40 protein-coding genes, 1 pseudogene and 1 riboswitch are annotated in these 46,991 nt (G+C 36.9%); of the genes and pseudogenes, 10 read left to right on the forward strand and 31 right to left on the reverse strand.

All coding sequences use genetic code 11. From position 1 onward, the window contains the following. Positions 1 to 346 precede the first annotated feature (346 nt). A complete protein-coding gene (locus tag DLJ74_RS17575; protein WP_054861247.1) occupies positions 347 to 715 on the reverse strand; it encodes a DUF423 domain-containing protein in 369 nt (122 codons plus the stop codon). Positions 716 to 735: 20 nt separating this feature from the next. Continuing rightward, entirely contained in the window at positions 736 to 990 is a 255-nt protein-coding gene (locus DLJ74_RS17580) for a DUF5327 family protein (protein WP_109985444.1), read from the reverse strand. An 89-nt stretch (positions 991 to 1,079) separates the two neighbouring features. On the opposite strand from DLJ74_RS17580, the gene DLJ74_RS17585 reads away from it, so the two are divergent. Further along, entirely contained in the window at positions 1,080 to 1,937 is an 858-nt protein-coding gene (locus DLJ74_RS17585) for a fructosamine kinase family protein (protein WP_109985445.1), read from the forward strand. Between the two features lie 11 nt (positions 1,938 to 1,948). Here the strand turns inward: DLJ74_RS17585 and DLJ74_RS17590 are convergent, their stop codons facing one another. The 5 genes from DLJ74_RS17590 to DLJ74_RS17610 form a co-directional block, all read right to left on the reverse strand. Beyond that, the gene (locus tag DLJ74_RS17590) at positions 1,949 to 3,001 is read right to left on the reverse strand and encodes an acyltransferase family protein (protein WP_109985446.1); all 1,053 of its coding nucleotides are present in this window, start codon (positions 2,999 to 3,001) and stop codon (positions 1,949 to 1,951) included. A 145-nt stretch (positions 3,002 to 3,146) separates the two neighbouring features. Continuing rightward, positions 3,147 to 4,379 carry an aminopeptidase gene (locus tag DLJ74_RS17595; RefSeq protein ID WP_109985447.1) on the reverse strand — a complete coding sequence of 411 codons (1,233 nt, stop codon included), beginning with the start codon at positions 4,377 to 4,379 and terminating at the stop codon, positions 3,147 to 3,149. Positions 4,380 to 4,596: 217 nt separating this feature from the next. Then, positions 4,597 to 5,991, reverse strand: coding sequence for an L-cystine transporter (locus DLJ74_RS17600; protein ID WP_109985448.1), 1,395 nt, complete (start codon positions 5,989 to 5,991; stop codon positions 4,597 to 4,599). Positions 5,992 to 6,102: 111 nt separating this feature from the next. Continuing rightward, the gene (locus DLJ74_RS17605) at positions 6,103 to 6,549 is read right to left on the reverse strand and encodes an OsmC family protein (protein WP_054861251.1); all 447 of its coding nucleotides are present in this window, start codon (positions 6,547 to 6,549) and stop codon (positions 6,103 to 6,105) included. A 149-nt stretch (positions 6,550 to 6,698) separates the two neighbouring features. After that, positions 6,699 to 8,423 carry a phospho-sugar mutase gene (locus DLJ74_RS17610; RefSeq protein WP_109985449.1) on the reverse strand — a complete coding sequence of 575 codons (1,725 nt, stop codon included), beginning with the start codon at positions 8,421 to 8,423 and terminating at the stop codon, positions 6,699 to 6,701. Between the two features lie 134 nt (positions 8,424 to 8,557). Here DLJ74_RS17610 and DLJ74_RS17615 point away from each other — a divergent pair, with 134 nt between their 5' ends. Continuing rightward, on the forward strand, positions 8,558 to 9,640 hold the full coding sequence (locus DLJ74_RS17615) for an AI-2E family transporter (RefSeq protein WP_054861252.1): 1,083 nt from the start codon (positions 8,558 to 8,560) through the stop codon (positions 9,638 to 9,640). Between the two features lie 54 nt (positions 9,641 to 9,694). Here the strand turns inward: DLJ74_RS17615 and dctP are convergent, their stop codons facing one another. The 3 genes from dctP to DLJ74_RS17630 all read right to left on the reverse strand — a co-directional run bounded on the left by dctP (position 9,695) and on the right by DLJ74_RS17630 (position 12,665). Continuing rightward, positions 9,695 to 10,726 carry a TRAP transporter substrate-binding protein DctP gene (gene dctP / locus DLJ74_RS17620; protein ID WP_109985505.1) on the reverse strand — a complete coding sequence of 344 codons (1,032 nt, stop codon included), beginning with the start codon at positions 10,724 to 10,726 and terminating at the stop codon, positions 9,695 to 9,697. 79 nt (positions 10,727 to 10,805) lie between these two features. Continuing rightward, positions 10,806 to 12,077 carry a TRAP transporter large permease gene (locus DLJ74_RS17625; RefSeq protein WP_109985450.1) on the reverse strand — a complete coding sequence of 424 codons (1,272 nt, stop codon included), beginning with the start codon at positions 12,075 to 12,077 and terminating at the stop codon, positions 10,806 to 10,808. A 27-nt stretch (positions 12,078 to 12,104) separates the two neighbouring features. After that, on the reverse strand, positions 12,105 to 12,665 hold the full coding sequence (locus DLJ74_RS17630) for a TRAP transporter small permease (RefSeq protein ID WP_245902380.1): 561 nt from the start codon (positions 12,663 to 12,665) through the stop codon (positions 12,105 to 12,107). Positions 12,666 to 13,109: 444 nt separating this feature from the next. On the opposite strand from DLJ74_RS17630, the gene DLJ74_RS20530 reads away from it, so the two are divergent. Further along, a complete protein-coding gene (locus DLJ74_RS20530) occupies positions 13,110 to 13,280 on the forward strand; it encodes an SE1832 family protein (RefSeq protein WP_181397654.1) in 171 nt (56 codons plus the stop codon). Positions 13,281 to 13,364: 84 nt separating this feature from the next. On the opposite strand, the gene DLJ74_RS17635 is transcribed toward DLJ74_RS20530, so the two are convergent. Next, complete coding sequence (locus DLJ74_RS17635; protein WP_109985451.1) at positions 13,365 to 15,236, reverse strand: cation:proton antiporter; 1,872 nt, start codon at positions 15,234 to 15,236, stop codon at positions 13,365 to 13,367. Positions 15,237 to 15,422: 186 nt separating this feature from the next. Between DLJ74_RS17635 and recQ the strand changes: the two genes are divergently transcribed. Beyond that, on the forward strand, positions 15,423 to 17,519 hold the full coding sequence (gene recQ / locus DLJ74_RS17640) for a DNA helicase RecQ (RefSeq protein ID WP_109985452.1): 2,097 nt from the start codon (positions 15,423 to 15,425) through the stop codon (positions 17,517 to 17,519). Positions 17,520 to 17,745: 226 nt separating this feature from the next. Here the strand turns inward: recQ and DLJ74_RS17645 are convergent, their stop codons facing one another. The 4 genes from DLJ74_RS17645 to DLJ74_RS17660 all read right to left on the reverse strand — a co-directional run bounded on the left by DLJ74_RS17645 (position 17,746) and on the right by DLJ74_RS17660 (position 22,959). Continuing rightward, a complete protein-coding gene (locus tag DLJ74_RS17645; protein WP_109985453.1) occupies positions 17,746 to 18,987 on the reverse strand; it encodes an aminopeptidase in 1,242 nt (413 codons plus the stop codon). Between the two features lie 2 nt (positions 18,988 to 18,989). After that, positions 18,990 to 20,873, reverse strand: coding sequence for an ABC-F family ATP-binding cassette domain-containing protein (locus DLJ74_RS17650; protein ID WP_109985454.1), 1,884 nt, complete (start codon positions 20,871 to 20,873; stop codon positions 18,990 to 18,992). 94 nt (positions 20,874 to 20,967) lie between these two features. After that, the gene (gene cls / locus DLJ74_RS17655; RefSeq protein ID WP_109985455.1) at positions 20,968 to 22,410 is read right to left on the reverse strand and encodes a cardiolipin synthase; all 1,443 of its coding nucleotides are present in this window, start codon (positions 22,408 to 22,410) and stop codon (positions 20,968 to 20,970) included. A gap of 81 nt (positions 22,411 to 22,491) precedes the next feature. After that, on the reverse strand, positions 22,492 to 22,959 hold the full coding sequence (locus DLJ74_RS17660) for an Hsp20/alpha crystallin family protein (RefSeq protein WP_109985456.1): 468 nt from the start codon (positions 22,957 to 22,959) through the stop codon (positions 22,492 to 22,494). A gap of 177 nt (positions 22,960 to 23,136) precedes the next feature. After that, positions 23,137 to 23,248: riboswitch (SAM riboswitch) on the forward strand. An 84-nt stretch (positions 23,249 to 23,332) separates the two neighbouring features. Between DLJ74_RS17660 and DLJ74_RS17665 the strand changes: the two genes are divergently transcribed. From DLJ74_RS17665 to DLJ74_RS17675, 3 genes are all read left to right on the forward strand, one after another. Then, positions 23,333 to 25,048, forward strand: a complete 1,716-nt coding sequence (locus tag DLJ74_RS17665) for a PLP-dependent aspartate aminotransferase family protein (RefSeq protein WP_109985457.1) — start codon at positions 23,333 to 23,335, stop codon at positions 25,046 to 25,048. Between the two features lie 302 nt (positions 25,049 to 25,350). Next, positions 25,351 to 26,247: an SGNH/GDSL hydrolase family protein gene (locus DLJ74_RS17670; protein ID WP_109985458.1), complete on the forward strand. Its 897-nt coding sequence runs from the start codon at positions 25,351 to 25,353 to the stop codon at positions 26,245 to 26,247. A gap of 11 nt (positions 26,248 to 26,258) precedes the next feature. After that, complete coding sequence (locus tag DLJ74_RS17675; RefSeq protein ID WP_109985459.1) at positions 26,259 to 26,864, forward strand: YpmS family protein; 606 nt, start codon at positions 26,259 to 26,261, stop codon at positions 26,862 to 26,864. Positions 26,865 to 26,940: 76 nt separating this feature from the next. Here the strand turns inward: DLJ74_RS17675 and DLJ74_RS17680 are convergent, their stop codons facing one another. The 9 genes and pseudogenes from DLJ74_RS17680 to DLJ74_RS17720 form a co-directional block, all read right to left on the reverse strand. After that, positions 26,941 to 27,573, reverse strand: a complete 633-nt coding sequence (locus DLJ74_RS17680; RefSeq protein WP_054788599.1) for a response regulator — start codon at positions 27,571 to 27,573, stop codon at positions 26,941 to 26,943. 1 nt (position 27,574) lies between these two features. After that, positions 27,575 to 28,600 carry a sensor histidine kinase gene (locus DLJ74_RS17685; protein ID WP_109985460.1) on the reverse strand — a complete coding sequence of 342 codons (1,026 nt, stop codon included), beginning with the start codon at positions 28,598 to 28,600 and terminating at the stop codon, positions 27,575 to 27,577. Continuing rightward, on the reverse strand, positions 28,597 to 29,313 hold the full coding sequence (gene liaF, locus DLJ74_RS17690; protein WP_109985461.1) for a cell wall-active antibiotics response protein LiaF: 717 nt from the start codon (positions 29,311 to 29,313) through the stop codon (positions 28,597 to 28,599). Before liaF ends, DLJ74_RS17685 begins: the two co-directional genes overlap by 4 nt. A gap of 88 nt (positions 29,314 to 29,401) precedes the next feature. Further along, positions 29,402 to 30,031, reverse strand: a complete 630-nt coding sequence (locus tag DLJ74_RS17695; protein WP_054861260.1) for a PspA/IM30 family protein — start codon at positions 30,029 to 30,031, stop codon at positions 29,402 to 29,404. 21 nt (positions 30,032 to 30,052) lie between these two features. Continuing rightward, entirely contained in the window at positions 30,053 to 30,373 is a 321-nt protein-coding gene (locus DLJ74_RS17700; protein WP_054861261.1) for a lmo0954 family membrane protein, read from the reverse strand. 348 nt (positions 30,374 to 30,721) lie between these two features. Then, positions 30,722 to 31,282 (reverse strand): hypothetical protein, encoded by a 561-nt coding sequence (locus tag DLJ74_RS17705; protein ID WP_054861661.1) that lies wholly within the window; start codon positions 31,280 to 31,282, stop codon positions 30,722 to 30,724. Positions 31,283 to 31,463: 181 nt separating this feature from the next. Then, positions 31,464 to 31,784 (reverse strand): annotated as a pseudogene (locus DLJ74_RS17710) (transposase); the annotation flags it as partial. Positions 31,785 to 31,953: 169 nt separating this feature from the next. Then, the gene (locus DLJ74_RS17715) at positions 31,954 to 33,258 is read right to left on the reverse strand and encodes a hemolysin family protein (RefSeq protein ID WP_109985462.1); all 1,305 of its coding nucleotides are present in this window, start codon (positions 33,256 to 33,258) and stop codon (positions 31,954 to 31,956) included. Positions 33,259 to 33,315: 57 nt separating this feature from the next. Continuing rightward, positions 33,316 to 33,732 (reverse strand): MerR family transcriptional regulator, encoded by a 417-nt coding sequence (locus DLJ74_RS17720; RefSeq protein ID WP_109985463.1) that lies wholly within the window; start codon positions 33,730 to 33,732, stop codon positions 33,316 to 33,318. A 150-nt stretch (positions 33,733 to 33,882) separates the two neighbouring features. On the opposite strand from DLJ74_RS17720, the gene DLJ74_RS17725 reads away from it, so the two are divergent. Further along, positions 33,883 to 34,815 (forward strand): aldo/keto reductase, encoded by a 933-nt coding sequence (locus DLJ74_RS17725; RefSeq protein WP_054861659.1) that lies wholly within the window; start codon positions 33,883 to 33,885, stop codon positions 34,813 to 34,815. Positions 34,816 to 35,089: 274 nt separating this feature from the next. Here DLJ74_RS17725 and DLJ74_RS17730 read toward each other — a convergent pair whose 3' ends face one another. From DLJ74_RS17730 to DLJ74_RS17755, 6 genes are all read right to left on the reverse strand, one after another. Next, on the reverse strand, positions 35,090 to 37,258 hold the full coding sequence (locus tag DLJ74_RS17730) for a DNA topoisomerase III (RefSeq protein ID WP_109985464.1): 2,169 nt from the start codon (positions 37,256 to 37,258) through the stop codon (positions 35,090 to 35,092). Between the two features lie 41 nt (positions 37,259 to 37,299). Further along, complete coding sequence (locus tag DLJ74_RS17735) at positions 37,300 to 38,697, reverse strand: DUF1565 domain-containing protein (protein WP_109985465.1); 1,398 nt, start codon at positions 38,695 to 38,697, stop codon at positions 37,300 to 37,302. 82 nt (positions 38,698 to 38,779) lie between these two features. After that, positions 38,780 to 39,325, reverse strand: a complete 546-nt coding sequence (locus DLJ74_RS17740) for a TlpA family protein disulfide reductase (RefSeq protein ID WP_245902381.1) — start codon at positions 39,323 to 39,325, stop codon at positions 38,780 to 38,782. A gap of 269 nt (positions 39,326 to 39,594) precedes the next feature. Then, positions 39,595 to 41,823, reverse strand: coding sequence for an alpha-galactosidase (locus DLJ74_RS17745; protein ID WP_109985466.1), 2,229 nt, complete (start codon positions 41,821 to 41,823; stop codon positions 39,595 to 39,597). Between the two features lie 18 nt (positions 41,824 to 41,841). Further along, positions 41,842 to 43,140, reverse strand: coding sequence for an alpha-glucosidase/alpha-galactosidase (gene melA / locus DLJ74_RS17750; RefSeq protein WP_109985467.1), 1,299 nt, complete (start codon positions 43,138 to 43,140; stop codon positions 41,842 to 41,844). A 122-nt stretch (positions 43,141 to 43,262) separates the two neighbouring features. Next, complete coding sequence (locus DLJ74_RS17755; RefSeq protein WP_109985468.1) at positions 43,263 to 44,150, reverse strand: AraC family transcriptional regulator; 888 nt, start codon at positions 44,148 to 44,150, stop codon at positions 43,263 to 43,265. A gap of 132 nt (positions 44,151 to 44,282) precedes the next feature. On the opposite strand from DLJ74_RS17755, the gene DLJ74_RS17760 reads away from it, so the two are divergent. After that, positions 44,283 to 44,585, forward strand: coding sequence for a hypothetical protein (locus tag DLJ74_RS17760; protein WP_054788593.1), 303 nt, complete (start codon positions 44,283 to 44,285; stop codon positions 44,583 to 44,585). A 408-nt stretch (positions 44,586 to 44,993) separates the two neighbouring features. Beyond that, positions 44,994 to 46,613 (forward strand): ABC-F family ATP-binding cassette domain-containing protein, encoded by a 1,620-nt coding sequence (locus DLJ74_RS17765; RefSeq protein WP_109985469.1) that lies wholly within the window; start codon positions 44,994 to 44,996, stop codon positions 46,611 to 46,613. 154 nt (positions 46,614 to 46,767) lie between these two features. On the opposite strand, the gene DLJ74_RS20665 is transcribed toward DLJ74_RS17765, so the two are convergent. Beyond that, positions 46,768 to 46,991 (reverse strand): hypothetical protein (locus DLJ74_RS20665; protein WP_219987239.1); only part of this gene is annotated, 224 nt, incomplete at its 5' end.

The following is a 46,991-nucleotide window of genomic DNA, read 5'->3' on the forward strand; positions in this document are numbered from 1 at the left end:
GTGACCACATTATATTGAAAATAAATTCTACTACCGACGTACTTATACCCATATTATTTTTTGCTATTGTTATAGCAGTCTTTGCATGGAAAACTCAATCAATCACGTTATTCGCAATAGCCATTGTTAGTATTGCTATTGTATTATTTGGTGAGGCCTTACAAGCTTACCAATCCAAGAATATGCTGTTGTTTTCCCAACAGCTCTTGCGTGGTCTTGGTTTAATTACTTTATTAGTAATATTTCTATAATATTCTCCTATCACAGCTGTCTTCCGCTGTGGTAGTTTTTTTATTCAGAGCTAGCCATCAGCTAAAGGGAAATCCCCCTCTACTGATGGAAGTCTTTATATAAATTTGACAATTGCGTAGCCTAATAAAACCCATCCAATTAAAAAAGCGACTCCTCCAAGTGGTGTAATCATTGCAAAAGCTTTGATGGCAGTTGTTGAATAGATGTATAAGCTTCCTGAAAACAAGAGGATTCCAACAAAAAAGAACCAACCTGCTGAGACAATACTACCTGCAGTTATTTTTGGCATTAACAGTCCTGTAGCCAATAAAGCAACTGTATGGAACATCTGATATTGTACTGCCTTTTCCCAGGTTTGGAGCATTTTCTCCGAAAGCTTTCCTTCCAATCCATGAGCACCAAAGGCCCCAAGCGCTACTGCTACAAATCCGTTTATTATCCCAAGTAATAAAAATATTTTCATTCTCACACACTCCTCTTATGTTAAAAATCAAGCAAGGAATCACTATTTTCCTTTGCTACATCTACCTTTTCATTTGTTTTCTTAGGGGTTTCTCCAACTATCTTACGCCATTCCACCTCATCGATAGAAGTACTTAAGGAAGGAGCTTCTTTTTCTAATAGCAATTCTGTTAATGCATGAATTGCCTTGGCATGCTCTCTGATTCGACCATTTTCAAGAGCTTGCTCACTTTCCAGGATGATTTTTTTCAAGATTTGTTGATCAGTAATTGCCATACCTATTCTCCTTTTGCGTCCGTTTACTATCTATTATACAATCTTCGTAGAACAGAAGAAAAGTAATCCAATATTAAAGGGGTATTTTCATGCAAGAAAAATTACGGCAAATTGGTGATAAATCAGAGGTGAAGGAATTTCGTTCTGTTGCAGGTGGGGATATTAATAATGCCTACTATGTTAAAACAGAGAAAAATAAATATTTCATCAAAACAAACGAGAAGGTTCCGAGTGATTTTTTTCAATTAGAAGCAAAAGGGTTAGAGGCAATTCGCCAGACAAACACGATCAACGTACCAAAGGTATACCATTATGATATCGCTACAAATAATGAAGAAATTATGCTTATTATGGAATGGATAGCAGGAGATAAAAGACAGGCTAATGGAAACCTTCTAGGTGAAAACCTTGCTTCTATGCATCTAGCAGAAGCTGGACCACAATATGGACTGGACATACCTACCTTTGTCGGTGATCTAGTCCAAGAAAATAGCTGGTATGATAGCTGGGTGGAATATTATCAAAAGCAGCGATTACAAACACAATTAGAGCTTGGAATTCAAAGGGATAGCATGCCACAAATGAGGAGAAGTCGCTTGGAAACCTTAATTGATAAGCTCGACAACTATATTCCTAAAAGGCCAAAGGTTTCGTTACTTCATGGTGATCTCTGGGGTGGAAATTGGTTAGCTGGACCAAGAGGAATTCCTTATCTGATCGATCCCTCCATATTGTATGGGGATCACGCCTTTGAGATAGCTTTTACCGAATTATTCGGCGGATTTCCTACAAGTTTTTATCAAAGCTATCAGGCTATCTTTCCTCTTCCAGATTATTATGAGGATATAAAACCGATCTATCAGCTCTTCTATTTACTAGTTCATTTAAATATATTTGGTGAAGGCTATGGCGGAGCGGTTGATCGGATTTTAAACCAATATACTTAAGGAAAAGTCGCTTATGACGACTTTTCCTTATAAGTAGGATAAGCATCTCTCTGTTCCCTTTTTTTCCATTTGTTTTCTCGATTTTCAAACCATTTTGCTAAAAGGGTGGTCTTTCCTTCTACAATTGGCTGAGTAAAGGTTGCCACCGATTTGGATGATAGGAACCATACAATCGCTGCAGCTATTACTGCTAAACCAATCGTATCTAGGTTATGATCTAGCTGTAGTAAACCAGCTTCACGTCCGTATTGAATAATGATGCCATGTAATAGATAGACATACATCGTATTTTGCCCTAGATTAGTAAAAGAATAGCGTTGTTTTGGCACTAGTAATAATACGGAAAATACCATGAAAATGGCTAAAAGATAGAGTCCAAATCGTGCAGCACCACCGTAAAATGGTAGTTCAAGATCTAGATAAGAATGGGAACCAAATAACCAGCCAGTCGGAATCTTAGGTTGTAAATAGCTTACTAGAAAGACAACGAATAAGATGGCGACAGATACTATTTGATTCTTTCGGTTTTTCCAAGCAAATAGTCTTTCCTTTGTTAGCCAATATCCGATAAGGAAAAACGGAAAGAAAACAAACGTACGAGATAAACTAAATGCTTCCCCTATTACTGGTAAATACCCAATCATGATTCCAATAAGAAAGGCAAGAGGAATACCTATCATAGGAGGTATTTTTTTGAATACAATCAACAACAGGTGCCAGCTAAATAAGCTTAGCAAGAACCATAATCCCCACTGTGGATCATAAAGACTTGTATCCCAATCGTTTTTACCGATTCCTAAGAAATAGATCGTATACAGAATTTGAAAAATAAAATATGGAACTAAAATTCGCTTAAATAATTTTATTAAATAACCTTTGTTACTAGCTCCCTTTGCAAAGAAACCACTAATAAGGATAAATACAGGCATATGGAATATATAAATCCATTGATATAAAACATTAACTAACTCTATGTTTTCTTTTAATGGTTGGATTAAGTGTCCAAACACGACAAGAAATATGAAAAGGAGCTTTGCATTATCAAAATAAGCTTCACGTTGCATATTCTTCTTCTCCCTCAATAAAACAGTTTACTCTATTCTACCCGCTAAAAAGGAAGTTAAAAAGAAAATAAGTATATTGTTATGATAATGTAAATCCTAAGTAAAAGGAATGAAACATAACTTTATTTAATTTTAATATTGCTATTTAGAAGCTAATCGCCCATGTACCATTGCGGAATATTGCTTCTGCCGTTCCATCCTCTGTTATCCCATCGATATTCATGTCCGCAGATCCAATCATAAAATCTTCATGAACAATACTATCGTTCACTCCATGCTGGTCCATTTGTTGCTCATTCATTTCTGAACCACCTTTTATATTGGTCGGATAAGCCTTTCCAAGGGCAATATGACAGGATGCATTTTCATCAAATAATGTGTTGAAGAAGATAATTCCTGCTTGAGATACAGGTGATTCATGCGGGACTAATGCCACTTCTCCCAGTCGTGAGGCACCATCATCGTCTGCCTCCAATAAATGCTTCAATGCCTCTTTCCCTTTTTCACACTGATAATCGACTACTTTTCCATCTTTAAATGTTAGACTGAAATCTTCAATCAATTGTCCTTGGAAGCTTAGCGGTTTTGTGCTTGTTACGGTTCCGTTCACACCATATTTATGTGGCATTGTAAAAACTTCCTCTGTCGGAATATTAGGATTAAACACTACTCTATCAGTAGCCGTTGCAGCACCACCATGCCATATATGGCCTTTTGGTAATTCAATGGTTAGATCTGTTCCTTTTGCCGTAAAGTGTAGCTTTGAATAATTTTTTTCATTTAGATATTCTCGAGCTTTTTTAAGAATTGCATTATGCTGCTCCCACGCCTTGATTGGATCATTCTTATCCACTCGAGCAATGCGAAAGATTTCATTCCAAAGCTTTTCCTTTGCTGCTTCTGCTGTATCGTCTGGGAAAATTTTTTGCGCCCACTCTAATGTTGGGTAACCGACAATAGACCAACGAGCTCTGTCATTCATCATATACTCGCGATATTCCTTCAGTGCGTTGGATCTAGCTTTAGTAACGGCAGCCATTCGTTTACCATCAATATCTTGTAATAAATCGGGATTCTCCCCATAGATGTTCAACACAGCATAGCCGTCCTTCACCATACTGATCATTGCTTCTTTGCGCCATTCGGGAAATGTTTCTAAAACTTCCATCGGGGCATGTGTCATTTTAAGTAATGTAAGCTGGTCATCACTCCATTCAGTATGGACATTTTTTGCGCCCATTTCATAGGCTTGTTTAACGACGATCCGCACGAATTCAACAGCTTCGATTGGTGCTTGGATTAGCAGGCCTTGTCCTTTTTGAAGGTTGACTCCGGTTTGTAATGCTAATTCTGCATATTTTTTCAAAGATTCTTTCATCGATCATTCCTCCTTCATTTAACTATATTATGGCAAAGAACAGGCAATTCTGCCAACATCATGCATATTCACGTTAGGAAAGTTCGCATTCGCTCGTCTTTTAGCGGATGTGTTAGCTTTTCTTATAGCTTGGACTTAAAAATCTCTGCTTCGTCGCTTTACTTCCTTTCCTAACGTACAAAAAAACAAGTGGAGAGTTATCTCCACTTGTTTTTTTTTAGATAGCTATATCTTTATTAACCGAATCTTTATCATTGTAATTTTTAATATTTAATTTTTTCATAATACGGGAAGTAAGTGTCCCTGATAGAATGGAATCATTAACATTCAGTGCAGTTCGACCCATATCAATAAGTGGCTCCACTGTAATTAATAAACCAGCTAAGGCAACGGGTAAATTCATGGATGATAGCACAATTAATGCTGCAAAGGTTGCTCCACCACCGACTCCAGCAACACCAAAGGAACTAATTCCAATGATTAGAACAAGCTGCAAGAGGAAGGATGGTGACAATGGATCAATACCTTGCGTTGGAGCAATCATAACAGCTAACATTGCTGGATAGATTCCTGCACATCCATTTTGACCAATTGTCGCACCGAATGATGCCGACATATTGGCAATACCGCTGTGTACACCTAAGTTTTCCTTTTGGACTTGAATCGTTAAAGGAATAGTACCAGCACTTGATCTTGATGTAAAGGCAAAGCTTAATACTGGTAATACCTTGCGTGTATAAGTCAACGGGTTTAATCCAAAAATGGCGAGAAGTATGAGATGTATAATAAACATGCTAATTAACGCCACATAGGAAGCTGCAACAAATTTTCCTAATTCAATAATTCCGGCTATATCTGTTTGTGCTACTGTATTTGCCATTAATCCTAAAATACCATATGGAGTCAAACGTAGGATAATCTTCACAATTCGCATGACGACCGCATAAAGGGCATTGATTATCTCCACAAATTTTTCAGCTTGTTCAGGTTGTTTTCTACGAACCCCGAGTACAGCAATCCCTACTATAATGGAAAAGATGACAACAGCAATCGTAGAGGTTGCACGTTGACCAGTCATATCCAAAAATGGATTGGATGGAATAAATTCAAGGATTTTCTGTGGTGTAGACATTCCCTCTATTGATCCTAATCGTTCCTCTAAATCTAAACCTCGCTGTTCTTCGGCTTGCCCCATATCAATTTGGTCTGCACTCAAGTCAAAAATGGTTGCACTTGTTACACCAACAGTTGCGGCAATCATAGCCGTTGTGACAAGAATACCAATAATCCATGCTGACATCTTACCTAGATCTTTTGATTTTTCTAAATTAATGATGGATTGAATAATTGAAACTAATATTAATGGAATAACAATCATCATTAATAATCTTACATATCCTCTACCTAATATATTGTACCAATCTGTTGTTACACTCACTATATTCGAATCTGTTGAATATACAATTTGTAATAATGCACCTAGTAAAATACCTAATCCTAAACCTGCAAACACACGCTTACTAAATGATAGATGTTTTTTTTGCATAAAGAAAAGAATTCCTATAAATAAAAACATAATAGCGATATTCACTAGTATCCAAATCGTCTCCATTTTACCCCTCCTTAATATTATAAATCCGATAAAAATACTTTGATTATATTACTCTGCTTTGACTCATTTGTCAATGGTTCTGCTTCTTTAAAATAATTCTTCGCTGAAAAGCTATCCTATTGATAGCTTTTCTTCTAATGCTATTTCTACATTTCCCTTTATTGCTCGTGATATCATACAAGATGATTCAGCCTGATAAATTATTTTTTCCAATTGATTGAATTGCTTTTCTGTGGCATTCTCTTGTAGTTTTACGACAGGCTTATGTGTTATTTTAATATATGTAAAAACACCATTTGTGACATCTACTTCTCCGACTGAACTAAGAGAAATATGCTTTAATGGTAATTGTGCCCGTTCAATCATTGCTGCAACTGTAATTAAATAACAAGTCGCGGCAGCTCCTAACAGCATTTCGTCTGGGTTTGTTCCTATTCCAGGGCCATCCATTTCAGGTGGAATTGAAATTTCTGTTTTTAGATTACCTGCCTTAATTTCTCCAACTTCATTCCTTCCACCTGGCCATGTTGCTTCTAATGTAAATTCATGAATTGCCACTTTTCTCATCCTTTCTTACCTATATCTTTTTTTCTTTCTACGTGTTCCATGTTTATAGTGTAGAAAAAATGAATCACTTTGAAAAACTATTTGTTTGAATGGAACGGAAAGAAACCCCTTATCACTGTGATAAAGGGTTCTTCTAGCATTTATTTATCCTTCAATATTTGATCCATTCTTTGTTCGACCTCTGCTTGGATATGGTCTAGCAATGTTTGACTACTTTCTTTACTTGTTGTTTTTACACCAAAATAGCTTTTTATTTTTGGTTCTGTTCCCGAGGGTCTGAAGCAAACCCAAACATCATTTTCTAAGATGAATTTCATGACATTTTCTTTCGGAAGTGCGATTTCCTCTGAAGAGTTATCTGCAGGAACAGTACGCAGACTAGTTTCATAGTCTTCAATGGCGACAACGCGTAATCCTCCTAATGTTTCAAATGGATGGTTACGAATGTCCTGCATGATTTTCGCAATTTGCTCTGCTCCATCTTTTCCTTTTAGCGTAAGAGATTTCATGCCTTCTAAATAAAAACCGTGTTCTTTATATAATATATCTAAAGCTTCTAACAAAGTCTTATCCTGTTTCTTCCAATAGTTTGCTAATTTACTAGCTGCTACTGCTGCCTGGACTGCATCTTTATCTCGTACAAAGTCTCCAATTAGATAGCCGTAGCTTTCCTCGTAACCGAACAAAAATTTATCATTCGTAGATTCGAATTGTTTTATTTTTTCCCCAATAAATTTAAATCCTGTTAGGGTATCTATAGTATCAACACCATAATGTGTAGCAACAGCTTTCCCCATTTCTGTTGTGACAATGGTTTTCACTAGTTTTCCATTTTCTCGTTCTATTTCATCTGTATGGGAAAGAGTGTAATCTAATAATAATGTTCCAAGCTGGTTGCCTGATAATACTTGATACGAACCATTTCCATCCTTCACTGCAATTCCTAGCCTATCTGCATCAGGATCTGTACCAATTAAAATATCGGCATTAACCTTTTTACCAAGGTCTATCGCCATTTCAAATGCTTGATGTTCTTCTGGGTTCGGTGAGGAGACAGTGGAAAACTCTGGGTCAGGCTTTGCTTGCTCTTCTACAACATGGACATTCGTAAAACCGATCTGATCTAACCCTTTCATCACAAGATTATAAGCAGTTCCATGAAGTGGTGTAAAGACGATCGTCAGATTATTTTCACTATTTTCCTGTTTTTGAATAGTTTTTAATTGGGCAAGATAAGCAGTATCCACTTCCTCGCCTACCCATTGAAGTAGTCCATTTTCTTCTAATTTCTTCTGGTCCTCTGCATTTACTTTTAATTCGTCTTGGACTTGATTTACTTTCTCAATAATTGCTGCTGCTTCTTTAAGCGGGACTTGGCCACCATCCTCATTGTAAACTTTAAAACCATTATACTCAGGTGGGTTGTGACTCGCCGTTATCATGATCCCAGCAGCTGCTTTTAAATGACGGACAGCAAAGGAAAGGAGTGGGGTCGGTCTTAATGATTCAAACACATAGGCGCGAATACCATGTGCACCTAAAACACGTGCCGCTTCGATTGCAAATGCTTGTGACATATAACGAGAATCATAAGCAATAGCTACGCCCTTGCCTTTGGCATCTACTACATTTTCCTCTAAATAAAGGGATAAGCCTTCCACTGCTTTACGTACTGTATATACATTCATTCGATTTGTTCCAGGACCTAGAATTCCTCGCATTCCACCAGTCCCAAAGGTTAAGTCTTTATAAAAAGAGTCTTCAAGCTCTCGTTCATCCTCTGCGATATTAATTAACCTCTCCAGTAAATGCTTATCTAATGTTGCATATGATTTCCACTTTTGCCATTTTTCCTTCCAAGACATTAGAAATCCCCCTTATTATGTAAATGTTTTATCTCACTTAATATATTAGCATAATCATACTTTTCCACCTACTAAAATCCAATGAATATGGTAGAATGTAAATATCTATGAAATGGAAAAGGTTGTGAACATTGTTGTTTGAAAAAAAGAGTATACGAATGCTTATTACGACCATTTTAATTTTTACGTTAATTTATTTAGTTTATTTAACAAGGTTTATTTTTCAGCCTGTTGGCGCTTATTTTACTGCTATAGCTGTTCCAATTATCGGCGCTGGAATGATCTTTTATATTACGAATCCTATCGTTAATTGGCTAGAAAAAAAGAAGATACCTAGAGTTATTGGCACATTTATTGTATTTCTGCTTATTGTCCTATTCATTACGGTCGTCATTCAATTTATTGCACCTGTTGTACAGAAGCAATTTACTAATTTTGTTGACGGTATACCTAAGATGGTAGATAGTGCACAAGATTTAATCGATATGTGGCAAAACAATCAAAATATTATTCCACCACAGTTTGAAAATGCGATTCAAAATATTACGGATAATTTGGGTACCTATGCAGAAAAAATTACGGCAGGTCTGTTCAGTGTGATTGGCCAAGTATTTAACTTTGTTTTTTCCTTTTTCTTAATTCCATTCTTCCTATTCTTTATGCTGAAGGATGGTCATCGCTTTGTACCATTTGTAAAACAATTTTTAAGTCCAAAAAAGGCGAAAAGCTTTCAACAGTTAGCAAATAATATTAACCATACACTCGCATCCTTTATTCAAGGTCAATTTATTGTAAGTGTATGTGTCGGATTCATGCTTTACATTGGTTATATCATTATTGATTTAGACTACTCCTTGTCTTTAGCATTATTTGGTTTAGTAATGAACTTCATTCCATTTTTAGGCCCCTTTCTGTCCGCAATACCTGCAATTATCGTTGGTTTCTTTCAGGAGCCTATGCTAGCCGTTTGGGCAACAGTAGTGATGGTGGTGGCTCAGCAAATAGAAAGTAATTTTATTTCACCAAATGTGATGGGACGAGCATTATCCCTCCACCCACTCACTGTCATTACCTTAATCCTAGCAGCAGGCGGAATTGGTGGTTTTCTAGGATTACTATTCATTATTCCCGCTTATGCAGTGGTGAAAACTATTATTTCTCATTTTTATTTGGAATGGAAAAAAAAACAATCAGAGACAGATCCCAATTTACTTTAACTTACGTACAAAAAAAGAGTCCTGGACTATGCCAAGACTCTTTTTTGTATAGGCTTATTCCACAGGCTCTCCTGTAATTTCAGCAATTTCTTTTTCAAGCTTGTCAAGGATAGCTCCATCAACGGTAGAAACATTTTCACGATAGAAATCACGAACTGGCTTAGCTAATTCTCTAAACTCTGCACGTTGTTCATCCGTCAATTCAACTACTTCCGCTTCCTCCTTGATTTCTTCTAGAAACTCTTCATTTTGACGCTTTTGTTCTTCGAAAATCCAATCCTGTAATTCTTCTACTGTTTCATCTACCCATGTTTTGTGTTGATCACTTAATCCATCATACCATTCTTGATTAACTGTCGTTGTAGCAACATAGTTATTATGATTAGAAAGTGTCATATAGTCTTGCACTTCATGGAAGGATGCATCTGCAATAAAGAAGATTGGGTTATCCTGACCATCTACTGTACCATTTTCAAGTCCTGTATAAAGGTCACCCCAGCTCATCGTTTGTGGAGTTGCACCATATGCTTCCCAAGACTCTGATTGTAGCTCTGTTCCTTGAATTCTCATTTTGAAATTTTCAAAATCATCTGGTGAATCAACCGGCTTGTTACTTGTCCATTGCATACCACCTTCAGTCCAGAAGGCTAACGGCTCTAAGCCAATTGCTTCATATTGTTTAACAAGGTCGGTATTGATTGCTTCACTTTCTTCTAGGATTTGTTGTGTTTTTGCTACATCATCAGGGAACAAGAAATGTAATCCGAAGATTTGACTTTCTTTCACCGTATTTCCGATGAAACCTGGAGATGTTACAGCAAGCTGGACTGCTCCATTTTGTAATTGTTCTACTTGGTCTGTTTCACTTCCTAGGCCACCAAATTCATATGTGGTAACTGTGATTTCGCCACCTGACTTCTCTTCAATACGTTTCTTAAATTCGTTTGCATATTGCATTTGAACCTGTTCTCCAGTTTCTTCTGTGATAAATAACCATTCATCACTGCTTCCTCCAGCAGAATCGCCTTCCCCTTCAGAACCTGAATCACCACCACACGCTGCTAATAACAATACTAATGCTGACATGACAACAGCCAAAAACGAAAATTTCTTCTTGTTAATAATGGTAAAAACCCCCTATAGTTTTTTTATATTGCAGCTACTCCTACAGCATGGCAAGAGATAGCTGTGGAAAAAATATTAGTAGAATGGCAATAAGCACCATGATAATGATATATGGAGGTGTTCCTTTTATTACTTCCATATATGGTTTATTAAACACCGCACTCGCTGTGAAAATATCAACACCAAATGGTGGCGTTGCTGAACCTAATGCTGCTTGGAATGTAATAATGATTCCCAAATGTATCGGATCTATTCCTACTTGCTCAGCAATAGGTAGAAAAATAGGTGTTAAAACTAGAATGACCACAATCGGATCCACAAACATACAACCGATAAAAAAGAATAATGTAACAATTAACAATACATAAGTGGAACTTGGATCTGTACCTAAAACAGCCTCTGACAATAGCTGTGGAATTCGTTCTAAGTTCACTAGATATGTAAATACTTGACCACCAGCAACTAAGACGAATACAGCTGAAGTAACGAGACCTGTTGATAAAGCGATTTTGGGTATTTGTTTAATATGAACAGAACGAAAGATGACTACTTCTAAAATCAAAGCATACAATACAGAAATCCCTGCCGCCTCTGTTGCGGAAAACCATCCTACATAAATACCACCAATAACTAAGATAGGAAAACCAAGAGGTAGAAGTGCTTTTCTAAAAGCAAACCATCTCTGTTTCCATGTCGCTTTATCTGTAAGTGGGATATTTTTTACCCTTGCATAAATTACACTATAAATAGTAAAGGCTAAAAAGACGATAAGTCCTGGGATAATACCAGCAATAAATAATTCTCCAATGGATACACCTGCAACTAGTCCATACATAATTAATCCAATGCTTGGTGGAATCAATAAAGCCACATCACTTGCATTAATAATTAATGCAATCGCACTGGAATCCTTGTAGCCAACTTTTAATAACCTTTCACGCATTGGCTTCCCAATGGCAACAACAGTAGCTTGTGTAGAGCCTGAAATAGCACCAAATAAGGAACAAGCTGCAGCTGTCGTAACAGCATATCCTCCTCTTATATGCCCAATAAAAGCACCGATAAAATCTAACAATCGTTTGGATGTTTTACCTGCCGTCATAATATCTGCGGCAAATATGAATAATGGCACACATAAAAGCTGATAGGATTCAATCCCAGTCACTAGTTGACCTACCATTATTGAAGGATCGATATCAAACTTTGTATAGCCTAGTAAAACAATAACAAACGGTGCTACAATTAATGGGATCATCATTGGAAAATTGAGCAATAAAAGGATGATCATAATTGATAATAAAATTGTTAGCATAACCGTTTCCTCTCTTCGCTATTATCTTTAAACATGGATTTCGTCTTCCATATCACGATCCTCTGGCTTTACATCATTATAATCCAAAGCATCTGTCCCAATGTAAACTTCTTTTTTCACAATATTCATAATGAGATTTCGCAAATACTGAATGCCTCCCATAATAAATCCTAAAGGAATAAACAAGTACATGATATAGAGTGGAATTCCGAGGTTTGTAGTAGTTGTACCTCTTTCATATACTCCCGTTACGTAATCAATTGAAATATAAGCAAGTGCGAATAAAATAATGGAAGTGAATAAAGGAATGATGATAGACATTGCTTTGCGTAAACGCCAAGGTACTACATCATAGATTGCTGACATGCTGATATGTCTACCTTTTCGTGCAGCATAGCTAATCCCCATAAACGTGGACACTACAACAGCAAATTTTGCTACTTCTGCATGAAATAAAATACTTGGTCCAAAAAACTGGCGACTAATAACATTTGCACAAACCATTAATGCTATGACAATAATGGAAGCACTTAAAATAAATTCCTCTATCTTTAAAATGGATTTATCCAGCTTGTCAAGAAACTTCAAACTCTTCTCTCCTCCTTAAAAACAATCCAATATCCATACAGACTCAGACAGTTTCTAATAATGTTACAGAATTGTTTCAGCAATCACAAATTTACTATACCCCCATTATGAAGAATTAAACGACGAATTTACTTGTGATAAAAATTTGTACGGAAATCATGTATTTATAATGGCAGATACTCCAAAATAATCTTAAATACTCTAAAAAAGGTTGTAGTTTAATAAATTTGTATTATATGTAAATATTAGGCTGATTATATAAAAGAAAAATAACCCTATTTAATTATATCCCGCAGATAGCTTACTCATAAAAGTCTTAATTACTAAAGATAAACGTGTTTTATTTCATCTACATAAAAATATTTACAGATAATCGAGATTTGCAGATACTTAGGTGTTGCTATAAACTGTTGGTAAAGGAAAATGATAATTGAGGTGTTAAAGATGAATCGCCAAGAGATAGAAGATAAAATTACCGAATTAAAATCAGACTATGTTAGACTTTCAGCAGATTTAGAAAAGCTAGTCTATGTAAAAGGAAAGACAGAATTCAACGAAAAAGAATTAGCTAGGCTAGAAAATGAAATAGCAGAGTTAAGAAAACAACTAAAATAAGGACTCTGCAGTCGCGTGTGCAGATGGATCAATAAAACAACCCAGACCTTCTCTCCATTTTATCGATAAGGTCTGGGTTTTATCTCAATTATTATCCTTTGGTTTTTCTCCTGTTTGTTCTTCTCGTTTCTCCACTAATTTCTCTTTGATTTTAAAGAATTCTTTGCTTGGAGGTGTTAAGCTCACAACGGTATCACCAGGTGAGACATTAATTTCTGCATCCTCTCTGAAGAAAGCAATTTGTTTCGATTGTTTTAACACGAAGAGTAATACTGTTTCCCTGTCACGATCAACCAAATAATCATCAAAATTGTATTGATCAGTGATCGTAGTTTTTCGTAAAACATAACCACTTTCTAATTTGAATTTTAATGTTTCGACACCTTCCGCTGGTCTAAATAATTCTGCCCCACCAATGGTATGATCAAGATCATCCAACTGATCCCCACTATGGTTTTGTCTTGGTAATCGATAAACATTTTTTCGTCCAAATTCCGGAATAAAAGTAGAACAAACCAATGCATTGTAAGAATCATATTCTGTTGCACTAATCAAATAATCATATGGAGTGAAATCAATCATATACTCCGTTTGTTCGGATAAGATTTCTTCATGAGTGTGATTAACTCCCGCCCTTCTTGCTGTATACAAACGATCCCATGATGAATCGACTACTAAGACAGGGATCTTTAACTCCTCCATGACTTTTGCTATTGCGACAGATAGACGATTCGACCCAACGATTATTGCACCAGGGTTGCCTTTAGAAGAAAGGTCTAGCTTCTCCGCAAGCCAACCTATCGAAAACCCATGAACACAAACCGTTGAAAAAACTAATGCAAAGGTTAATGGTAATACAACAGAAGCGCCAGGAAATCCTTCATCCTCCAACACGGATGCGAAATAACTTGCAACGGTTAAAGCCACAATTCCTCTTGGAGCTATCCAACCAACTAATGTTTTTTCCTGAATAGAGAGTCCGGATCCAATAGTAGACAAAAAGATGGATAATGGCCTTACAACGAAAAGCATCAATAGAACATACCCTATAATTTCTAAACGAAAGACATCCTTTAAAGTATCCATCGTTAAAGAAGATGTTAATAAAATAAATACAGTAGATACTAATAATATAGAGATATTTTCTTTAAAATGCCTCATATCTCTAATAGAGGAAATACCAATATTGGCAAGGGTAATACCCATTGCTGTTACAGCAAGTAACCCCGTCTCGTGCTTTACTTCATCAGCAATCGTAAAACAGGCGATCACTGCTCCGAATACTGCAGGCGATTTAAGAAATTCTGGAATATACCCAGACTCAAACATCCAACCAACCGTTTTCCCAAACAAATATCCTAGAACTACCGCAAATAAAGAGGCTAAAAGGAACATTAACAAGGAGGTGATGTCTCGGCCATCAGACATTAAAAATAGGATAAATTCAAATGCGAAGACAGCGAGTAATGCACCAAATGGATCTACTACAATTCCTTCCCATTTTAGTATCCTTGCAGGTGTTGGCTTTAATTTCGATTGCCTTAAAAGAGGTAAGATAACTGTTGGTCCAGTAACAATAAAGATCCCACCTATTACTAACGACACTGGCCAAGACAGGCCTGCAACAAAATGCGCTGTAGATGACCCAAGAATCCATGCAATAAAGGCGCCCCATGTTACTATTCGAAAAACTGGTTTACCTAATCCACGCAATTCCTTAAAATTCAAATTAAGACTACCTTCGAACAAAATAATGGCAACTGCTATAGAAATTAACGGACGATACAAATCTCCAAATTGTTGCTCTGGATTAATTAAACCTAAAAAAGGGCCTGCTAATAGTCCAGCAATAGACATAACTACAATAGCTGGAAGCTGGAATTTCCAAGCTATCCACTGAGAGCCCACCCCTAAGATGGCGATAATCATAAATACTAATAATAAAGAATCTATCATAATTAATTCCTCTTTTCATAAATGCGATTGATGAGGTACTTCCTTATCTTCATTTTCTCCACTCAAGGAGACAAAATAGTTTAACATTTTATTTCGTTTATATAGATTATCTGTTTTTTTCTTTAGATGCAATAATAATGTTATGATAGAAAGAAAAATATTTTTCAATAAGGGAAGTTGTATTTTATGCTAGAGAACGCAACAAAATTATTAAAATCTTATTTTGGCTATGAATCCTTCCGAACAGGCCAAGCTACAATTATTAAGCAAGTAATCGAAGGGAAAAATTCCATTGCAATTATGCCAACTGGTGGCGGAAAGTCGATTTGCTATCAAATACCAGGACTTTTATTTGACGGTACTGCTTTAGTTATCTCCCCACTTATTTCACTTATGAAGGATCAAGTGGACGCATTATCTGCACTAGGTATACAAGCAACCTATATCAATAGTTCATTAAATCAAGAGGAATACCAAGACAGAATGGAAGCATTACGACAAGGTAAGTATAAATTCGTATACGTAGCACCTGAAAGATTTGATTCTGATGCATTTATCCATTCTTTGAATCAAATCTCTCTTTCATTAATTGCCTTTGATGAAGCTCATTGTATCTCCCAATGGGGGCATGATTTTAGACCAAGCTATCGTACAGTAGTCGATCAAGTCAAGCAGTTAAAGGATCTTCCGCTTTTAGTCGGATTGACGGCTACCGCTACCAAAGAAGTAATTCACGATTTAGAGCAGCTGTTAAATGTTCCCAACCAGCATGTTGTGAACACAGGATTTGGTCGTAATAATTTGACGTTTCAAATTGTAAAGGGGCAGGCTCGTTCCACTTATATAGAAGATTTTGCAAAACTACATAAGGATGAATCTGGTATTATCTATGCAATCACAAGAAAACAGGTAGACCAGCTTTATTTGTTCTTAAAGGAAAAAGGCTTCCAAGTTAGTAAGTATCATGCTGGAATGAGTGAAATTGCCAGAAAACAAGCACAAAATGCTTTTATTCAAGATGATTCAACGATAATGGTGGCAACCAATGCATTCGGAATGGGGATTGATAAATCTAATGTACGTTATGTCATTCATTACGCCTTACCGAAAAATTTGGAGAGCTATTATCAGGAGGCTGGGCGTGCAGGACGAGATGGCGCTCCAAGTGATTGTATTTTACTCTTTTCTGGTCAAGACATCCAAACACAGAAATATTTGATAGAGCAATCTGATATGGTAGAGGATAAAAAGAAAAAGGAATATGGAAAGCTTCAAGCAATGATCAATTATTGCCATACTGATCAATGTTTACAGCGTTTTGTGTTAGATTATTTTAAGGATCCCAACCAAATCGAGGACTGTGGGAAATGTACAAATTGTTTAGATGATAGAGAAAAGGTAGATCGCACGAAGGAGGCACAAATGGTTCTTTCCTGCGTAAAACGAATGGGAGAACGTTTCGGTGCTAGTATGACTGCCAAAGTATTAAAAGGCTCGAATGACAAGAAGGTAAAACAATTCGGTTTTGACCATCTGTCTACTTATGGCTTGCTAAGCAAGGATAAGGAAAGAGATTTAATAGAGTTCATTCATTTTTTAGTCGCGGAAAATTATCTTATAGCAGAAGAGGGGCGCTATCCTCTATTAAAATTAGGAAAACGTGCTTTAAAGGTACTTAAAGGAGAAGAATCTGTATTTATTCAAGTAACAAAGGTAGAAAAGCGTGAGACTCGATTCTATGATGAACAATTATTTAATGAGCTGCGCAAGCTTCGGAAACAATTGGCAGATGACTTAGGAGTGCCACCATATGTCGTGTTTAGTGATAAATCGTTAACCGAAATGAGTGAAAAAATCCCTCAATCAAAACAGGCATTACTTGCGATCCATGGAGTAGGGGAGAAAAAATATGACCAATTTGGAGAAATGTTTTTACAAGTAATCACCGACTATTCTTCAAAAAATAGAGGCAATCCTTTAGAAAAAACTCCTAGCTTCTTCATAAGCTATCAGCTGTTCACTGAAAAGAAGATGAAGATTGAGGAAATTGCTAATGAAAGAGAGATTGCGAAGGAAACAGTTGTCAAGCATTTAATGGAAGCAGGTAAAAAAGGGAAGGAATTGGATTGGTCCATCTTTGTCTCTCCTGATAATGAACAAAAAATATTGGCTATATACAAAAAAAGAGAGGAGCCACGCTTGTCGGAATTAAAGGAGGCATTACCTGAAGAATATACTTATGAGGAGATTCGTGCCGCACTTATTAAAAATGGTAAGCTGTAAGACTGGGATATAATGAAATAGCGGGAATAAGGATCCGAACAATCATCTTGACTGAGTATAGTTCAAATAAACAGTCTTCCGTGGAAAAAGCTTGCCTTGCATAGTATTCCCTATGTAAAGTTAGCAGACCGCGGCTCATTGTATAGGAAACAATAACAAAGCGGTCACAATACACAAATTTGAATGTTCGGATTTCTCCTTATTTACTACTCTTTCCCATTCCTAATTATTCATTAAAATCGAGCGCCCATGCGCCTTGACGGAATACTGGTTCTAGTTTCCCTTCGTACGTTTCCCCATCAATATCTAAATCCGCAGATCCTATCATAAAGTCAACATGTGTTAGACTGTCATTCACACCATGTTCATCTAATTCCTGATCGCTCATTTTTGAACCACCCTTTAGATTCGTCGGATAGGCTTTACCTAGTGCAATATGGCAAGATGCATTTTCGTCAAACAATGTGTTATAGAAAATTAAGCCAGATTGTGAGATTGGCGAAGCATGAGGGACAAGTGCTAACTCCCCTAAACGAGATGCCCCTTCATCCGTTTCAAGTAGATGCTTTAACGTATCATAGCCTTGCTCTGCCTCAAAACCAACTACTTTTCCTTTTTCAAAGGTTAGACTAAATCCCTCAATCCTGTTTCCACCATACACCAGCGGTTTCGTCGCCGTTACTTTACCATTTACTCCATACTTATGAGGAACTGTAAATACCTCCTCCGTTGGCATGTTTGGATTAAAGGCAATACCTTCCGTTGTTTCAGCTGCTCCACCTTTCCAAATATGACCTTGAGGTAGCTCAAATCGAATATCTGTACCTTCTGATTTAAATACTAATGCACGATAATTTTTTTTGTTTAAGTAGGCCCTCGCTTCGTGTAATAATTGATTATGTTTTTCCCATGCTGCTACTGGATCGTCTTGATCTACACGGACAATTTTAAAAATCTCTTCCCATAAGCTTTCTATTGCTTCCTCTTTTGACTTGTCTGGGTAAATCTTTTGCGCCCAGTCCCCTGTTGGAATGGAAATGATAGACCATGGAATCCGATCATTCATCGTATAACCACGAAATTCCTTCATTGCTTCTGCACTTGCTTTATTCGCTTTGGCAACTTTCGCTGGGTCAATATCCTTTAATAAATCAGGATTGGTAGAACGTATGGCGAGAAGTGCAGCACCATCCTTAGCAAAGGTTAAATGCTTTTCTACCTGCCACCTAGGAATATCGGTTAATACTTCTTCTGAAGCATGCTTAAATTTCAATAATGTTAACTCATCGTCCGTCCAATTAATGTGCACATTTTTTGCTCCATGCTCATAAGCTTTTCTTGCCACTATTCTAGTAAAATCTGCCCCTTCAATAGATGAATTAATAACAAGTGCCTGATTTCTCTGCAAATTAACTCCTGTCTTTAATGCAAGCTCTGCGTACTTTTCTAACATGTTTTTGTCTGCCATTTTTATTCCTCCTCTAATTGTTCTACTAATATGGAAAGCTCTTCCCAACGCTCCATTTTTTGCTCAAGCAGAACTTCTAGCTCTTTCTGCTTATCAAATAATGGTTGGATCTTTTCAATATCACTACCAGCTTCGGCAATTTCTAGTTCCATTGCATTCAACTCTTCCTCTAGCTTAGTTATATCCTCTTCAATCGTATCCCATTCCTTTTGATCGTGGTAGGATAATTTTTTTCTTCTTCGCCTAGTTGGTTTTTTATCTACTTTTTCCTTTTTTACCTCTTGTTTCTCTGAATCAAACCTTTCGCGAAATTCGGAATAATTCCCATAAAAATGAGTTAATTCTTTATCTCCTGTGAAGGCAATGACTTGATCTATCGTTTTGTCCAGGAAATAGCGATCATGCGACACCGTTAGCATAACACCAGGGAATAGCTCTAAGTAGTCCTCCAATACAGCAAGAGTTTCTGTGTCTAAGTCATTAGTAGGCTCATCTAAGAAAAGAACATTCGGTTCTTGCATTAAAATCGTTAATAAATAAAGTCTTCTCCTCTCTCCACCTGAAAGCTTCTGGACCAATGTCCATTGCTGTGATCGAGGAAACAAAAATCGCTCTAACATTTGTTCTGCTGTTATGACATCCCCACTAATGGTATGTACGACCGCTGCCACCTTTCGAACTAAATCAATGACCTTCGTATTCTCATCCAATGGAGGGTGATCCTGAGTATAGTATCCGACCTTCACTGTTTCACCTAATTCTATACTGCCGTAATCTGGTTCTGTTTTTCCTGCCAATATATTTAATAAGGTTGTTTTACCACTTCCATTTGGGCCGACAATACCAATCCGATCTCCCTGCTTCAATAATAGGTTGAAGTGATGAAATAAAAGCTTATCTCCATAGCTTTTGGCTAAATCTTTTGCTTCGATTACCTTTTTTCCTAATCTTTTGGAACCTATTTGGAATTGAAGCTCCGATTTATCGGTCTCGAAGGTTCTTTCTTTCATCTTTTCCACACGATCGATTCTTGCCTTTTGCTTCGTTGTTCGTGCTTTTACTCCACTTCTTAGCCATGCAATTTCCTTTTTTAAGTGATTTTGATGCTTTTGTTCAGCTTGATGCTCCTCTTCTTCTCTTCGTGCCTTTTGCTCTAGAAAAAGCTCATAATTACCTTGATAAACATATAACTTACCTCTATCTAGTTCAAATATTCGATTGGTAATTCTATTAAGGAAATACCGATCATGTGTGACGATTAGGACAGCACCTTGATATTGGGGTAGATATTCCTCCAACCACTCGATCGTATCATTATCTAGGTGGTTAGTAGGCTCATCTAGTATAAGCAGGTCTGCTGGTTGAATAAGCGCTTTTGCAATGGCTACTCTTTTCTTTTGTCCTCCAGAAAGCTCTGCTGTTTTTTGATTTAATGAGGAAATACCTAATTTCGATAATACCGTTTTAGCAACTGTCATCGCATCCCAAGCTTCCGCTACATCCATCTTTTCTTGTTGTTTTAGAAGCTTTTGCTGCAGAACTTCACTTTCCGGATTACCCTCTAATGCAAGGACTGTTTTTTCATAATTTCGTAATGTCTCCATCATTGGAGAATGACCGTAGTATATTTGATCAAGCACGGTTAAATCTTTATCCAAATCTGGATCTTGATCTAGATATTCGACTTGATAATCATTCGGGTGGTCAAGCATACCAGCCTCTGCGGTATCGCTACCTGCCAACACTTTTAACAAGGTTGATTTTCCTGTACCATTTACCCCGATCAACCCAATTCGATCCCTTTCCGCAACCGAAAAAGATATATGATCAAATAAAACCTTTTCTCCATATGTCTTGGTTAAGCCTTCCACCTTTAAACCACGCACTTTTGTCACCCTTTCTACTGAAAAGAACCTGACTATTGTCAAGTTCTTTATCGCCTACCAACTAAATGAATCGTTCCAGCTTAACTATGTATATCTATAAAATCGGTGAAATAAGTCGTGCGATGGATTCCTTGAAACGAATCCATTTCGTCCTTTTCTTATATAATGCATAGGTTAACTGGGATACATGCTCCATATCCTTTTCAAACTCATCTACTAGCATTTCCGCAAGTGTTTCGTTGTACAAAAAGGCATTTACTTCAAAATTTAATCGGAAGCTTCTTACATCAATATTTGCAGTCCCAACGGAGGCAATTTTGCTATCTACTACAATCATTTTAGCATGGAGGAACCCTTTTTGATAAATATAAACAGTTGCCCCTGCTTCGAGTAACTCTCCAATATAGGAATAGGTTGCCCAGTATACAAAAGGGTGGTCTGGCTTATTCGGTATCATAATCCGGACATCTACCCCTGATAATGAAGCAATTCTAAGCGCATCTAACAAGCTCTCATCTGGAATAAAATATGGTGTTTGAATAAAAACATAATCCTTCGCAGACATGATCATTTTAATGTAGCCATGCTTAATCTGTTCCCAATCAGAATCAGGTCCACTTGATACAATTTGCATCCCAACTTTGCCAGCAGATTTGGCCGCATAATACTTATCATCATACTCGATGTCGTGCCGAGATGCTTGGTTCCAATCCAAAATAAAACGTGTTTGCATATGCTTCACCGCACTACCGATAATACGTAAATGCGTATCTCGCCAATAGCCAAATCGTTTATCAACCCCAAGATATTCATCACCAATATTGAAGCCACCGATATAACCAATTTTTCCATCAATGATCACCAGTTTGCGGTGGTTGCGGTGGTTTATTTTAAAATTCAGCTTTGGAATAAGAGGAGGAAAGAACCCTTCTACTTCCGCTCCCGCTCTGCGCATCTCACGGATTAGCCTTCTACTAAATTTCCTCGATCCCATATCATCATATAGGACCCTTACTTCGATTCCTTCCTTTGCCTTTTTCATTAATACATCTGCTAACCGCCTTCCTAGTTGATCGGAGCGCATAATGTAATAAAGCAAATGAATATGATTTTCTGCCTTCTCAATATCCTCTATTAAAGAATTAAATTTGCGATTCCCATCTGTAAATACCGTAACATCATTGTCTTGGGAAAATATGGCGTCATCATTTCTTAAGTGTAAATAAAAGAGATCTTCATACTGGTGCATGCGTGGATCATTGACTCGGAACTCTTTATTCTCAATCTCCCTCAACTGTTGTTGAACAGCTGTTTTTACCCCTAATTTACTTTTGGTGTCCCAAGTGAATATAGTTTTATTGCTTAATTTTCTTCCAAATATAAGATATAAAATAAAGCCTGCAATTGGAATAAAGGTTAAGACCATTACCCATGCCCAGGTTGAGGTTGCATTTTTCCTCTCTAAAAAAACAATAGTAAGTGATAATATAATATTAAAAATTAAAATAAAGCTAATTATAAGTTGTACAATACCCATGTGGCCCCTCCTCTCTCATTAGCTAACCCTTCTTTAATATAGCACATTTATAGAAAAGCTAATAGCACAGTGACTATTAGCTTAATCAATGGTCATCTTATTTTGATCAGCTTCTAGCTTTGGTCCCCAAATCTTTAATACCCCCTCCGAAAAGGATGCTTTCGCGGTCCTTTTATCCACTACATATGGTAGTGTGACGGTTCTACGATTTCGAAACTCTTTACGTTCTTTGTGATAATAATGATACGTTTGATCTACCTGTTCGGTTTCATGCTTGTGAGAAATATCAATAGTTAGTTGATTCCCTAAAAAGTTAATTTGTATTTGTTCTTTTTTAATTCCAGGTAATTCAACCTTCACAAGCCACTCTTCATCTGTTTCCAAGACATCTACCGGAATTCTCTCTGGACCTCTCGCCTGTTCAAAAAATTGATCAATCGATTTCATCACATTGTTCGCTGGTTTATCGTATAAAAAGGCATCGAGCTTCTTAATAAAATGTTCTCCAAAACGAGATACACTATGATTCGGTTGATTGCGATTTTCCATACTTATCCTCCTTTTCCCATTCTTTTTATAGTGTATGCGTCTAATTTTCGAAAGTAATGGGCTATCGTTAGAACAAAGGGAAGCAGGAACCCTCGTTATTCAGAAAATTCATTTTATTTTTATTGACGACAAAATTTTTATCCGATATAATAGAAAACAATTAATTACATACAGAAACTCTTATCAAGAGTGGCAGAGGGACTAGGCCCGTTGAAGCCCGGCAACCGTCAATGGAACATCCATTTGAAAAGGTGCTAATTCCTACAGGTATGGACCTGATAGATAAGAGGAGGATGATCAGGACACGAACCTCTTCTTAGCTTAAGAAGAGGTTTTTTATTTTAAAAAAATAATCTTTCTGGAGGGAAATTTCATGACACATTCATTTAATGTAACAGGAACGGAAACGGCACTATTGCACGCAGGACAGCAAGTAGATCCAACAACTAATTCAAGAACCGTACCAATCTATCAAACTACTTCTTACGTTTTTAATGATACAGAGCATGCTCAAAATTTATTTGCTCTGGCGGAGCCTGGAAATATTTATTCCAGAATTATGAACCCTACAATAGATGCTTTTGAACAACGCATTGCTCAATTAGAGGATGGTGTGGCAGCGGTTGCCACAGCATCAGGTATGGCAGCTATTACACTTGCCATTCTCAACCTTGCAAATTCAGGAGACGAAATTATTGCGGACAGCAACCTATATGGTGGTACTTATAATTTATTTAATAAGACATTACCGAAGTATGGTATAAACGTAAAATTTGTTGATGGAACGGATCCTGAAAACTTTCGAAATGCTATTACTTCTAAAACGAAAGCAATCTTTGGTGAGGTCATAACCAACCCAAGCCTCAACATCTTAGATATTGAGGCAGTATCAGATATTGCCCATGAAAATGGTATTCCTTTAATTATCGATAATACTTTTGCTACACCATTTGTTTGTAAACCTCTTACATGGGGAGCAGATATTGTTGTCCATTCTGCTACAAAATGGATCGGAGGCCATGGTACTACAATTGGTGGTATTGTCGTTGATGGTGGTCGCTTTAACTGGAACAGTGATAAGTTCCCTGGATTTGTAGAACCTGATGAAACCTATCATGGAATTCGCTTCGGTATTGATATTGGCGCACCTGCCTTTGCCATTAAATTACGTGTACAATTACTTCGTGACATTGGTGCATGCTTAAGTCCACAAAATGCCTTTTATTTCTTACAAGGTTTAGAAACATTGCATTTACGCATTGCTCGTCACAGTGAAAATACGAAAGCTGTTGCAGAATACTTAGAAAATCACCCACAAGTCGATTGGGTAGCTTATCCAGGTCTTCGTAATCATCCATCCCATGAACTTGCGAAGAAATATTTACGCAACCATTTTGGTTCTATTATCGTCTTTGGTATTAAAGGTGGCCGTGAAGCTGGTCGCAACTTAATTGATAACATTACACTATGGTCACATGTAGCAAATGTAGGGGATGCGAAGTCACTCATTATTCACCCTGCTTCTACCACTCACCAGCAATTAAATGCAGAAGAATTAAAAGCTTCTGGTGTTACTGAAGAATTAGTACGCTTATCTGTTGGTATTGAGACAGCTGAAGATATTATTAACGATTTAGACCAAGCTATTGCTAAGGCAACAAATTCAGAGCCTACCATCCAGGTAGATGCGGATAAGGCCATTACATGGGCATTATCCTCACCATTCGCTAGAGAAGATGGTGGCATCAGACCGAAAACCATCGCAATACTTGGTTATGATCAAGACAAAGAACAAACGATAACCAACCTGAAAAAATTAGGTTACCAAGTCATTCCTGTAAGTAATACAGACGATTCTCTGTATGGATTAAAAACTGTGAATAAACTTTCCGATATTGAGGAAGAAATTGATATTGCTTTTGTAGCAGATGAAAGTAAAGTAGAAGAAGTCTCTGACCAAGCAAAAATTATTTGGTTTAGAGATGCAGCTAATGAAAAGGTTGTAAATAAGGCACAAGCAAATGGAACGATCATTGTCGAAAATCGTTGCCCATTTAGTGAAGCAGACCGCTTGCGCCGTGGAGAATAATTCGTGATTCTCCCTAATTATCGTTTATTTATCTCCCCAAGATAAATAATATATAGCCGTGAATCCTTTCTTTTACCGGACTCACGGTTTCTTTATGTTTTAAGAATCTCTGCTTGTTTCCAAGTTTCAAGGAGAATGAGCGATAACCCCCTCATTAATGCTCCTTTTATCGTATTTTTTAACATGTTCTTCTTTCCACTTGCATATTTTAACAATACAAGCTCCATGTGTGATTCGCGTATTTTTTGGGTATAAGATTAGTATAGCGAATTGTAACTATTGGATGAGTGAAGGTGTTTTGGATGAAAAAAAGAATTTTATTAGGCCTAAGCATAACGATAATGATAGGCTTAATTATCGCCTTTATTTTTATTATAGATAAGGAAAAGGATGTAATTTTACAAGATGGTACCACACAAGAAGACCAAGCGGATACGGAGCCAGAAGATGCCGTAGAAGCAGAAAGTCCAGAAGAAACATCGGTTCCTAAAGAGATTCGTGACCGAGTAAAAGATGTCGTGATAGATGCCATCCAATTTTTTAAAAAGGATACGGATATTGTTGCGATTGGGGATTCTCTCACACAAGGTGTAGGAGATGAAACAGAAAATGGTGGCTATGTGGGAATTATTGAAGAGCGTCTCGATAACCAGGAGGTAAAGGTCACCATCGATAATTTCGGCAAGAGAGGAAACCGGACTGATCAACTGCTCCAACGTTTACAGGAGGAGGACGAAGTAATCGATTCTATAAAAGGAGCAGATATGGTTCTGATTACTATTGGAGCGAACGATGTAATGAAAATATTAAAAGATAATTTTATGAATTTGACAATGGAACCTTTTAATGAAGAAAAAGAACCGTATGGAGATAGGTTAGAGCAAATACTAAAAAGAATTAAAGCATTACAACCAAATGCCAAAATATATTTATTAGGTCTATTTAATCCATTTGAAAAATATTTTAGTGATATCAAAGCATTGGATCAAATTATGACTCAATGGAATACTGAAAGTAAGCAGGTAGTTAGCCAATTTGAGCAGGCTACTTTTATCCCAATGCAAGATATTTATCAAGGTAGATCACAGAATCTTCTAGCCGAGGATAATTTTCATCCGAATACACGCGGTTACCAATTAATTGCTAATCGGGTATTATCCTATTTAAAAAGCGATTTAGAGGATTCGGCCAATAATTAGAAGGTGATAACTTGAAGGAGAAACTACTCATTAACTGGAAAAAACTTTTTATTTCGTTAGCGATTCTAAACGGGATTATAGTATTATTACTGATTGTGTTTATTTTATGGCCAGTACCTAATGCCTCTTATCCTAGTAAGGAATATATTGAAGAAGATCCCGGTGCAGAATTTACGATTCAATCAAGTAAGGAAAACTTAACAGAGCTTGTAAATGCGTATATTGATAAGCTATTAAAAGATAAAAATGATAAATATGCGGTGAGCTTTGACGACCAAGTACATTTAATGGGAGCAATTGAGGCTTTTTCTACAGAGGTCCCTGTAAGTATTACCTTTGATCCCAAAGTACAGGATAATGGAGATATTATTCTTAAGGCTAGTGAAATGTCGTTAGGATTATTACGTTTACCAAAGGATAAAATTTTAAAATACGTAAATGAACGTGTCTATACACCAGATTGGGTTACTATCAATCCAAAGGAGGAAAGCATCTATTTAGCCTTAACCAAAATGGAATTAAAGAGTAATTTTCGAGTAAGGGCACAACAATTCGATTTGGAAAATGACAGGATAACCTTCCGTTTTAAAGTACCAAACGAAACATTGGGGCTTTAACCTTGTTCAACCGCCTTCAGTGGGCAACATTTCCCCACTGAAGTTCCACCCCTCTCCTTCATCCATGAAAACCAATTTATTTAATGATTCCATGTTGATAGGCATACACTGCCGCTTGTGTTCTATCCTGTACCTCTAGCTTACTCAGAATGTTACTCACATGGACCTTTGTTGTTTTCAATGCAATAAATAGCTCGTCGGCAATCTCTTGATTGGTTTTGCCTTGAGCAATTAGTAATAATATTTCCATTTCTCGATTCGTAAGACTATCATGAAGCCTATTGGTCCGTTGTTTCCGCATATTTGCCATAACCTTTGTTGTTACCTCTTTTTCTAACACACTCTCACCTTTATAGGTATCTCGGATTGCTTGGGCGATTACCTCAGCTTTGGAGGTTTTTAATATATAACTTGTTGCCCCAGCTTCTAATGCTGGATATACTTTATCATCATCGATAAAGCTCGTCACAATGAGAATTTTTGCATCTGGCCATTGTTGCATAATATGGCTTGTTGCTTCAATCCCATCCATTTCCTCCATCACTAAATCCATCAAAATAACATCAGGGCGTAATTCTAAAGCTAGTTCTACCGCTTTTATGCCATTATCCGCTTCTGCTACTACATCAATATCCTCCTGTGTCGATAAATAAGCACTCACTCCAATTCTGACCATTTCGTGATCATCGACAAATAAGACCCTAATCATTTTATTCCTCCTCTATCATCGGCACACGAACCTCTATCCTTGTTCCTTTCTCTGGAATACTAATGATACGGAAGTAACCACCAATTTCCGCGGTTCTCTCCTGCATATTAATAATTCCATAGGAGCCTGCTTGCTTTTCTTCTATATTAAATCCGATACCATCATCTTCTATTTTCAATATGGCAAAGCCATCTCTTTCTATTAATAGTGTATCAATACTTCTTGCTTTAGAGTGTCTTAAAGCATTGGAAACACCCTCTTGTAAAATTCGAAACAGATGATCTTCAATTCCTTTATTTACTTGAATATCCTCCAGCTTCCATGTAACTTCCATTGGCACTTTTGCCCTTAATTCTTGCAAAAGCTGCTCCATACCCTCTTTTAATGATTTGTCCTTTAATAGAACAGGGCGCAAATGCAATAGTAATGCACGCATTTCTAACTGTGCTTGTTGAATCATTGCCTCGACTTGACTTAGCTGTTTCGTCATAGTGGCGTTTTCCTGATGATTGCTCGCATTTACTGCGGAGACAAGCATGGACGCAGCAAACAGCTCTTGACTAACCGAATCATGAAGTTCTCGGGCTAGACGGTTTCTTTCTTCAGAGATTACTTGGTTTATCGTATCCTCTTGATCCTTCGCTCTTTCCTCAATTAGCTTCTGGGCACGCTTCGTTTGCTGTTGAATATAGTCCTGTACTTCTTTTAGCTTTTCATGAACAGAATGGATTTCATCAAAATCCTTCTCATCAGTGAAAGTTTGATTTTTTAGTATTAAGGATAAGCTTTGTTCAAGAAACCTAACTCGTTTGTTAACAACATAGGCTACTATGACACCCACAAGTATGCCAAATAATATCGTGATGGTTGGTACTATAATCAGAAATGGAACTTCCCATACCTTCTCTGTCCATAAGGATCGTAAATTGTCTAACGGAAAGGCAAGAAAAAATAAGGTGCTCAGCAATAGTAAGAAAATAAACGTAACTACTATTATGGTAGCAATTAAACGACTATAAACCTTCATCCTCTTATCACCTCAAGCTTTCCGATTAGAACCTGGGTGTAAATCTTTACCTTTTGGGAAGAAGTATGATAATGGTCTGTTTGCATTTGAATATTTCGATTAAAAGCATTACTCTCTTTATGCTCGAAAACCTGTATTTCCCCATATAAAACAGAGTGATCAATTGATACCTCTACATCATAAGGAACGATAATCCTTACATTTCCTACTAGCTGTCGAATAATTACGGTCGATTCTTCTTTTGGTAGCATTGTATTATTTAAGTCAATCGATATATCACTAACAAAAGATTGGATGTTCATATCCTGCCATGCATAAGGTTGACTACTTTTATCATATTTTCCAAACCATTTATTCCAGAAGACTTTTCCTTCTGTTACTACATTCTCAAAAAGTGAACTATCAAGATGATATTGCTTCGGTTCTTTCTTTGTTTTATACCAGCTCCAAGCAATATAAAAAATAATTGCTAATATAATAAAACGTACTGCGAAGGTGTCTATGATGGTAATAAAAAGAAAAAATACCCCACCCCAAAAGATCGTTTTACCGCTCATTTTATGATAGGATCGTTTTCCAAAATAAATAGCAAAGCCCAATAATAAGAGGGTAAACAGGTGACCAGGATTAATAAAGATGAATTCTATCGCAAATAAAACACAGCCAATAATGAAAAGGATGTGTATCCAATCTGTTCGTGTTTTGTTTACCATATAAAGCAGCCCCCTGTCATTTCCATCTTTTATCTCAATAGATTAGAGGTGCAGCGATCACACTGCACCTTTTTAGCATAGCATGTTTTTAGTTAGAAGTAGAAGCCTTTTTTTCTAGTTCAGCAAAGCGAGCATCTAATGTATGCAAACGGTATTCGGTTTGTACTCGTTGCTCGATCCGTTCAATATAGCTTTCAAGCTCAGCGAATTTGGAAGCGCTCTTGGATACTAGCTCTGTTTCAAGCACTTTGTTCATCCCTTGCTTTGTACGTGCGATATTTTCTCTGCTTTTAAGTTCTAATCGTTTGACATATAGATCTTTTAGCTTTTGTTTCATTTGGACATATTGTGTTTCCAGCATTTCTAAATCTTTGATAGCTTTTTCCTGCATCTTATTTAAATGCGCTACTCTAGCTTCAAATTGATCAAGCTCTTGCTTTGCTTCTTTTGCTAATTCTTCTTCTTGCATTTGCTCTGCTAATTCGTATTGTCGTCTGCGTTTTTCGACCATTAATTTCGCTTGGTTCCATTCACGAGTAATGTCTTGCTTAATTTCATATTGCTTTTCAACCAATCGTTTTATTTTTTTCACTTCTTGCTCACATTCGCGAATGTATTGGTTCACATGTGCGATTGGATTTTTTTCTTCCTTTTGATCCATTAGTTCATGTAAGTCTGCCATCACAGAATCCTTTATACGAGTTAATAAGTTTGCCATTTTATCTTCCTCCTTATTATTTTAAAGCTTGTCCCAGTTTAAATAATCATCGTTATAATAAGTATTTTCTTTTTCTTGTTTCCATTTTTTATAGGTGTAATATAACACCACTAATGCAACAATACCGATTAAAGCAGGTATATTAGAGAGTGACATAGAAACACCAATCAATATGACAAATGCCCATAACACTTTTTTCCCTGTTGTTTCAGCTAGTATGAATTTTCTTACTCCATAGTAAGCAATCGCTACACTAATCAAGAGCATGATTATTGGACCGACGTTTGCAAGCAACACGAAGGCTGCAATCACGCCTAAACAAATGAGTAAAAATGTTTTCATTTGCGTTCCCTCCTTCCATACTCTTATGATAGCTTGTCTCCATTCTTTTCATAACTGGCTGTAGATATAACTTGGCTAAGACTTGAGGCTTATTTTTAGTGTCGACTGCGAAATTAGGGATTTTTTTTGCGACTTCTGAATTTTTTTTGCGACTTCTGAATTTTTTTTGCGACTTCTGAATTTTTTTTGCGACTTCTGAATTTTTTTTGCGACTTCTGAATTTTTTTTGCGACTTCTGAATTTTTTTTGCGACTTCTGAATTTTTTTTGCGACTTCTGAATTTTTTTTGCGACTTCTGAATTTTTTTTGCGAAAAAAGCGAGGGAGCTAAGCTCCCCCGCTTTTTTCTCTAACTATAAATACTTTCTAGGAAAGGTATTTCATACTGTGCTAAATATCTTATTAAATCTCCATGATAGATGAGCTTTAGCTCTCGCCATTCTTTTAAATCTTGTGGCCGAGTTAGACATGCCGGCTTTTCCTCCGTATAAATGCCAGCCTCTCGTAGAACGGTTGCTACAAATTCCGAACAGAAAAACGCATGCTCTCGCTGCCACTCTAAATTAAGTAAAACACCGATTAGTCCTAATAAATTATAGCGATATGCATCTGTTTCCTGCTCCATTTGTTTCACTCTTTTAAACAATAGCTCATACATATCTTCTGTAATAGATAATTGATAGATTGCACATTTTGCTTGATAAAAAAATGGTGTTCGTAGATTTTCCTTCACAAATCCGGCAATTAATGGATTATATGGTCGTTTTCTACCAAAACTGTAGACTTCTCTTAATTCATTATCAAAACTAATGGATGCGTGATTTAATGTAGATTTGGTACATATATTAATGATTCTAGAGAAAAAAGTTCCCGTATCTGTGAAAAGAAGATAGACGTTTTTCTTCTTCACCTTTGCCACCCCTTGACATCCACTCTGAGGAAAAATAACAGTAGATCTTTCATAGTAGTATTTTATTAGTATGTGGAAAAAATTACAATAGAATATGTATTTTAACTATAGTACAAATTATGCACTTGTGCAAGATGATTTTGTTCATATGCAGAAAAAATCCCCAACTATTTAAACATTGGGGATTGGAACGGAATCGGTTGATTGTACGATAACTTGGTTCATGACCTTGAGCTAACCACATCATTCGAACACTGTCTGCTAACATCGCTTCCATCTTTCTTCCTGAGAAAGCAGACTGAGTATAGTCGCATAAGATTATCTTCAGCATCATTCGAGGATGATAAGCAGGACAACCAGTTTTTCGAAGTAAACCCTTGAATGCTTCCTCTGGAATGCTTTCTACTAATTCATTGATGGCAAAAGCAATATCACTTTCTCGTAATTTAACTTCTAAATTTAAAGGCAAAACAACTTGATTCATGGTATAATGTTTAAACATAAGGACATCCTTTCTGGATTATGGTTTGGTCACTTTAATTCTATCAAAGGGTGTCCATTTTGTTTTACCTAAATTTTGTAGCAATTCTAAAAAACGTGACACCTTCACTATGCTTAGTGTCGGTGCCACGTAATTTCTATTTACCTGGGTTTTGTCCCAGCCTCTTCATCTACTGTATTCCTTCCAGATAGTTGTTTTCTACAAACGTACTACTTGCTTCCTTTTGATTTTCGAGGATTTCGATCTTCACTTTGCGAACCCTTCTATTCGTTACTTCCTCTACACTTACCTTTAGGTTTTCGTATTCAAAGGTATCTCCTTTTTTCGGGACTGCTTCCAGATTCTCAATAATCCAACCCCCAATTGTGTGATAGGAACTTTCGGGTGTTGGGACTTTAAGCGATTCAGCAAAATCGGTTAATTGGTATTGTGCATCGAATTTGTACACATTTTCATTGACTCGAATAATAGAGTGAACCTTCTCGTCCTGCTCATCCCAGATTTCCCCAACAATTTCTTCTAGAACATCTTCCAGAGTTACGAGCCCAGCTGTCCCACCGAATTCGTCTAATACGATCGCCATGTGCACCTTTTCCTTTTGTAGCTGTGGTAAAACAGAAGAAATCTTCACAGATTCCACTACAAAAAGAGGCTCTCTTAATAATTCTCTAATATTGACATCATGATATTTTACTAAATGAGTTAGAAATTCTTTTTCCGATAAGATACCTATAATATTATCAATACTTTCTTCATAAACAGGAATACGTGAGAAACGCTCCTTGAAGAAAATATTTTTAATTTCTTCTATCGATTGATCCACATTAATGGCAATCATGTCAATTCTAGGTGTCAGTATTTCTCCAGCAATCGTGTCATCAAAATCCATTGACCGATGGAGTAATCGCCTTTCTTCTTTATCTATAACTCCTTCTTCCTCACTTATATCTAGCATTACCTTAATCTCTTCTTCCGTTACAGAAGGAAGTGGATCTCCCTTCGCAAAAAGCTTGGATATGAGTAATTTTAACCGTGAAAATAAGAAATTAACAGGTGTCAACAATTTAATTAAAAAGTATAGAATGCCAGATATCGTCAAGGAATAGGTCTCAGCATGCTCTTTTGCTAATGATTTTGGTAATATTTCACCGAATATGAGGATAAGTATTGTCATCAGTACTGTACTGATCACTAATGCTAAATTCCCTCCAAATACCTCATTAGCTATCGTTGCAGATATACTGGAAGCTGCAATATTGACAATATTATTCCCAACTAGAATAGTAGATAGAGTATTGTCGAAATGGCTTGCCATATGCAGTGCCTTTTTACTTCCAGCACGGCCCTCGTCTGCAAGGTTTTTGAGTCTAATTTTGTTCACACTTGAAAAAGCAGTTTCTGCTGAAGAAAAGAAAGCTGACATGAAGATTAATGTCGTCAATAAAATAATCGAACTCAGGGGTATATCGTCCAAAAAAATCCACTCTCCTATTAAAAATTTTATGTAAGCGGTTAACATCGATTACATAAGTTAATTTGAAAATAAGACTAATGTTCTCATTAAATCGGATGAATGTGACTGAATGTTTGTTTTCATTTTCATATTTTCATCACCGATGTTATCTATTATTTCATACATCTCTTCCAATTCAAGCTTCAAGAATTTCATTTTCATCTTGAGTTGTTCTACTTGAGCTAAAATGTCCTCAGTGGCCATTTCATTGTTTTTAAGTAATTTTTGTTTTTGCTTGATTTGTTCTAATGGCAGATGCAATTGTTTACACTTTTCAATAAATTGAAGATCTTCCATTGCTGTCTCTTTATAAAGTCGGTAATTTGCATCCGATCTTACACATTCTAACAAACCCATCTTCGTGTAATAATCTATGGTACGTTTTGATACATTTGATATTTTAGATAATTCTCCTATTTTATATACCTTCCCAATATCATCACCTCATTGCTATTATAATGGATAGGAAAAAAACTGTACAGTATAACGTTATGCTTTTTTTATCCTTATCATTCAAGCAATTTTATTTTCTTCTAATAATTGCTTTGATAATATAGTCGTAGATTTAAAAAGGAGTGGTGATCTATGACAAAAAAGGTTCAATTAGGAAAATCCAATTTATATGTTAACCCGATTGGTTTAGGTGCAAATGCAGTAGGTGGTCATAACCTTTATCCCAACCTAGATGAAGAACAAGGAAAAGAGGTTGTGAGAGAAGCCATTCGAAATGGCATGAATTTTATCGATACTGCTTTTATCTATGGCCCTAAGCGTTCAGAGGAATTAATTGGTCAGGTGATAAAAGAGCATGGACACCGAGAAGATTTTGTTGTGGCAACAAAAGCAGCACACGAAATCGTAAAAGATGAGACAAAACTTAATAATTCTCCTGCGTTTCTTAAAGCTTCTGTGGATGATGCTTTAAATCGACTCCAAACGGATTATATCGATCTCTTTTATATCCATTTTCCTGATGAAGATACACCTAAAGCTGAAGCCGTCGGTGCGTTAAAGGAATTAAAGGATCAAGGAAAAATTCGCAGTATTGGTGTTTCCAATTTTTCTATCGAACAACTTAAGGATGCTAATCGTGATGGATATGTTGATGTATTGCAATCAGAATATAACCTTTTTAAGCGTCAAGCTGAAAAAGAATTACTTCCTTACACAGCAGAAAATCAGATATCCTTTGTCCCATACTTCCCACTAGCGTCCGGTCTACTAGGCGGAAGATATGATGAGAACACCACTTTCGATGATTTACGTGCCAATGATCCTCTATTTCAAGGAGAAGCGTTCAAAGCGAATTTGAAAAAGGTAGAGGAATTACGACCGTTAGCTGAAGCAAAAGGAACGGAGATTGCACACATAGTTCTTGCATGGTATTTAACGCGTGATAGTATTGATGCTATTATACCTGGAGCAAAACGAGTAGAACAAGTAAAAAATAACTTAAATACTTTAGATGTGAAGCTTACACAAACAGAAATTGATCAAATAGATCATATTTTCAAATAAGAAGAGGGACAAAACTAAATAGAGAGAATGATAATCCGAACAATCTTCTGACTGAGCGTAGTCAAAATAACGTAGACTCCTGTAGGAATAGCACGAGCTGAAGATCCACTTTGCAAAGTTAGCAGATCGCCGTGGCCACTGTAAAGGAAACACTGCTAAAGTTTACTCGAGTAGATGTAGACTTATGCTCTATTGGTAAAAGCAAAGTATTTTAATCGAGCAGTTTCCGTGCAGAAGTATTAACGTTCGGATTTTTCCTTTCTCTCCACTTTTTTTATTTATCTTTCAATTTTGCCAATGCATCTGCAAGTGCTGTATTCGCAAATCCATCATCTTGTTTTTTTAAATATTTGTTAACATCTCGTTTCGTGGCTTTATTCTGACCGTGCTTATTTTTTCTTTTCTGGAATGCTTGCAGTTTTTCATGGTAGCCACATACACAGGAGAAGGTTTGGGCATCGCCTTTTCCACGGAGCTCCATTCGTTTATGGCAATTTGGACATCTTGCATTTGTCTTCTTCGCAATCATCTTGCGTTCTCCACATTCACGATCCTGGCAAACTAACATGCGTCCATTTTTTCCGTTAACCTCAAGCATGAGCTTTCCACAGTTCGGACATCTCGTCCCTGTCATATTATCATGCTTATACTTCGCATCACTTGACTTCACTTGTTGGACTATTTCCTTTGTATAGGACTTAATTTCTTGAATAAAGGTATCCTTTTTTAGCTTCCCATTAGCAATTTGGGCAAGCTTGTCTTCCCACTCTGCAGTTAATAATGGTGAGCGTAAATCGCTTGGAACTAGCTGTAATATCTGCTTACCTTTAGAGGTTAGATAGAGATATTTTCCCTTTTTCTCGATATAAAAGGTATTGAACAGCTTCTCAATGATATCTGCTCTTGTGGCAACTGTTCCTAGACCACCTGTTGCCTTTAATGTTTTGGATGCATGTTTTTCATCTTTTTGTAAAAATTTCGCTGGATTCTCCATTGCATGTAATAATGTACCCTCTGTTAAACGTTCCGGTGGTTTAGTTTCACCATGTGTAAGAGTGAGTTTCGGCTTCTTCCATACATGATTATCCGAAATATTCGCAATAAGTTGATCATCTTCTTGATCTTCCTCCTTATGATCATATACTGCTTTAAAACCACGATTGATCACATTTTTCCCGCTTGCTGTAAAGGTTTCTCCAGCTATCTCTGCTGTTAATTGAATATGCTCATATTGAAAAGGCGGTAGCAATACAGCTAAAAAACGTTTAATCACTAAATCATAAATCTTCTGCTCCTGATCATTGAGCTTGGACAAGTAGACTGGTTCTTCTGTTGGAATAATCGCATGGTGATCAGATACCTTCTGATTATCCACAAAAGACTTATTTGCTTTAATCGGATGTTTTTTAATTCTATTAGCTACGACACTATATGGACCTATACCACAGCTTGCCACACGCTCTTTTAATGTCGGCACAATATCTGTTGAGATATATTTAGAATCCGTCCTTGGATATGTTAGGACTTTATGCTGCTCATATAGCTTCTGCATAATGGACAATGTTTGCTTACCTGAAAAGCCAAAAATACGATTGGCATCTCGTTGTAGATCGGTTAAATCATATAATGTCGGCGCATACGTTTTTTTCTGCTTTTTCTCCAATTTTTTTACATTCAAATCATTATTTTTCAATTTTTCAAGAAGACCCTTGGCCTTATCTTCATTAAAAATTCTTGACTCTCCATTTGGATTTTTCCATGTTAGAGTAATACCGTCATCGGTTTTTGCTTTTAATTGATAAAAAGTTTGTGGTTTGAATTGCTTAATTTCTGCTTCTCTTGTTGCGATCATTGCAAGTGTCGGTGTTTGAACACGACCACTTGATAATTGAGCATTAAACTTTGTTGTCAATGCTCGTGTCGCATTAAGTCCAACATACCAATCGGCTTCCGATCTTGCTACAGCAGAATGGTATAAATTATCATATTGTTTTGCTGGTTTGAGCTGTTGAAAGCCCTGTTTGATCGCTTGGTCGGTAACAGAGGAAATCCATAATCTTTTGATAGGCTTATTTACTCGCACCTTATCCAAAATCCAACGTGCTACTAGCTCTCCTTCACGACCAGCATCTGTTGCAATTACTATATTTTTCACATCTTTACGGATGAGTTGTGATTTTACTGTTTGAAATTGTTTGCCTGTCTTTTTAATAACGACTAGCTTTAGTCGATCTGGGAGCATTGGTAAATCTTCTTGCTTCCATGTTTTATATTTTTGATCATATGCCTCTGGATCAGCTAATGTCACTAAATGGCCAAGTGCCCATGTAACAATATATTGGGTTCCTTCCATATAGCCGTTCGCCTTTTTATTGCATTTTAAAACACGTGCGATATCACGACCAACAGAAGGCTTTTCTGCAATTACTACCGTTTTACTCATCGTTGAATACTTCCTTTCTTCTTACTTACCTATTATAAAACTTATTCGATAATTCTTCTTGCAGGTGAATCTTCCTCTAGCCTGAAATCATATTGCTCTTCATCTACGAACATTGGGTCCAAGTAAGCGGAGTTTTCATCACTATTAGAAGCCTTTTGAAAGGCAGCAAAAGAGATGTATTCTTGCTCCTTCCATATCCAGATCCCATCTTTTCCTTCTTCCTTATGAAACACATTTTTTATAAGCTGATTATCTTCATTAGTAGAAAAATAGTTAGCGATAAATATCCGTGATGGTCCAGCGGTCAAGATATTTTTCTCGATCACATTGTTCTTCGTATCATGTTGTAATTGAAGTTGTCCCCCGCCTAGACCCTTCGTATCATTTCGATAGAGGACATTACCGGTGATGGTTGAATGAATAGTTCCTCCTCGTAGCTTATCATAACCGCCAATCGATATCCCAGTGTAAAAATTTTCATACACGATATTGTTTATAATACGAATATTATCCGCATATTGATTTGCATGTTCAGAGGTTGCTTCAATACCGATATCACTTTGATAAATCGTGTTTTGCTCTATCGTAATATTTTTTCCACCATCCACATAAATTCCGCCAGCACTATAATCCTCTCCATAAGCTGGATTACCATAAGACGATATCTCATATATTTCATTATTTTTTACGACACCATTTCTTACATAGTCCGCTTCTGGATCATTTGCAGTTCCTTCATGACCAATTAAATCAATTCCAATATTGTCATTACGGCGAACTAGATTATCCTCGACCGTAAAACCATCAATATTTCCATTAAGTACGACAGATTCACTTGAGCCGAGCTTAAGCTCCTCCACTTTGTTTTTCAAAATATTTATATCTGTCATGGCCTCTGTTCCGTATACCGCTATTCCATGGGCATTTCCATCCTCGGCATTTGTTTCGATACGTCTTACATGATTATTCTCTAAGGTAATATGACTACTGGAGCCAGTTACGTAAATGCCGATAACGGTTGCTGTAGAGTCTGTCTGCAAGTCCTGAATGGTTAATCCACTTATGGTAACATAGCTTTTATCCTTTATCGTCACCATCGATGTATCTTCTTCTATATCTTTGATGTCTTTGCCACTAAGGACAACCTTTTCCTGCTCGTATGGCTTAAAAGTAATGGGATTTTCTTCTGTTCCACTATGTTGAATCTTGAGTTTCTCATGGTAGGTGCCTTCTCGTATCAAGACAGTTGTTCCAGGTTCCGCCTCTGAGGCAGCTTTATCGAGTGATTGATAAGGCTCTGTTTTTGTTCCAGGATTATGATCATCTCCATTAATTGCTACGTATATTACATTAGGGTCTTGTTGTGCATGGGTATTATTTATAACGAAAACAACCATTATTATTGCTACAGTCAAAAGTAGAAAAATATATTTTTTCATCCAATCCATCCTTTTCATTATTCTTCTTTCATTATATACCAAAAAAGAAAAGAGATCGCCTGTGCAATCTCCTTTCCATCTGTTAAGAACTTCCCTTTACTTTTTTATATTCTTTCAGCATGGTGTCATAATCTATTTGTCCGAAGGCACGATATTGAATAACTCCTTTTTCATCGATAAGATAAGTAGTTGGAACGGAAAGAATATGATATAAATCGGTTGCCTGTTCACCATTATCTAATAAAATTGGAAAGGTTAAACTATTGTCTTCTGCAAAATTTAATATATCATCATATTTGGTCTCCGTTTCGATTAGGTTAACCGCAAGTATTTTGATGTCCGTATTTTGGTATAACTTCTCAAGGTCAGGCATTTCCCTTTGACACGGCACGCACCATGTTGCCCAAAAATTCAACATAACTATCTCATCGCGGTAATCGGATAGCTGGACAAATTCGCCCTTCATCGTTTGCAGTTCAAAATCGGGGGCAACCTTCCCTACTTCTAAGCCAAACTCTTGTTGTTCCTCTTGGTTTCTAGCCTCATTTTCTCCATCCGTTATAAAAGAAAAAACCGCATAGCCTAACATCCCCAGCAAAACAACACAAATGATGATTCTCTTCACCATACTATTCCTCCATCTAGACAAGCTTTTTATATAATTATGAAGGAATGCTATATTTATGAGACACCTAGTTAAATAATACATTAGAAAAACTCGCATTCGGTCATCCTTTAGCGGATGCGTTAGCTTTTCTTATACTTTGGACTTCAACATTTTCTCTTCATCGCCTTACTTCCTGCAAAAATTTTATAGTTTCCTAACGAAAAAAATAAGCCCCCGAACAATCCATTTTCCGAAGGCTTATTATTTCGTTCGAATGCTATCCATCACGTTTAGCAACGAGTTAATACAAATAGGCGTGAATAGAAATCCCTTGGAACATAGTGGTCTCCTCTATGCCCTCTAAATCGTTCATGATCTAGCTGGATACCAATCTCCATGAGCTCGTCACCATTATAACTACCTTCATATCCTTCTATCTTATAGGAAGCATTAGGATCTAAGCCTTTTAATAACAAACGTTTATAGCTGGCGTTTGGCTCACATAATATATGATAATCGCCAACAACCGCCCTTTCTTTGTCCTCTGAAACAACCATCCAGCTTGTGCGATTTCCATTTCCAGAGAAGGGACTATGGATTCTGTAAAAGGTTCCGAATTGAAATAATTCGCGATGTTCTTTGAAGAAGCTAATTTGCTCCTTCATCGTTTCCTTATCTCCTTCTGACATTTCGGTCACATCCAGTTCATAGCCAAATGCTCCGAAATAGGCTACATTTGCTCGGGTCTCCATACTAGTAATTCGGCCAACCTGATGATTGGGCACAGCTGATACGTGGGCACCCATTGAACTAATTGGATAAACAAAGGATGTACCATACTGAATTTTCAAACGTTCTACTGCATCTGTATCATCACTTGTCCAGCCCTGTGGTGCATAATATAGAATTCCTGGGTCAAAACGACATCCACCACTTGCACAGGATTCAAATAAAATATCTGGAAATTCTGTTGTCAATCTTTCATACAGATCATAAACACCTAATATATAGCGATGTGGAACCTCTTGTTGACGGTCAGCAGCTAAGGAAGCTGAGCCTATTTCAGTCATATAGCGATTCATATCCCACTTGACATAAGAGATAGGCGCATCTCGTAAAATGGTTGCCATCATGTCATATATGGCGTCCACCACTTCTTTTCTGGAAAAATCTAAGACATACTGATTTCTACCGTGGGATTGACTTCTATCAGGCACATGAATAATCCAATCTGGATGTTTCTCATAAAGCTTACTTATTTTTGAGACCATTTCCGGTTCAAACCAAAGTCCAAAATCCATCCCTAATGCGGTGACCTTTTCTGCTAATCCAGTGATTCCATTAGGTAGCTTGGAATAATCTACAAACCAATCACCTAATGAAGTGGTGTCATCATCCCGTTTGCCAAACCAACCGTCATCTAAAACAAATAATTCAACACCTAAATCCTTTGATTGTTTGGCCATTTCCAGGATCTTGTCTTCATTAAAATGAAAGTAAGTCCCTTCCCAATTGTTAGTTAAAATAGGGCGAGGTTGATCACGCCATTTTCCGCGTGCTAGACGTGATTGATACAATTGATGATAGCTTTGACTCATTCCATTTAATCCTTGATTGGAATAAACCATGACAACCTCTGGTGCTTGAAAACTTTCTCCAGATTCAAGCAGCCAATTAAAATCAAATGGATGAATCCCCATGCTTACACGAGCGACATCTAGATAGTCAACCTCTACCTGTGCTAAAAAGTTCCCACTATACACGAAGCTAAAGCCATATACCTCTCCTTGAAATTCCGTTGTTTCAGGCCGCTTCAATGCAAGAAATGGATTCTGATGTCCACTGCTTGCCCCACGGGTACTTGAGATATTTTGTACACCTGTTTGAAGCTTTCTTGTTTTAGCATGTCTTTCCCTAGCCCATGCACCTGACAGTTGCATCATTTCATACTCTGCATCGAAGAGATCTACGTTAGCACTCATAACTCTGGTGAGGTTTAACTTCTGATTTCCTTTATTGAGAAATCTCACACTTCTTGTAATGGCATCATGCTCTTCAAAAACAGAATAGAGAAGGATTAGCTCTGTATCTATTACATGATCATATAAAGTAATTTCTACTGTTTCTACTTTATCATTTGCTTCTGCATACGTAGCTGGTAAACCTTCTAGCTTTGGCTTACCGTGATAGATTTTGTTGTCTTGATATTGAAAATTAGTTATTCTGCTACCATTCTCCTGCAAAATTTGAAAAGCAGGCTCTCTAAAATCGGTCGTCCCATAAGCAGGGTATTCTTGTTTCGTCTGCTCTAGTGTAAATGTCATATCTCCTTCTTGTAGATATGGTGTATTTGGGCGATTTCCCTTTATCAATAGATGCTCAAAAGAGGATTTATGACGAATTTTTTTACCATAATACAAGTGACCAAGCTGATCATTTTCTAATATGTTAAAAATATAGCTTGAATTTTTTGTTTGTAAATGAAATTCTCTCGTTTGTTCATTGAATGTAATGGTCATGTCTATACTCCTTAACTATTAGTGATAGGTTGGTAGCCAATCTCCATGTGCTGCAATCAAATCATCACATAATGCGATAATATCATCTATCGATAATTCTGCAGCAGTATGTGGGTCTAACATTGCCGCTTGATAGATTTTCTCTTTTTTTCTAGTTAGTGCAGCTTCCATTGTAAGTAATTGTGTATTAATATTGGTGCGATTTAAGGCAGCAAGCTGCTCTGGCAAATCACCTACATAAGTTGGTGTTACGCCATTGGCATCAACAAGACAAGGAACCTCCACAACCGCGTTTTCTGGTAAATTACTGATTAATCTACCTGTATTGCGTACATTACCACCGATCTTAAACGGCTTATCTGTTTCCATTGCTTCAATAATGTAAGAGCCATATTCATGAGAACGCTCATGTTGCAGATTTTTATCATGAACGAGGTCGTCCCTCATTTTTTTCCAGCCTTCTATCTGATTGACACAACGCCTAGGATATTCGTCTAAAGGTATATTATATTTTTCAATGAGTTCAGGATATTGGCTTTTAATAAAATATGGATGGTATTCTGCATTATGTTCTGAGGATTCCGTAACATAATAGCCAAACTTATCCATTAGCTCAAAACGTACCATATCGTCATGCTTCTCCTTTTGTTTTTGCTTGGCTCGTTTTTTGATTTCTGGATATAAATCCTTCCCGTTTTGCGTAATTTCTAGTAACCATGCCATATGATTAATCCCAGCTATTTTCCATTGGATATTCTCTTTAGACATTTCGAGTGAATCCAACAGATGACTAGCACATACTTGAACACTATGACATAGGCCTACTGTCTTAATGCCTTCTTCTAGCATAATGTTTGTTAAGACGGCCATTGGATTCGTATAATTTAAAAACCACGCATCTGGACAAACCTCTTTCATGTCGTGGGCAAATTCCTGCATGACAGGAATTGTTCTTAAATTTCGGAAAATCCCACCAATACCAATCGTATCTGCAATAGTTTGACGTAAGCTATATGTTTTTGGTACTTCAAAGTCGGTAATTGTACACGGATCATAGCCACCTACTTGTATCGCATTAATCACATATTTTGCTCCTCGAAGCGCTTCTTTCCTATCCTTATATGCTTTAATTTTTACAGTCGAATTTACATTCTTCTTTAAATTGGTTAACATCATTTCTGAATCTTCCAAACGTTGATGATCAATATCAAATAAAGCGAATTCAAAATCCTGTAATGCTTCTACTGTCATACAGTCCCCTAGTACATTCTTTGCAAAAACCGTACTACCAGCACCTAAAAAGGTGATTTTTGACATATTCATCCTCCTCAATATCCGCAATAAATTGCGTTATGTTACTATCGCATACATTCATATTAAGGGGATTTGAAAGCAATTACAATCGTAAATATTTTTTATATGAGTAATATATTGCTCTTTCAATAATCAATAAACAATCGATCAACAGGCATGTAGGACTGTGTGTTTCGATAATTACTTGGTGTTACACCTATAATATTTTTAAACACTTTACTAAAGTAATTCCCATTTGTATATCCAACTTTCCTCGCAATTTCTTCCATCGATAATTCTTTTTGTTGAAGAAGCTCCATCGCATGGTGAACCCTTATCTTTGCTAAATATTGAATAGGAGGTTCTTCCATTGTTCGCTTAAAGAGTCGATTAAAATGGTATTTCGAAAGTCCTGAAACCTCTACTATATGATCTAGTGTAATGTCAGTTGCATAGTTTTTTTCCATAAACGTAATTGCTTTTGCTACAGCAATGGGTAGATTCTCTTTCCTTTCTTTTTCATGTTCAAAATACGACATGCATTCCATTAAGAAGCTATAGGCATATCCAGAAGCTTCATAGCCTTGGGAGATCCCTGTTGTTTCGGCTTTTTCTAGCAGGCGAAAAATATGCTTGATCGGTGTAGAATCAGTAGGCAATGTAAGAATCGGCCCATGCTTTGCAACAATTTTTTCATAGTAAGTCTGTGCTTCTTGTCCATATAAGGTGATATATGCAAATTCCCACAAATCAGATTCCTTTGGAAGATAATAACAATGGTCACTAGGAAGCTTTACAAAGAAGGCATGACCTTTTGTTAAGGTTGTTGTCTTGTCGCCTATTGTTATTGCCCCTTGACCATTCAATGTATATTGAAATACGATAGCACCCTTTTCCTTTCGCTCTCGACCATCCCATCTATAGCTATGCTCTGTCCTAACCTCTTTACCAAGAGATAGTAAACCTGCAACCCGTTCTAATTGCTCTCCTTTAAATCGAAATCCATACGTACTATGAAAAAACTTCTCCTTCATCTCGTCTCCTCCCACCTCATCCTATTGATTGCAATATAGCAGTATTTTTTTTAGAAGACAACAGAGATCATTGATTTGCATATTGTATATGGTAAAATATTTTGGTGACTAATTATAAAAGGAGGGATATACTTGCTTATTTCCGGAGTTCTAAAACTTATCGGTGCTGGATTTGAATTTTTCCTAGGAATACCTGGCTATGGTGGAGTTTTCATCTTATCATTGCTTTGGACACCGCTATTATTTATGCTTATTTATCATATTGTTACACTTGTAATCTCCAAAAATAATCATACCCCTATTTGGGGACCGATTGTCGGCATTATTGCCAGTACACTCGGAATCATACCAGGTCTTGGCATGCTCTTACACTGGGCTGCATTCATCTGCTTACTTATTGATGGTATTTTAGTTTTTACCAATAAACGAGACTAATTGCAAGTGGCTGGGACATAATTAAATAGGGTGAATGAGAATCCGAACAATCTTCTGATTGAGCGTAGTCAAAATACAAAGACTCCTATGGGAACAGCACGAGCTGAAGATCCACTTTGCAAAACGGGTTTCTTTGCAAAGTTAGCAGACCGCCGTGCCACACTGTAAAGGGAACACTGCGAAAGTTTACTTGAGCAGATGTTGACTTATGCCCTATGGGTAAAAGCGGAGTATTTTGACGGAGCGGTTACAGTGCAGAAATATTAATGTTCGGATTTCTTCTGTTTTATTACTCTTTTGTCCCAGTCTCTTTTTCTATGAGGAGCAACTATCCGCTTTCATTGACTTCCTAGGACAAATCGCTTAAGCTTGCTTTAGGAAATGAGATAATGGAGGAATTGTGAAAATATGCTACAAGCGACAAATGTAAGTTTACGTTTTGGTGATAAAAAATTATTCGAAGATGTTAATATTAAATTCACTGCAGGAAATTGCTATGGATTAATCGGGGCAAATGGTGCTGGTAAATCTACCTTTCTAAAGGTCCTATCAGGTGAGATTGAGCCTCAATCAGGGCATGTCTCTTTAGGCAAGGACGAACGTTTAGCCGTATTAAAACAGGATCACTTTGCTTATGAGGAATATGAAGTGTTACAAACTGTCATCATGGGACATACCCGGTTGTTTGATGTAATGAAAGAAAAAGATGCCATTTATGCAAAGGCCGAATTCACAGAGGAAGACGGAATGAGAGCAGCAGAGTTAGAGGGCGAGTTTGCTGAAATGAATGGTTGGGAAGCTGAATCGGATGCTGCTATTTTGCTTAAGGGATTAGGAATAGATGAAGACTTGCATACGAAAAAAATGGCTGAATTAACCGGATCAGAGAAGGTTAAAGTGTTATTGGCACAAGCTCTATTTGGTAATCCAGATATTTTATTACTGGATGAGCCTACAAACCACTTAGACATTCAAGCGATCCAATGGTTAGAGGAATTTCTCATTAACTTTGAGAATACTGTCATTGTAGTATCTCACGATCGACACTTTTTAAATAAGGTATGTACCCATATCGCGGATGTTGATTATGGAAAAATTGAATTATATGTCGGGAATTATGACTTTTGGTATGAATCTAGCCAGTTAGCTCTCCAAATGGCAAAAGATCAGAATAAGAAAAAGGAAGAAAAAATCAAAGAATTGCAAAACTTTATTGCTAGATTTAGTGCAAATGCTTCAAAATCAAAGCAAGCAACCTCTCGTAAAAAAATGTTGGATAACATTACCTTAGAAGATATCAAGCCTTCTTCTCGTCGTTATCCATATGTTGCTTTTCAAGCTGGACGTGAAATCGGAAATGACCTTCTACGTGTTGAAGGAATTTCTAAAACCATTGATGGAGAAAAAGTGCTAAATAATGTTAGTTTTACGTTAAAACCAAATGACAAAGTAGCTTTTGTTGGACGCAACGAACTTGCTAAATCCGTGTTGTTCGATATCTTGATGGGAGAAATGGAACCAGATGAAGGGACCTTTACATGGGGTGTAACGACTTCCCAATCCTATTTCCCGAAGGACAACTCCGCATTTTTTGAAGGGAACAACATGACATTAGTAGATTGGTTACGCCAATATTCTCCTGATGACCAAACGGAAACCTTCCTCCGCGGATTCCTAGGTCGTATGCTTTTCTCAGGAGAAGAAGCATTGAAAAAAGCAAATGTCCTATCCGGTGGAGAGAAGGTTCGCTGTATGCTCTCTAAAATGATGCTAAGCAATGCCAATGTACTAGTATTAGATGAACCGACCAACCACTTAGATTTAGAGTCGATCACTTCTTTAAATAATGGCTTAATAAATTTCAAGGGGTCTATCTTGTTCACCTCCCATGATCATCAATTTATTAATAGTATTGCCAATCGTTTAATTGAGATCACACCTGAGAAAGTTATTGATAAAGAGATGAGCTATGATGAGTATGTCGCTGACCAAAAATTACAAAAGGAAATTGCAGCATTATACGAATAATTAATGGATGATAAAAACTACCTTTTCCTTTGAGAAAAAGGTAGTTTTTTTATGTGCCATTTTTTCCAAATTAGCTAGAGCGTATGCCCGAAATATTTGGTATGATTTTTCTTAGTCAATCTTACTACAGGAGCTTTCTATTCTGTTATAAACGTCATTTTAGTTCGGGATTCTCTCTAAATTGGTCTTTAAGCCAGGTGTAAGTACCATTTTGTTCGAGATCCTTCCTAAAATGGTCGTTAAATCCGGTATAAGTTCCATTTTCCTCGAATTCCTTCCTAAAATGGTCGTTAAATCCGGTATAAGTTCCATTTTCCTCGAATTCCTTCCTAAAACGGTCGTTAAATCCGGTATAAGTTCCATTTTCCTCGAATTCCT

The sequence above is a fragment of the Gracilibacillus dipsosauri genome, from assembly GCF_003176895.1.
Taxonomy (GTDB): Bacteria; Bacillota; Bacilli; order Bacillales; family Amphibacillaceae; genus Gracilibacillus; species Gracilibacillus dipsosauri.

Excerpts from the sequence above, each read along its gene's own strand:
- cls (WP_109985455.1), bottom strand. The coding sequence starts at position 22,410 with ATGGGTATTGTACAACTTATAATTAGCTTTATTTTAATTTTTAATATT.
- DLJ74_RS17765 (WP_109985469.1), top strand. The coding sequence starts at position 44,994 with ATGCTACAAGCGACAAATGTAAGTTTACGTTTTGGTGATAAAAAATTA.
- DLJ74_RS17745 (WP_109985466.1), bottom strand. The coding sequence starts at position 41,823 with ATGACCATTACATTCAATGAACAAACGAGAGAATTTCATTTACAAACA.
- DLJ74_RS17755 (WP_109985468.1), bottom strand. The coding sequence starts at position 44,150 with ATGAAGGAGAAGTTTTTTCATAGTACGTATGGATTTCGATTTAAAGGA.
- DLJ74_RS17670 (WP_109985458.1), top strand. The coding sequence starts at position 25,351 with ATGAAAAAAAGAATTTTATTAGGCCTAAGCATAACGATAATGATAGGC.
- DLJ74_RS17695 (WP_054861260.1), bottom strand. The coding sequence starts at position 30,031 with ATGGCAAACTTATTAACTCGTATAAAGGATTCTGTGATGGCAGACTTA.
- DLJ74_RS17645 (WP_109985453.1), bottom strand. The coding sequence starts at position 18,987 with ATGGCAGACAAAAACATGTTAGAAAAGTACGCAGAGCTTGCATTAAAG.
- DLJ74_RS17635 (WP_109985451.1), bottom strand. The coding sequence starts at position 15,236 with ATGATAGATTCTTTATTATTAGTATTTATGATTATCGCCATCTTAGGG.
- DLJ74_RS17660 (WP_109985456.1), bottom strand. The coding sequence starts at position 22,959 with ATGGAAAATCGCAATCAACCGAATCATAGTGTATCTCGTTTTGGAGAA.
- DLJ74_RS17680 (WP_054788599.1), bottom strand. The coding sequence starts at position 27,573 with ATGATTAGGGTCTTATTTGTCGATGATCACGAAATGGTCAGAATTGGA.
- DLJ74_RS17600 (WP_109985448.1), bottom strand. The coding sequence starts at position 5,991 with ATGGAGACGATTTGGATACTAGTGAATATCGCTATTATGTTTTTATTT.
- DLJ74_RS20530 (WP_181397654.1), top strand. The coding sequence starts at position 13,110 with ATGAATCGCCAAGAGATAGAAGATAAAATTACCGAATTAAAATCAGAC.
- DLJ74_RS17610 (WP_109985449.1), bottom strand. The coding sequence starts at position 8,423 with ATGTCTTGGAAGGAAAAATGGCAAAAGTGGAAATCATATGCAACATTA.
- DLJ74_RS17685 (WP_109985460.1), bottom strand. The coding sequence starts at position 28,600 with ATGAAGGTTTATAGTCGTTTAATTGCTACCATAATAGTAGTTACGTTT.
- DLJ74_RS17580 (WP_109985444.1), bottom strand. The coding sequence starts at position 990 with ATGGCAATTACTGATCAACAAATCTTGAAAAAAATCATCCTGGAAAGT.
- DLJ74_RS17575 (WP_054861247.1), bottom strand. The coding sequence starts at position 715 with ATGAAAATATTTTTATTACTTGGGATAATAAACGGATTTGTAGCAGTA.
- DLJ74_RS17740 (WP_245902381.1), bottom strand. The coding sequence starts at position 39,325 with ATGGTGAAGAGAATCATCATTTGTGTTGTTTTGCTGGGGATGTTAGGC.
- DLJ74_RS17585 (WP_109985445.1), top strand. The coding sequence starts at position 1,080 with ATGCAAGAAAAATTACGGCAAATTGGTGATAAATCAGAGGTGAAGGAA.
- liaF (WP_109985461.1), bottom strand. The coding sequence starts at position 29,313 with ATGGTAAACAAAACACGAACAGATTGGATACACATCCTTTTCATTATT.
- DLJ74_RS17735 (WP_109985465.1), bottom strand. The coding sequence starts at position 38,697 with ATGAAAAAATATATTTTTCTACTTTTGACTGTAGCAATAATAATGGTT.
- DLJ74_RS17725 (WP_054861659.1), top strand. The coding sequence starts at position 33,883 with ATGACAAAAAAGGTTCAATTAGGAAAATCCAATTTATATGTTAACCCG.
- DLJ74_RS17730 (WP_109985464.1), bottom strand. The coding sequence starts at position 37,258 with ATGAGTAAAACGGTAGTAATTGCAGAAAAGCCTTCTGTTGGTCGTGAT.
- DLJ74_RS17665 (WP_109985457.1), top strand. The coding sequence starts at position 23,333 with ATGACACATTCATTTAATGTAACAGGAACGGAAACGGCACTATTGCAC.
- DLJ74_RS17590 (WP_109985446.1), bottom strand. The coding sequence starts at position 3,001 with ATGCAACGTGAAGCTTATTTTGATAATGCAAAGCTCCTTTTCATATTT.
- DLJ74_RS17700 (WP_054861261.1), bottom strand. The coding sequence starts at position 30,373 with ATGAAAACATTTTTACTCATTTGTTTAGGCGTGATTGCAGCCTTCGTG.
- DLJ74_RS17625 (WP_109985450.1), bottom strand. The coding sequence starts at position 12,077 with ATGCTAACAATTTTATTATCAATTATGATCATCCTTTTATTGCTCAAT.
- dctP (WP_109985505.1), bottom strand. The coding sequence starts at position 10,726 with ATGTCAGCATTAGTATTGTTATTAGCAGCGTGTGGTGGTGATTCAGGT.
- melA (WP_109985467.1), bottom strand. The coding sequence starts at position 43,140 with ATGTCAAAAATCACCTTTTTAGGTGCTGGTAGTACGGTTTTTGCAAAG.
- recQ (WP_109985452.1), top strand. The coding sequence starts at position 15,423 with ATGCTAGAGAACGCAACAAAATTATTAAAATCTTATTTTGGCTATGAA.
- DLJ74_RS17595 (WP_109985447.1), bottom strand. The coding sequence starts at position 4,379 with ATGAAAGAATCTTTGAAAAAATATGCAGAATTAGCATTACAAACCGGA.